At 48.0% G+C, this 57,671-nt stretch carries 53 protein-coding genes, 1 tRNA gene, 1 riboswitch and 1 other annotated feature (1 of these 56 running past the window's edge); of the genes, 48 read left to right on the top strand and 6 right to left on the bottom strand.

Annotated elements, in window-relative coordinates:
* A tRNA-Thr gene (locus ACO9K6_RS14380) sits at positions 1-76 on the bottom strand.
* Between the two features lie 181 nt (positions 77-257).
* Positions 258-1,580: a hemolysin family protein gene (locus tag ACO9K6_RS14385; RefSeq protein ID WP_424768256.1), complete on the bottom strand. Its 1,323-nt coding sequence runs from the start codon at positions 1,578-1,580 to the stop codon at positions 258-260.
* A 242-nt stretch (positions 1,581-1,822) separates the two neighbouring features.
* On the opposite strand from ACO9K6_RS14385, the gene ACO9K6_RS14390 reads away from it, so the two are divergent.
* From ACO9K6_RS14390 to thiI, 7 genes are all read left to right on the top strand, one after another.
* Positions 1,823-2,593, top strand: a complete 771-nt coding sequence (locus tag ACO9K6_RS14390; protein ID WP_424768257.1) for a DUF1836 domain-containing protein — start codon at positions 1,823-1,825, stop codon at positions 2,591-2,593.
* 70 nt (positions 2,594-2,663) lie between these two features.
* A riboswitch (cyclic di-GMP riboswitch) is annotated at positions 2,664-2,748 on the top strand.
* Positions 2,749-2,838: 90 nt separating this feature from the next.
* Positions 2,839-4,593, top strand: a complete 1,755-nt coding sequence (locus tag ACO9K6_RS14395; protein ID WP_424768258.1) for a methyl-accepting chemotaxis protein — start codon at positions 2,839-2,841, stop codon at positions 4,591-4,593.
* Between the two features lie 193 nt (positions 4,594-4,786).
* On the top strand, positions 4,787-6,190 hold the full coding sequence (locus tag ACO9K6_RS14400) for a sensor histidine kinase (RefSeq protein WP_424768259.1): 1,404 nt from the start codon (positions 4,787-4,789) through the stop codon (positions 6,188-6,190).
* Complete coding sequence (locus ACO9K6_RS14405; protein ID WP_424768260.1) at positions 6,177-6,881, top strand: response regulator transcription factor; 705 nt, start codon at positions 6,177-6,179, stop codon at positions 6,879-6,881. The genes ACO9K6_RS14400 and ACO9K6_RS14405 overlap by 14 nt, the downstream gene beginning before the upstream one ends.
* A gap of 194 nt (positions 6,882-7,075) precedes the next feature.
* Positions 7,076-7,753 carry a lytic transglycosylase domain-containing protein gene (locus tag ACO9K6_RS14410; RefSeq protein WP_424768261.1) on the top strand — a complete coding sequence of 226 codons (678 nt, stop codon included), beginning with the start codon at positions 7,076-7,078 and terminating at the stop codon, positions 7,751-7,753.
* A gap of 92 nt (positions 7,754-7,845) precedes the next feature.
* On the top strand, positions 7,846-8,994 hold the full coding sequence (locus ACO9K6_RS14415; RefSeq protein ID WP_424768262.1) for a cysteine desulfurase family protein: 1,149 nt from the start codon (positions 7,846-7,848) through the stop codon (positions 8,992-8,994).
* Between the two features lie 2 nt (positions 8,995-8,996).
* Positions 8,997-10,217: a tRNA uracil 4-sulfurtransferase ThiI gene (gene thiI / locus ACO9K6_RS14420; RefSeq protein ID WP_424768263.1), complete on the top strand. Its 1,221-nt coding sequence runs from the start codon at positions 8,997-8,999 to the stop codon at positions 10,215-10,217.
* 30 nt (positions 10,218-10,247) lie between these two features.
* On the opposite strand, the gene ACO9K6_RS14425 is transcribed toward thiI, so the two are convergent.
* Positions 10,248-10,943, bottom strand: a complete 696-nt coding sequence (locus ACO9K6_RS14425; protein ID WP_424768264.1) for a TerC family protein — start codon at positions 10,941-10,943, stop codon at positions 10,248-10,250.
* 137 nt (positions 10,944-11,080) lie between these two features.
* Between ACO9K6_RS14425 and ACO9K6_RS14430 the strand changes: the two genes are divergently transcribed.
* From ACO9K6_RS14430 to ACO9K6_RS14455, 6 genes are all read left to right on the top strand, one after another.
* Positions 11,081-11,740 carry a TerC family protein gene (locus tag ACO9K6_RS14430; protein ID WP_424768265.1) on the top strand — a complete coding sequence of 220 codons (660 nt, stop codon included), beginning with the start codon at positions 11,081-11,083 and terminating at the stop codon, positions 11,738-11,740.
* Positions 11,741-11,928: 188 nt separating this feature from the next.
* Complete coding sequence (locus ACO9K6_RS14435; RefSeq protein ID WP_424768266.1) at positions 11,929-12,411, top strand: hypothetical protein; 483 nt, start codon at positions 11,929-11,931, stop codon at positions 12,409-12,411.
* A gap of 39 nt (positions 12,412-12,450) precedes the next feature.
* On the top strand, positions 12,451-14,295 hold the full coding sequence (gene typA / locus ACO9K6_RS14440; protein WP_424768267.1) for a translational GTPase TypA: 1,845 nt from the start codon (positions 12,451-12,453) through the stop codon (positions 14,293-14,295).
* Between the two features lie 74 nt (positions 14,296-14,369).
* Positions 14,370-14,681, top strand: a complete 312-nt coding sequence (locus tag ACO9K6_RS14445; protein ID WP_424768268.1) for a YlaH-like family protein — start codon at positions 14,370-14,372, stop codon at positions 14,679-14,681.
* On the top strand, positions 14,678-14,950 hold the full coding sequence (locus ACO9K6_RS14450; protein WP_424768269.1) for a hypothetical protein: 273 nt from the start codon (positions 14,678-14,680) through the stop codon (positions 14,948-14,950). The genes ACO9K6_RS14445 and ACO9K6_RS14450 overlap by 4 nt, the downstream gene beginning before the upstream one ends.
* 17 nt (positions 14,951-14,967) lie before the next feature.
* Complete coding sequence (locus ACO9K6_RS14455; protein WP_424768270.1) at positions 14,968-16,011, top strand: LCP family protein; 1,044 nt, start codon at positions 14,968-14,970, stop codon at positions 16,009-16,011.
* Positions 16,012-16,274: 263 nt separating this feature from the next.
* Here the strand turns inward: ACO9K6_RS14455 and ACO9K6_RS14460 are convergent, their stop codons facing one another.
* A complete protein-coding gene (locus tag ACO9K6_RS14460; protein ID WP_424768271.1) occupies positions 16,275-16,814 on the bottom strand; it encodes a YhcN/YlaJ family sporulation lipoprotein in 540 nt (179 codons plus the stop codon).
* Between the two features lie 117 nt (positions 16,815-16,931).
* Here ACO9K6_RS14460 and ACO9K6_RS14465 point away from each other — a divergent pair, with 117 nt between their 5' ends.
* Together ACO9K6_RS14465 and ACO9K6_RS14470 are read left to right on the top strand one after the other, a co-directional pair.
* Positions 16,932-18,263, top strand: coding sequence for a PhoH family protein (locus ACO9K6_RS14465; RefSeq protein WP_424768272.1), 1,332 nt, complete (start codon positions 16,932-16,934; stop codon positions 18,261-18,263).
* Positions 18,264-18,394: 131 nt separating this feature from the next.
* The gene (locus ACO9K6_RS14470) at positions 18,395-19,639 is read left to right on the top strand and encodes an extracellular solute-binding protein (protein ID WP_424768273.1); all 1,245 of its coding nucleotides are present in this window, start codon (positions 18,395-18,397) and stop codon (positions 19,637-19,639) included.
* Between the two features lie 12 nt (positions 19,640-19,651).
* Here ACO9K6_RS14470 and ACO9K6_RS14475 read toward each other — a convergent pair whose 3' ends face one another.
* Positions 19,652-20,752, bottom strand: coding sequence for a coiled-coil domain-containing protein (locus ACO9K6_RS14475; RefSeq protein ID WP_424768274.1), 1,101 nt, complete (start codon positions 20,750-20,752; stop codon positions 19,652-19,654).
* Between the two features lie 82 nt (positions 20,753-20,834).
* Here ACO9K6_RS14475 and ACO9K6_RS14480 point away from each other — a divergent pair, with 82 nt between their 5' ends.
* Complete coding sequence (locus tag ACO9K6_RS14480; RefSeq protein ID WP_424768275.1) at positions 20,835-21,998, top strand: class I SAM-dependent methyltransferase; 1,164 nt, start codon at positions 20,835-20,837, stop codon at positions 21,996-21,998.
* Positions 21,999-22,062: 64 nt separating this feature from the next.
* Here the strand turns inward: ACO9K6_RS14480 and ACO9K6_RS14485 are convergent, their stop codons facing one another.
* Entirely contained in the window at positions 22,063-22,299 is a 237-nt protein-coding gene (locus ACO9K6_RS14485) for a DUF2626 domain-containing protein (RefSeq protein WP_424768276.1), read from the bottom strand.
* A 266-nt stretch (positions 22,300-22,565) separates the two neighbouring features.
* Here ACO9K6_RS14485 and ACO9K6_RS14490 point away from each other — a divergent pair, with 266 nt between their 5' ends.
* The 32 genes from ACO9K6_RS14490 to ileS all read left to right on the top strand — a co-directional run.
* A complete protein-coding gene (locus ACO9K6_RS14490) occupies positions 22,566-23,216 on the top strand; it encodes an RsfA family transcriptional regulator (protein ID WP_424768277.1) in 651 nt (216 codons plus the stop codon).
* A 129-nt stretch (positions 23,217-23,345) separates the two neighbouring features.
* Positions 23,346-24,329: a ketopantoate reductase family protein gene (locus tag ACO9K6_RS14495; protein WP_424768278.1), complete on the top strand. Its 984-nt coding sequence runs from the start codon at positions 23,346-23,348 to the stop codon at positions 24,327-24,329.
* A gap of 51 nt (positions 24,330-24,380) precedes the next feature.
* The gene (locus tag ACO9K6_RS14500; protein ID WP_424768279.1) at positions 24,381-24,740 is read left to right on the top strand and encodes a DUF3397 domain-containing protein; all 360 of its coding nucleotides are present in this window, start codon (positions 24,381-24,383) and stop codon (positions 24,738-24,740) included.
* 144 nt (positions 24,741-24,884) lie between these two features.
* The gene (gene bshC / locus ACO9K6_RS14505; protein ID WP_424768280.1) at positions 24,885-26,525 is read left to right on the top strand and encodes a bacillithiol biosynthesis cysteine-adding enzyme BshC; all 1,641 of its coding nucleotides are present in this window, start codon (positions 24,885-24,887) and stop codon (positions 26,523-26,525) included.
* Between the two features lie 62 nt (positions 26,526-26,587).
* Positions 26,588-27,853, top strand: a complete 1,266-nt coding sequence (locus ACO9K6_RS14510) for an adenosylhomocysteinase (RefSeq protein ID WP_424768281.1) — start codon at positions 26,588-26,590, stop codon at positions 27,851-27,853.
* 126 nt (positions 27,854-27,979) lie between these two features.
* The gene (locus ACO9K6_RS14515; protein ID WP_424768282.1) at positions 27,980-28,948 is read left to right on the top strand and encodes a DUF4349 domain-containing protein; all 969 of its coding nucleotides are present in this window, start codon (positions 27,980-27,982) and stop codon (positions 28,946-28,948) included.
* 136 nt (positions 28,949-29,084) lie between these two features.
* Positions 29,085-29,522 (top strand): division/cell wall cluster transcriptional repressor MraZ, encoded by a 438-nt coding sequence (gene mraZ, locus ACO9K6_RS14520; protein WP_424768283.1) that lies wholly within the window; start codon positions 29,085-29,087, stop codon positions 29,520-29,522.
* Positions 29,523-29,552: 30 nt separating this feature from the next.
* On the top strand, positions 29,553-30,503 hold the full coding sequence (rsmH, locus tag ACO9K6_RS14525; RefSeq protein ID WP_424768284.1) for a 16S rRNA (cytosine(1402)-N(4))-methyltransferase RsmH: 951 nt from the start codon (positions 29,553-29,555) through the stop codon (positions 30,501-30,503).
* 23 nt (positions 30,504-30,526) lie between these two features.
* A complete protein-coding gene (gene ftsL / locus ACO9K6_RS14530; protein WP_424768344.1) occupies positions 30,527-30,919 on the top strand; it encodes a cell division protein FtsL in 393 nt (130 codons plus the stop codon).
* An 11-nt stretch (positions 30,920-30,930) separates the two neighbouring features.
* Entirely contained in the window at positions 30,931-33,201 is a 2,271-nt protein-coding gene (locus tag ACO9K6_RS14535; protein WP_424768285.1) for a penicillin-binding transpeptidase domain-containing protein, read from the top strand.
* A 142-nt stretch (positions 33,202-33,343) separates the two neighbouring features.
* Positions 33,344-35,284: a stage V sporulation protein D gene (locus tag ACO9K6_RS14540; RefSeq protein WP_424768286.1), complete on the top strand. Its 1,941-nt coding sequence runs from the start codon at positions 33,344-33,346 to the stop codon at positions 35,282-35,284.
* 77 nt (positions 35,285-35,361) lie between these two features.
* Positions 35,362-36,849, top strand: coding sequence for a UDP-N-acetylmuramoyl-L-alanyl-D-glutamate--2,6-diaminopimelate ligase (locus tag ACO9K6_RS14545; RefSeq protein ID WP_424768287.1), 1,488 nt, complete (start codon positions 35,362-35,364; stop codon positions 36,847-36,849).
* On the top strand, positions 36,846-38,261 hold the full coding sequence (locus ACO9K6_RS14550; RefSeq protein ID WP_424768288.1) for a UDP-N-acetylmuramoyl-tripeptide--D-alanyl-D-alanine ligase: 1,416 nt from the start codon (positions 36,846-36,848) through the stop codon (positions 38,259-38,261). Before ACO9K6_RS14545 ends, ACO9K6_RS14550 begins: the two co-directional genes overlap by 4 nt.
* A gap of 4 nt (positions 38,262-38,265) precedes the next feature.
* The gene (mraY, locus tag ACO9K6_RS14555; RefSeq protein ID WP_424768289.1) at positions 38,266-39,222 is read left to right on the top strand and encodes a phospho-N-acetylmuramoyl-pentapeptide-transferase; all 957 of its coding nucleotides are present in this window, start codon (positions 38,266-38,268) and stop codon (positions 39,220-39,222) included.
* Between the two features lie 75 nt (positions 39,223-39,297).
* Positions 39,298-40,746, top strand: a complete 1,449-nt coding sequence (gene murD, locus ACO9K6_RS14560) for a UDP-N-acetylmuramoyl-L-alanine--D-glutamate ligase (protein ID WP_424768290.1) — start codon at positions 39,298-39,300, stop codon at positions 40,744-40,746.
* A 46-nt stretch (positions 40,747-40,792) separates the two neighbouring features.
* Entirely contained in the window at positions 40,793-41,890 is a 1,098-nt protein-coding gene (gene spoVE / locus ACO9K6_RS14565) for a stage V sporulation protein E (RefSeq protein WP_424768291.1), read from the top strand.
* A gap of 223 nt (positions 41,891-42,113) precedes the next feature.
* Positions 42,114-43,019 carry a UDP-N-acetylmuramate dehydrogenase gene (murB, locus tag ACO9K6_RS14570; RefSeq protein ID WP_424768292.1) on the top strand — a complete coding sequence of 302 codons (906 nt, stop codon included), beginning with the start codon at positions 42,114-42,116 and terminating at the stop codon, positions 43,017-43,019.
* A 15-nt stretch (positions 43,020-43,034) separates the two neighbouring features.
* Positions 43,035-44,303 (top strand): UDP-N-acetylglucosamine 1-carboxyvinyltransferase, encoded by a 1,269-nt coding sequence (murA, locus tag ACO9K6_RS14575; protein WP_424768293.1) that lies wholly within the window; start codon positions 43,035-43,037, stop codon positions 44,301-44,303.
* Between the two features lie 95 nt (positions 44,304-44,398).
* Positions 44,399-45,169: a cell division protein FtsQ/DivIB gene (locus ACO9K6_RS14580; protein WP_424768294.1), complete on the top strand. Its 771-nt coding sequence runs from the start codon at positions 44,399-44,401 to the stop codon at positions 45,167-45,169.
* A gap of 216 nt (positions 45,170-45,385) precedes the next feature.
* Complete coding sequence (ftsA, locus tag ACO9K6_RS14585) at positions 45,386-46,627, top strand: cell division protein FtsA (RefSeq protein ID WP_424768295.1); 1,242 nt, start codon at positions 45,386-45,388, stop codon at positions 46,625-46,627.
* 118 nt (positions 46,628-46,745) lie between these two features.
* Positions 46,746-47,864 carry a cell division protein FtsZ gene (gene ftsZ / locus ACO9K6_RS14590; RefSeq protein WP_424768296.1) on the top strand — a complete coding sequence of 373 codons (1,119 nt, stop codon included), beginning with the start codon at positions 46,746-46,748 and terminating at the stop codon, positions 47,862-47,864.
* A gap of 449 nt (positions 47,865-48,313) precedes the next feature.
* The gene (spoIIGA, locus tag ACO9K6_RS14595) at positions 48,314-49,231 is read left to right on the top strand and encodes a sigma-E processing peptidase SpoIIGA (protein WP_424768297.1); all 918 of its coding nucleotides are present in this window, start codon (positions 48,314-48,316) and stop codon (positions 49,229-49,231) included.
* A gap of 37 nt (positions 49,232-49,268) precedes the next feature.
* A complete protein-coding gene (gene sigE / locus ACO9K6_RS14600) occupies positions 49,269-49,991 on the top strand; it encodes an RNA polymerase sporulation sigma factor SigE (protein WP_424768298.1) in 723 nt (240 codons plus the stop codon).
* 137 nt (positions 49,992-50,128) lie between these two features.
* Positions 50,129-50,911 carry an RNA polymerase sporulation sigma factor SigG gene (sigG, locus tag ACO9K6_RS14605; protein WP_424768299.1) on the top strand — a complete coding sequence of 261 codons (783 nt, stop codon included), beginning with the start codon at positions 50,129-50,131 and terminating at the stop codon, positions 50,909-50,911.
* Positions 50,912-51,076: 165 nt separating this feature from the next.
* The gene (locus ACO9K6_RS14610; RefSeq protein ID WP_424768300.1) at positions 51,077-51,358 is read left to right on the top strand and encodes a YlmC/YmxH family sporulation protein; all 282 of its coding nucleotides are present in this window, start codon (positions 51,077-51,079) and stop codon (positions 51,356-51,358) included.
* Between the two features lie 119 nt (positions 51,359-51,477).
* The gene (gene pgeF / locus ACO9K6_RS14615; protein ID WP_424768301.1) at positions 51,478-52,329 is read left to right on the top strand and encodes a peptidoglycan editing factor PgeF; all 852 of its coding nucleotides are present in this window, start codon (positions 51,478-51,480) and stop codon (positions 52,327-52,329) included.
* Positions 52,330-52,338: 9 nt separating this feature from the next.
* Entirely contained in the window at positions 52,339-53,052 is a 714-nt protein-coding gene (locus tag ACO9K6_RS14620; RefSeq protein ID WP_424768302.1) for a YggS family pyridoxal phosphate-dependent enzyme, read from the top strand.
* Between the two features lie 4 nt (positions 53,053-53,056).
* Positions 53,057-53,506 carry a cell division protein SepF gene (locus tag ACO9K6_RS14625; RefSeq protein ID WP_424768303.1) on the top strand — a complete coding sequence of 150 codons (450 nt, stop codon included), beginning with the start codon at positions 53,057-53,059 and terminating at the stop codon, positions 53,504-53,506.
* A 12-nt stretch (positions 53,507-53,518) separates the two neighbouring features.
* Positions 53,519-53,785, top strand: coding sequence for a YggT family protein (locus ACO9K6_RS14630; protein WP_424768345.1), 267 nt, complete (start codon positions 53,519-53,521; stop codon positions 53,783-53,785).
* A gap of 13 nt (positions 53,786-53,798) precedes the next feature.
* On the top strand, positions 53,799-54,581 hold the full coding sequence (locus ACO9K6_RS14635; RefSeq protein ID WP_424768304.1) for a YlmH family RNA-binding protein: 783 nt from the start codon (positions 53,799-53,801) through the stop codon (positions 54,579-54,581).
* 95 nt (positions 54,582-54,676) lie between these two features.
* Positions 54,677-55,183: a DivIVA domain-containing protein gene (locus ACO9K6_RS14640; protein WP_424768305.1), complete on the top strand. Its 507-nt coding sequence runs from the start codon at positions 54,677-54,679 to the stop codon at positions 55,181-55,183.
* 78 nt (positions 55,184-55,261) lie between these two features.
* Positions 55,262-55,560: a binding site (T-box leader), on the top strand.
* Positions 55,561-55,606: 46 nt separating this feature from the next.
* A protein-coding gene (ileS, locus tag ACO9K6_RS14645) for an isoleucine--tRNA ligase (protein WP_424768306.1) crosses the window boundary here: on the top strand, positions 55,607-57,671 show its 5' portion. 1,034 nt of this gene lie beyond the right edge of the window; only the first 2,065 of its 3,099 coding nucleotides appear in the window; the start codon lies at positions 55,607-55,609; its stop codon lies off the right edge, out of view.

A 57,671-nucleotide genomic window follows, 5' to 3' on the forward strand; every position in this document is an offset into this window, starting at 1 on the left:
TGGTGCCGTCGAGAGGACTTGAACCCCCAACCTACTGATTACAAGTCAGTTGCTCTACCAGTTGAGCTACAACGGCACGTCGTTTTTCGTGAGGCACAAGAGTTATTATTACATAAATTCAAAAAGAAATGCAAGTGTTTTTTTATTTTTTTAGGAAGGTGAAATTGCGTCTTTTAAGGGGAGAATAGTTGAATAATATGTATCAAAAAAAGCAGCCCCTATTCGAATAAAGGACTGCTTCCTGTATGTTGATCGAATTACGCTGTCTCGCTTTCAACCTGCAGCTCAGGCTCTTCAATAAGCATTTCGATTTTTCTTATACGGTTTTTACTTGCTTCGCGAATAATGAATTTAAATTGCCCGAATTGATGTTCCTTGCCCGGTTTTGGATCAGGAATCTGGCTGTATAGCCAGCCGCCTACCGTATCCACGTCCTCTTCCTCGAAGTCAATACCGGTTAAGTCACTAAGCTCTGATAGGGATACTTTACCGTCAAGCAGATAACAATTATCGGCTAGCTGTTCAATGTCTCTTCGTTCGTCGGCATCAAATTCATCGCGAATTTCACCAACAATTTCCTCTAAAATATCTTCAATCGTAAGGAGACCAGATGTTCCGCCGTATTCATCCACGAGAATCGCAATATGAACGCGTTCCTGCTGCATGCGCTTAAGCAGCAGTTTCACCGGAGTAACCTCCGACACACTGAGCACGGGATGAACCAGCTTCTTGAAATCAAAGTCTTTCTCGGAATCGTACTGCAGAAACAAGTGTTTCGTATTAATCATTCCGACAATGTTGTCCTTGCTCTCAAGCGCTACGGGGAAACGGGTGTATTGCTCCTTGCGAATAATTTCCATGTTTTCTTGTAAGGACTTGTTCGTGAACAGACAGATCATATCGGTGCGGGGCACCATAATTTCTTTGGCCAACAATTCGTCAAATGCAAAGATTCTGCTTACGAAGCCATATTCGGTATTATTGATTTTACCGCTTTGGAAGCTTTCATTCAAAATAATTTGAATCTCTTCCTCGGAATGCGCTTCCTCGTGTTCACTTGCAGGTCTCAATCCGAACAAGCGAACGAGCGCATTAGCTGAGCCGTTTAGTGTCCATATAAAAGGATACATGAGCGTATGAAAGAAAATGATCGGCTTTGCTGTAAGAAAGCTTAAATATTCAGCTTTCTGAATCGCCCAGGTTTTTGGAGCAAGTTCACCAACAACGACATGCAGAAAAGTAATGGAAACAAATGCGATTAAAAAGGATAAAATATGACTTGCGTCACTGTTTATATTTAAGCTTTCAAATAAGGGTAAAAGCAGTTTTTCAACCGTAGGCTCCCCCAGCCAGCCCAGCCCGAGAGCTGTGATTGTAATACCTAATTGGCAGGCTGACAAGTAGGCATCCAGATTACTCGTAACCCGTTGAACGGAAAGTGCGTTCTTCCGGCCCTCAAGCACTAACTGGTCAATTCGGCTGGAGCGCACTCTTACGATAGCGAACTCCGTTGCGACGAAAAAAGCAGTTAATAAAATAAGTAGAGCAACCATGAATAAATTGAATCCTATACTACCCATTTTCGCTTCTCACTACCCTTTTTTTATGAATTTTTGTATGCATATGTTCTACTATAACGAAAAAGAACCGAATATGACAAACGTCGTTTGCAACGGTATCAGGCCCTAAGGCACATTTATAGCGATTTTTAAAGCTGGAAAAGCGCAATAGCTTTCATTTTCTACTCTTTACAAGAGTCGATCTCCAGACTATGATGAGTTCATATGAACTTGAAATAACGGAAGTGCGAGGAGGAAGGGATATGGAGTCCTTTACGCTTACTCGAAAAGAGATGGCATACTTATTGCTTGCTTTGGACGGGAAACATGAACAAAAGCCGCTCCAAGTGCTGCAAGCTGCGTGGACCAAAACACATCAATCTGATTTGCAGCAGGGAAGCGGATTGCCAGCATTTTTATCTACAGTGCTTCCCCCAGTCATTGAGAAGCTGATCAAAGGCCATGATTTGAAAGGTTTTTCTTTGCATGAGATCGCTGCCCTTGGACAGCTTATTGAATATTCAAATCTGCAAATCACCTCGATGCAGAACTGGGTGAAGCGTGATTTCAAGCCTTATTTTGATTGTCCGAAGGCAGGTAAGAAATACTCGATTAACCAGACTGCATTGTTGTTTATTATTGATGATTTAAAGTCAAATCTTGATTTTGAATCCATCCGCAAGCTGTTTGAAATTGTTTTCAAGAAGCCGGAGGAGCAATCGGACGATTTAGTTGGACCTATTGAATTATATGTTTCCTATACAAGCATGTTTGAGGAGCTTGATGCGAATAATGACCAGCTGCTTGATATTTCCGGTCATCTGAAGGAAAATCCGCATCAGGATTTATTGACGGAGCATGTTATCCGATCATCCGCCAATCAGTTCGCAAGCAGATTGCCTAATTTGTCAGAGAAGCAGTGGGAAGCTGTACGTAATATTTTACTTGTTGCCGTCATTTCCATACAAACGTCCTATTTCCATTCGTTGGCTAGACGTTATTGCAATGCGACTTTGTTCCTAATTCCCGAATGATTTAGTGCTAAAGGGTTGTACATTCAGGCGGTTAAGCCCTATACTGGTTTATGTTGTAAAAAAATAGACATACTGAAAAGGGCAATCTTCTCGAAAGGGAAGGACGCAAAGTTATGGGCCTAAGGCGTAAGCGCTATGGCTGCCAGGCCGCCGGTAGGGATTGAACGCTTATTTAAAGCTGTCTGCCTCCTGTGGCTGGATAGCTTTTTTGCTTTATTTCGGGATCCAGAGGAGAGAGTGCAGCAGTGAAACTAAAGCTTTGGTACGAGAGATTGGTCCAGCAGGTCAAGAAAGCAAATGCAAAAAAAATTACGACCAAATTATTTATGATTACCGCAATCATCACAGTTTTCAATCTTGCCGCTGGCGCTTTAATTTATTTTCAGAATATGTCGGTAGCAAGCTCCGTTTCCAAGTCAGAGATACTGTCCATTGCGGAGCGTAATTATCAAAGCATTTCCAACCGATTGCTTAATACGATGCTGCTTTTGGTCGATGCCATTGAGAATAGCAATGAAGAGGCCGCGTCTATTATCGATCAGCTGGATACACTGCCAGCCGCAATGGACGAGCTGGAAAAGCAGCTTATTGAAATGGATCGGAATTATCCGACCACGGAGGACGGAAAACGATATGCGAATCAGGTCAATGTCATTAGGCTGGCATACGATGATTTAATGTCAACCAATATCGATATGACAAACTTATCCGAAGAGGAAAAATCGCTGCGTGTTAGTAAATTGACTGGAATGTATACGATCGTACTCAGCTATTCCAATCGAACGTTGACTGAAAGACTGAATGTAGACGCATTGATGACACAGGAGCAGCTGAATCGCAGCGTGTCGAGCGCGAATATAATCGTTTTGATCAACGTTATTTTGCTTGCTGTCTTGCCGGCCATTATGATTTTCAGTGTAACTCAGTCAATTAAAACAGGACTTTCAGGCATTTCAAAAAGAATTCGGGCCTATGGCAGCAATGATTTCACGAGTCAAGAGAAGCTTGCGCGCAAGGATGAATTTGGAGAGCTCGATCAGGCCTTGGCGGATATGGGCCAAAATCTTCGTGATACAATAAAATCAACGTTAACCGTGAGTGAGTCTGTGCTGCATGTATCTCGTAACATGGATGAGAAAATCAGCAGCAATCGCCAAGCCTCTGAAAATGTAAAGGAGCAGGTCGAGGATGGCAGACAGGTACTGCTTTCCCAATATGATGATGCTTCTTCGATTTCTGCCGTAACCGAGCAAATTTCGGCAAGCTCGCAAGAGATAGCCGCTTCCAGTGAATATATTAACAACGATATGCTTCAGATGAGGGAGTCGTCGCGGAACGGCTCGCAGCATATGGCCGGCGTTGTTCAAATGGTGAACGAGACTGTGGAGCAGTTTGCGAAGCTGACGGAAGTATTTGAAACGATGAATGACCGGTACAGCAATGTGTCGAAGTTTTTGAATGGCATCCAGGATTTAAATACGCAGACGAACCTGCTTTCGCTTAATGCATCTATTGAATCCGCTAGAGCGGGTGAGCATGGAAGAGGCTTTGCAGTTGTAGCCGAGGAGATTCGCAAGCTTTCCAGTCAAACGGACTTGATATCCAAGCAAATTACGAAGGAATTATCACTCATTCAGAACGATGTAGCAGCCAGCAGCCGTACGATCGGCAGCTTCGCTAATGTCATAAATTCGACTCGTCAGGCATCAGAAACGGCGAGTGAAACCTTCCAAACACTGGAATCGCAAAGCAGTGTGCTTTCTGATCAAGTGAGTGAAATATCGACTGCGATTAATGAAATTACTACAGGTATGACGCATATTGTGTCCGCTGTGGATAAGCTGCTGCACACATCAACAGATGTAAATGGCAAAATGGAGCATATGAGTGAGCTGTCCGTCAAACAGAACGGCATTTCGGATGAATTGCGCACGCTTGCCAAACAGCTTACACAATCATCTGGTGATCTTAAGGAGCGCGCGTCTGTTTTTAAGGTTTAAGACTCATGAAAAAGACACAAGCAGCAGGCACCATCCAACAATAAGGATGGTGCCTGCTGCTTGTGCATAAGTAATATAATAATGAAAGGCATGATTTTCTGACGGATGAGTTGACGGAAAGCAATTAGAAATGGTTCAATTTATTTGAAGATCCAATAGCTGAAACAGTAAGTGGTCATGAAGGAGCTTTCTTATGCTGTTCGTTCTTATTGCGTTATGGGCTATAGCGGCCATCATTTGGTTTTCGGATCGGCGCGCAGCTATTAATCGCTGGCTTGGCGCTGTTGCTTTTTGCGGAGGAGCGGGGGCGCTTGCGGCTGTGCTGGATCTGCAATGGCTTCCTGCAGCCGCCGCCGCAGGCTTGAACGAGGTTGCGCAGCAGCTGCTGTACCGCCTGCAAGGAGCGGCTTCGCTCTTATCGTATTATGGCTTGCCTTATTCATTTGTATTGTTTGCCATGGCTTATCGTCCGGTACGTCTGCCTTTACGGCTTCAGCAGTTTATGCCCTATCTGCTGCTTCTTCCAATCGCAGGCTGCCTATTGTTCACGCCATACTACACGGAGATGTACCCGATCTCGTTTAAAGTCGTTGTCTGGTGGGCGGTGCCGTATATTTTATACGGTACGGTGCAGGTGCTGCTGAGGCGGCAGCTGCATGTTTCGTTTACACGCACACATTGGATTGTATGCTCTGCGGTGCTGCCGCCTGTCATGTTCAGTATGATTATGAATTATGTGCTGCCAAGCTTCGGTATGCTTCGGATGTGGCGATATAATACTTGGATGGTTGGGCTTGGGGTTGCCGTATTTGTTGTCGGACTGTTTACCTATGGATTTATGGGCGTACGCGTGATGGTTGATCGGCGCAGATTTGATTCTACGCTGCGGGCAGTTACTTCAGGAACGGCAATTTTGAATCATGCGATTAAAAACGATGCAGGGAAAATGCGGCTGTTCTCGGAGAAGATGAAGACTTATGCCATAGAGACCGATCAGCAGGAGCTGCTGGAGGATGTGGAGACGGTGTTACAGGCTTCACGCCATATGCAGGAGATGCTCCAGCGGGTTCACCGGCGTACAGAAGATTTAGTGGTTCAAGTTGAGGCTGTTGATTTGGCAAAGCTTGTAGATGACACATTGAAGGGCTATTTGCCGATGCTTGCAGGCGTGAAGCTGCGCACCAACCTTAGTGGAGGCTGGATCTGTCAGATAGACCCCGCACAGATAAGTGAAGCGCTTGGCAATATAATTGCCAATGCCTTAGAAGCAATGAAAGGTAAAGGTGAGCTTTTTATTCAATTAACCGAATCCAAACGGGAGCTGATTATTGAGGTAACGGATACAGGGCAAGGGATGAGCAAGAAAGAGGCAACGAAGGTGCTGGAACCCTTCTATACGACAAAGAGCGCCAGTCACACGAACTTCGGTCTCGGTCTGCCATATGCCTATCATGTCATGCGCAAGCATAAGGGAATGCTGCAGCTTCGCAGCAAGGCTGGACTGGGAACCTCGGTTTTCATGGTTTTTCCAAAGCGCAGCGTGCTTGCTGAGAAGATGAATTGGACGTCGGCTGAGGAGAGTGATGCACTTGGATAAAATTAGGGTATGGATTGTTGAGGATGATCCGGATTGGCTTCGAGGTCTTATCTCCTATTTGAATAAAGAGCAGGATTTGGAGGTCGTATGGACTTCTGCTCGCCCAGAGGAGGTCAGACAAGCATTGCAGGAGGAGCGGTATTTGCAAACACCTGTCGATGTGGTACTCATGGACATCATGCTGGACGGTCGCCCCGAAGGGGTGCTGCTTGCGGAAGAGGCAGCTGCTGCTGCTGGCGCGCGAGTCATTATGCTGACTTCGATGGAGGAGAAGGACTTAATCTTCCGCTCCTTCCAGGCAGGTGCGATCGATTATCAAATCAAGTCGGATTTTGAGGGCTTGCCAGAGGTGATCAGATCTGCATTCCGAAGCCAATCTCCAATCAATGCGGCTGTAGCCGAACGGATGAGAGAGGAGTTCCGCAGGCTGAAGCAGCTCGAGCGTGAGTTCGAGGTCAAAAAGATGAATGATCTCATTACGCCTTCAGAGCTTCAGCTTCTTGAATTAGTTGATGAAGGCTATACGCAGCCGCAAATAGCAGATAAGCTGGTCGTTTCCATTCGAACGGTCAAAAATCATGTCAATCATATTTTGAAGAAGCTGAATATGCCTGGCTCTAGAGAAGCAGCCAACAAAGCGAAAGAGATGGGCTTATTTAACAATCGCAAAGACGATAATAGTACCATGTAACTATCGAACGTATAGCCCAGCAGAGCGGGTAATGCCTATAATGCGCATGATTCGCTTTTTTTGTTGAGCTAGGTTCTTCGAATGACTGGCTGTTTGCACTAAAAACATGTACAATAATAACCGATATATATGTTATCTTATAGTGGTGAACAATTTAATTCAATTATTGATGGCTTCCCAGCGAGGAGGAAAACATGAGTATTGACCCGCGAATTATAAAGACATTATTACAGCTTCAACTGACGCCCGGCTTGAATTCTAAATCAGCCTTGAACCCGTTGAACGCCGTGAATGGTACAGGTTCTGATTCATTATTCGATACGTTGTTATCCCAATATATGTCTGACAGTGCCGCGGACAGTCAAGCTTCCATGCCGGTCTTGCCTGCGGAGGCTTTGGCGCAGCTGTCATCCCTTAGCGGCGGTCTAATCAATATTGATTATTCCAATGCAGAAGCCGCGACTGCGAGTCCGAGTGAATATGATAGCATCATTGAGCAAGCGGCTTCGAGATATGGAATAGATGCCAGTCTTGTCCGAGCAGTCATTAAGACAGAATCAGGCTTCCGCGCTGATGCGGTATCCGGCTCAGGAGCAAAGGGATTAATGCAGCTGATGGACGGAACGGCTAGAGGACTTGGCGTAACGGATTCTTTCGACCCCGTTCAAAATATTAACGGCGGAACCCAATATTTAGCTTCGCTTCTCCGTAAATACAACGGCGAGGAGCAGGTCGCGCTGGCAGCCTATAATGCTGGCCCTGGAAGAGTAGACCGGACAGGTATCAAGACGAATGAACAGCTAATTGCAAATCTTGAAGCGCTGCCCGAGGAAACGCAGCGTTATGTTGCTAAAGTTCTGCAAGCACGATAGGATAGCGGCAATAAGATCACGATTGAGCTCTCTGCAGGACAAGCGGAGACAGTCGTTGATCTTTTTCTTTTTTGGAAGGAGAATGAGAACAAATGCTTTACTTTGATCATAGCGCTTCCACGCCGCCTTACGCAGAGGTGGCCCAAACGATGATGGAAGTGATGAAGTCGCAATATGCGAACCCATCATCGCTTCATCGGGCAGGCGCAGATGCCGACATGCTTATCGAGCGGTCAAGAACGTTAGTCGCCGAGCAGCTCCGTACCCACAAGGGGAACTGGTTATTTACGGGCGGCGGGACGGAGTCGAATAATTTAGCTATAAAAGGAATTGCCAAGCAATACCGGAGCAGAGGCAATCATCTGATTACAACGCAAATCGAGCATGCATCCGTATTTGAGTCGTTCGGACAGCTGGAGCAGGAAGGCTTCAGCGTCACGTATTTGCCGGTTGATGCAGCTGGTCATGTGCGAGTCGAAGATGTTAGGCAGGCTATGACTGAAGGGACGATATTGGTTAGTGTTATGCATGTGAACAATGAGATTGGCTCTATACAGCCAATTGAGGAGATTGGAGCTTTGCTGAAGACGTATCCGAAGGCCCTTTTTCATGTTGATGCGGTTCAGAGTGTCGGCAAGCTGCCCATTGCAATTGAGGAATGGGGCATAGATCTGCTGAGCGCCTCCGCCCATAAGCTCCGCGGACCCAAAGGAGTCGGGTACTTGTATGTGCGAGAGGGGATTACGCTCTATCCGATGCTTACAGGCGGATCACAGGAGCAGGGCTTTCGCGCAGGGACTCAGAATGTTCCCGGCATTGTCGCTTCGGCCAAAGCGCTTCGAATATCCCTTGCGGATATGAAGGAGCGGCACCAGCGGTTGTCTAAGCTGAAGAAGGAGCTTATTACAATTATTAATGGCATTCCTCAGCTCAGGCTGAATGGAGGAGAGCCCTCCGCAGCACATATCGTTCATTTCTCGTATCCGGGCATGAAGCCGGAGGTTATCATTCATATGCTGGAACAGCATGGTATAATGGCATCAACGAAATCGGCTTGTTCGTCAAGGGACAATAAACCTAGCCGGGTTTTACTGGCCACTGGCGCTAGCGTGGAGCAAGCGACTGGCGGCGTGCGCATCAGCTTCGGCGATGAGCATCAGGCGCGGGACATCCAGGAGCTTGGCACCGCGCTGCGCAGCATTGTCGAACATTTGCAGCCGCTTGAGAGGAGATTGACATAATATTGTTTTATGATCAGATTGTACTTCGTTATGGTGATTTAACTGTCAAAGGACGCAATCGGAATAAATTCGAGAAGCGAATGCTCCAGCAGGTGAAGCAGGCATTATCCAGCTTTGAGAATATAACTTATTTCAAATCTTACGGACGCTTGAATGTTCTTCTGAACGATCATCCTTACGAGCCCGTCGCAAATCGGTTAAAGGATTTGTTCGGTATCACATCACTCAGCCCTGTCGTGAGCGTAACCCCTGATTTGGACAACATTCGAGCGGCAGCGCTTGCGCTTATGAAGGAGCTGCCCGATAAGCCTGCTACCTTCAAGGTCAATGTCAAGCGTGTGTGGAAGAAATTCCCTTTCACCTCGCACGAAATGAACCATTTGGTCGGCAGTCATGTGCTGCGTGAGCTGCCGAACCTTAAGGTTGATGTAAGAAAGCCGGAGATTGAGCTTCGCGTCGATATTCAGGAGGAAGCGGTATATCTCTTCCACGAGGTCATTCCTGCTGCCGGCGGTTTTCCTTATGCGACAAACGGCAAAGCGATGCTTCTTCTCTCAGGGGGGATCGACAGCCCTGTAGCAGGCTGGATGGCTCTGCGCAAAGGATTGGAGCTGGAGGCAGTACATTTCCACAGCTACCCGTTCACAAGTGACAAGGCAAAGGAAAAAGTGATCGAGCTTGCCAAACGATTATCCTATTATTGTGGAGAGCCGCTTAAGCTGCATCTTGTTCCTTTTACGGAAATACAGACCACGCTTGCGCAAGCAAATAATGATAATCTTATCATTACGCTTATGCGCAGGGCCATGCTCCGGATTACAGAGCAGCTTGCCGAGCGGAATGGGGCATATGGCATCGTAACCGGCGAGAGCCTCGGTCAGGTAGCCAGCCAGACGCTGCCCAGCATGAATGTGATCGGCCGAGCTGCCGAGCTGCCGCAGCTGAAGCCGCTTATTATGATGGACAAGCAGGAAATCATTGATGTCGCTGTACGAATCGGAACATTCGAGACATCGATTTTGCCTTATGAGGATTGCTGCACCTTGTTTTTGCCGAAATCGCCAAGCACGAATCCTAATCTCAGAATTGTTGAGAAGGTGGAGAGCAAGATTGGCAATTATGCCGGACTGCTGACTGCTGCGGTAGAGGGTACAGAGGAGCTTTTGCTGACGCCTGACAGCCAAACGGCGACGCAGGCGGCAGGCGAGGACAGCTGGTTTTAGTGATAGGAATGAGAAAAAGCAGAGATCCCGCTAACGGGCTCTGCTTTTTTGCTGTTCTGTCCCGTTTTTATGCTTATTCGTAAAATAGCCTACGGCTACGGTCACGATTACGACACCGATAATAAACGACCAATGAAAAACGGGATTGTCCTCCAGATACCCGTTAAACGATTTTTCATGTGTGATCATTTTTGCGGCTGTATAAGCAAGAACGGCAGATCCGATGTAAATGATCCATTCGTAACGATTGATTAGCTTAATGAAAAGCGTACTGCCCCATACGACGACAGGGACGCTTATGATAAGCCCAAGAACAACGAGCAAAGTATTGCCGTGAGCCGCGCCCGCTACTGCAATGACGTTATCTATGCCCATTGCTGCATCGGCGATGATAATCGTTCTAATGGATTGCCATAGCGTGTTTCCAGCCGTAATGCCGTCATGATTTTTTTCCTGAACGACTAATTTGTAGGCGATCCAGATGAGAAGCAGCCCCCCAATCAAATTAAGCCACGGAACATTTAACAGCTGAACGACGAGCAGCGTGGCAATCACGCGTATGCCGACAGCGCCTACCGTTCCCCATATGACGGCTTGCCTTTGCTGCTCCTTGGGCAAATTGCGCGCAGCTAGTCCGATAACAATCGCGTTATCACCAGCCAAAATGAGATCGATAAATACGATCGTTAGCAGCGCGGTGAAAAACTCGACTGAGAAAAAATCCAAAGGTCGTTTCCTCCTTTCCTGTCAAATGCTTCAATAGATCTTTACATAGATATGTCTTCGACGTCAGATGGATTCAGCGTTTTGCGGACATATTTCCCACAGCTTGTTCATACAGCTGATTAGAGGGGGGATGCACGTTGGACAGCATATTTATTTTTATCCAAATTGTTTTAATTAATGTATTGCTTAGCGGAGATAATGCGATCGTTATCGCCATGGCAAGCAGCCAGCTTCCGCCAGAACAGCGCAAACGGGCGATATGGTGGGGAGCGCTTGCAGCTGTTGGATTGCGGTGCATACTCACGGTTGTCGCGATTTCATTGCTGGAGATTCCTTATTTGCAGGCTGCAGGCGCATTGTTATTATTCTATATCGCAGTCAAGCTGTTGACGGAGGCTGGAGAGCAGCCGGGCGCACATCATGTGAAGAAGGCAAAAACGATCGGTCAAGCTATATGGACGATTGTGGTTGCGGATTTTGTCATGAGCCTTGATAATGTGCTTGCCATCGCAGCAGTAGCAAACGGAGACATGGCGCTCATCTTGCTTGGTATAGCGCTGAGTATTCCGATGATAATTTGGGGCAGTCAGCTGCTTGGAAGCTTGCTGCAGCGGTTGCCGGCCCTTTCTTATATCGGTGCAGCGCTGCTTGCGTATGCAGCAGGAGAAATGCTTATGCATGATCCGGGTTTCAATCAGCTGCTGTTTCAAGGGTCAAAGACGCTGGCTGAAGCCATACCCCTGTTATGTGTACCGCTTGTTATCGTGATTGCGATTTTAAGAAAAAAGGCGGTTTAGAAAGGCTTTAGACACAGACCGTTCACGTCAAAAATGGCGGAACGGTTTTTTTTTGCGAAGTCTTGAGCTTCATACTGGTATTTTTGGTTCACTTCCATTAAACTAGTATAGATAAAAACTGTCGTCTTTCGTCAAAATATAAGTTTGATATATGATTTGCGAAGGATGTTGTAAGGAGCGGAACGCGAATGCCTAATAACAAATATTCCGCTGGAATTATTTTGCTGTTAGCCGGAATCGTTATATTGTTGGGCAAGTTAGGTGTATTCAGCTTTCTGGGAGCGATCTTCTGGCCGCTGCTTGTTTTGATTCCTGGATTGCTGCTGCACGTGCTTTATTTCGGCAGGCTCGTTCCAGCATTCGTGCTCATCCCTGGCGGGATGCTTATCGTTTATGCCCTGCTATTTATCGTTTGCAACCTTTTTGGATGGGATAGCTTGAAATATTTGTGGCCGCTGTTTATATTCGGAGTAGCAGCAGGTCTTTACGAATATTATTTGTTCGGTTCATCCAGACCGCGTGTTGTGCTCACGGCTTCGATTGCACTTGCTGCCGCATCGGCCGTGTTCGTTGTTCTTGTTTTATTATGGAGTTGGGGGATCTATGCGATTGCTGTTGCGTTAATTGCAGCAGGTGTTTGGATGATGCTAAGCAAACGCAGACGTTGGTAAAAGGTTTAAATAAAAAACAATTGGAGTGGATTATTAGTTATGCAAGCAAGAGAGAATTTACGGAATATCGCCATTATTGCCCACGTTGACCATGGTAAAACGACATTGGTTGACAAACTGCTTCAACAATCAGGTACGTTCCGCGACCATGAAGCAGTACAGGAACGCGCAATGGACTCTAATGATCTTGAGCGTGAACGCGGTATTACGATTTTGGCTAAGAACACAGCCATCAACTACAAAGACTACTTGATTAACATTGTGGATACGCCTGGACATGCTGACTTCGGCGGCGAGGTTGAGCGTATTATGAAAATGGTTGACGGCGTTCTATTGGTCGTTGATGCATTCGAGGGCTGTATGCCGCAAACGAAATTCGTTTTGCGCAAAGCGCTTGAATCAAATCAGACACCAATTGTTGTCGTGAACAAGATTGACCGTCCAAACGCTAGGCCCCAAGAAGTTGTGGATGAGGTTCTTGATCTATTCATCGAGCTGGGCGCAAATGACGAGCAGCTTGAGTTCCCAGTTGTTTATGCGTCTGCGCTACAGGGTACATCCAGTCTAGATCCTGAGAAACAGGACGAAAACATGGAAGCTCTATATGAAACCATCGTCAGCAATATCCCGTCGCCAACCGAGGATTTGGAACAGCCATTGCAATTCCTTGTTACATTGCTTGATTACAACGAGTACCTTGGCCGTATTGCAATCGGACGCGTTAACCGCGGTATCATTAAGCAAGGTCAAACCGTTGCGGTTATGACTCGTGAGGGTGCAAACAAACAAGCAAGAATCGAAAAGCTATTTGGTTTTGTAGGATTGAAGCGCGTTGAGATTGCTGAAGCAGGCGCAGGCGATATCGTAGCGATTGCAGGTATCCGTGAAATTAACATCGGAGAGACAATTGCTGATCCGCAGAATCCGGAAGCTTTGCCGGTTCTAAAAATCGACGAGCCTACACTTCAGATGACTTTCCTAGTGAACAACAGCCCGTTCGCAGGCCGTGAAGGCAAGTGGGTTACATCCCGCAAGCTTCGTGAGCGTCTCTTCAAAGAGCTTGAGACGGACGTTGCGCTGCGCGTAGAAGAAACAGAAAGCCCGGATGCGTTTATCGTTTCTGGCCGTGGTGAGCTTCACCTTGGTATTCTAATCGAGAATATGCGTCGTGAAGGCTTTGAGCTGCAAGTATCTAAGCCTGAAGTCATCATTAAGGAAATCGACGGGAAGAAGCAAGAGCCTTATGAGCGTTTATTAATCGATACGCCAGAGGAAAGCATGGGCGCCGTTATGGAGAGTCTTGGAACACGAAAAGCCGAAATGATCAACATGATCAATAACGGCAACGGACAAGTTCGTTTGGAATTCAGAATTCCTGCACGTGGTTTGATTGGGTACCGTACACAATTCTTGACGCTGACACGCGGCTACGGCATTATGAACAATGCATTTGACAGCTACGGTCCGCTTGCCGGCGCAGGCGTTGGCGGCCGTCATCAAGGCGTTCTTGTAGCAAGCGAGAACGGAACCTCCACTTTCTACGGCATGATGGGTGTAGAGGATCGCGGTATTCAGTTCTTGGAGCCTGGTACCGAAATTTATGAAGGCATGATCGTTGGCGAGCATACTCGCGAGAACGACATCATCGTCAACATTTGTAAAGTAAAACAGCTGAACAACATTCGTTCCGCGGGTAAGGACGATACCGTTACGCTGAAAAGCCCTCGTCTATTCTCGCTTGAGCAAGCGCTTGAGTACTTGAACGATGATGAGTATTGTGAAATAACACCAAAGTCGATTCGTCTTCGCAAAAAGATTTTGAATAAGAGTGAACGTGAACGTGCTGAGAAGCACCGCAAAACAGCTCAACAATCCGGCGTATAAGCGAATGAACTCAACAAGCGTAAGGTTTTGCACCCGCAAAGCCTTACGTTTTGTTTAAAGAGGAGGTAGTTTACATGCAAGCGTGGCTAAGTGACCATAAGCTCGTCTCTTATTTGCTCATTCTGGGCTTTACGATCTATATATTCAACAAAGTATTTCGTCCCCAGCAGAAGCTTCCGCTGTTCAAAGAAATACTTGTCCACCTATTGATCGCGTTCGGATCTTTTATTCTCATGATCCTGCAGGTTGACAAGCTGCCAATTATACAATGTATGGGTGTAGCTGTCATTATGATGATGATGCTCCGGGGACGTCAATTGTACGATAAATGGAAAAGTAAAAGGGATGTGGATCCCTCTGCGCAAAATGCGGAATCCGGCAAATGAAGTTCGAGGACGCACTCTTTAATTGGCTGCAAATTCGGCTCGTCGCGAATGCCCGGCCAGATGATCAAGCGGCACAGGAAACTGTCGAGTTTTTTGTCTTAATTTTGAAGGAGGATCACGGTCTGACGAGCTTTGATGTGACAAGGTCTGACGACACGATGATTCATGTAAAGTACGAAAAGGATGGACGATCCAAGTTGCAGCTTTACCCTAGGGAAGCTGCTGAGCAGCTGCTGACGGACATCGAAGCGAATCCAAAATACAACTGAGCTTGTAGGTGAAAGCGATGAGTCAAGGTTCGACAACATTACCTCCAAGATCGGGTGCTCGCAAGCCGGCCAAACCGAAGAATCAGAAGCCGCGCAAGAAGCGTTCGGTTTTAAAAACTCTTTTTGTGCTATTCTTTGGTTTTCTGCTTCTTGTAGCAGGTGGTCTTGCCTATTTGGTGTTTAAAACAGACGGTGCAATTGACCAAATTGGGGTAGATAACAATACGGTAGTCATACCTGCCGGGGAATCGGTTAAAGAGAAGCCGGTCGCTATCCTTCTGATGGGTCTGGATTCGAGAGCTCGGGGCGGCAGCTTAAATACGGATGTTATGATGGTAGCAACTTTTAATCCGAATACCAAAAAAGCAACCGTAGTTTCGATTCCGCGCGACTCGAAAATAGATGTCGAGGGCTATAGAGAGCGGAAGGCCAACGCTTTTTATGCGGATTTCTACAGTGTCGGTTTAAGAGATGGGCTGGATAAGGATGCAGCCTATGCCAATGCGAAGCAGGAAGTAAGCAAGGTAATGAGCAAGCTGTTCGGTATCGACGTGCAATATGCGGCTGTTATCAACTTCCAGGGCTTTGCCGATGTTGTGGATGCTCTTGGCGGCGTAAAGGTAAACGTTGATAAGAGAATGAAATACAGGGATACTGCTGACGGCACGAATATTGATTTGCAGCCTGGCGAACAAGTGCTAAGCGGCGACCAGGCACTTGATTTTGTCCGTTATCGCAAGTCAAACGATGGGACAAATATGTCCAGTGACTTCGAGCGTAATGAGCGGCAAAGCCGAGTGATCGGCGCGCTTACGGACAAAATGAAATCACTTGGCGGGGCTGCAAGGATCGGCTCCGTAATTGAGGCTGTCGGCAACAATTTAACGATGACGATGCCTTCGAGTGAAATTAAAAGCATGATGACGACCTATTTCGGGATTAGCGGCAGCGACATCACGTTTATTCCGCTTGAAGGGAATTGGCATAGTCCTTATGTCTATTTGAATGAGGCGAAGCTTGAGGAAGCCAGGGCAGCACTGAAGTCAAAAATGGCTGAATAACCATAGACGATCTATAATAAACTAGATATAATAATGGTACAGAGGCCATTTTTGAATTCTGTTTAGAAGGAGGTCATGTGAATGACCGAATCCGCAGACTTAAGAACGATTGAAAAATTTTATTTGCGAGCGGCGGAATGTCTAGCTGTACAAGTTCCCGTTGTCATTTTTAAAGCCTAGTGACTGTTCACTAGGCTTTTTGCGTCTTTTGGGAGCTTTTACGAAATAGTAATGAAACAGGCTTGTGGTTCAAGCCAAAGCAATCATTTGCTTCTGTTCATTTGGGAAGATTTCTGATGCGCAGGCTCCCTAGGCATAACATCCCGAGGAAGCTGTGGAACTACCCGACCTATAATGTCGGCCATTTCCTCAGCGAATCCAGCTATTGGTCTTCCGCGCCGGATGTCGGCACCCATTTCATTAAGTCTCTGTGACAGATCCATATCAGCAGTCACAAGAGCATCGACGCCATAAGGATCGTTGTGGAATGCTTCCGCAACAGAATATTTAATCGTCCCTACGCGGGAGCGATCCAAATTGGCGTCAACGTCTATTCCTACGACTGCGGTATTTCCGAACACAACACAGTGCGCATTCTTTACGCCATGAATTCCTTTAGCCAACTGCTCCAGATGTGCAGCCACCTGTGCTGAATTTTTAATTTCTTTTTTTCTTGGTTCTGTCTGCTGAACCCGAACTTTGCCATTATTTTGTGGAGAGGGTGATGTTTCATTACGTGCGACGGTGCTGCAGCCTGTCGCTACTATTGCAACAATTATCGCTGAAGTAAGCCATTTAAGCATGTTTTTCCACCTCTTTTTTTGTTGAATATGCTAGCTGTTATCCAGCCATAGTTTGTCCGCAGCTTAGCAAGGCTATGTATGCCTTAGTTTAAATATCCAACGCCGGGAGGGGTTTTTATGAAGAAAATATACGTGCTAGATACTAATGTGCTGCTTCATGATCCGCAAGCCATTTTTGCTTTCGACGATAATGAGGTCATCATTCCCGCGATTGTGTTGGAGGAAATTGATTCTAAAAAGAGACTGGCTGATGAATTAGGACGCAATGCACGTTCGATCTCGCGGCTGCTTGACAAGATGAGAGAGAAAGGGCATCTGCACGAAGGAATTGAGCTCCCAAGCGGTGGCCTGCTTAAGGTGGAATTGAATCATCGAAGCTTCAAGCGCGTACAAGAAATGTTTGGAGATATGTCAAATGATAATCGTATTTTGGCGGTAGCTCTAAATTATCATATCGAGCAAGAAAATGAGGAACAGAAGCGAAGGGTTGTACTCATAAGCAAAGATGTGCTGGTAAGAATTAAGGCTGACGTGCTTGGCCTTCAAGCGCAGGATTATTTGTCTGATCGCGTAGTGGTCTCCTCTGACTTCTATGCCGGTTATATGACGCTGTTTGTTCATCCCTCCGTCATCGATGAGTTTTACACGTACCGGTTTCTGACGGTTAACAGTATGCATCTTTCTATCCGATTAAATGCCAATGAATTTGTCATTCTGCGTGATGAAATGGGTACCTCGAAGTCAGCCTTGCTGAAGGTTAGCCAGGATGGTGCTAGGCTTGAGCCGCTATTTCTGAGCAATGAACCAGTATGGGGAATTACAGCACGGAGCGCGCAGCAGCGTATGGCGCTTGAGCTGCTGCTTAACGACGATATTCCGCTCGTAACGCTTACAGGGAAGGCCGGAACGGGGAAGACGCTGCTTGCGCTTGCTGCAGGACTTCTGAAGACCGAGGATGAGCATAAGTATAAGAAGTTGCTGATCGCAAGACCTGTTGTGCCTATGGGGAAGGACATCGGTTATTTGCCAGGTGAGAAGGAAGAGAAGCTCCGGCCCTGGATGCAGCCCATCTACGATAATTTGGAGTATTTATTTGATACGAAGAAAGCTGGAGATATCGATAAAATATTGATGGGCATGGGCAGCATTCAGGTAGAGGCACTGACGTATATTCGCGGCAGATCGATTCCAGGACAGTTCATTATTATAGATGAAGCGCAGAACTTAACAAAGCATGAGGTGAAAACGATCGTATCCCGTGTAGGAGAAGGCAGTAAAATTGTGCTGATGGGGGATCCTGAACAAATTGATCATCCGTATCTTGATTCGATCAGCAATGGCCTAACGCATGCTGTTGAAAGGTTTAAGGGCGAGGCAATCAGTGGTCATATGACGCTTGAGAAAGGTGAGCGTTCGAAGCTCGCGCAGCTCGCTGCGGATTTGCTGTAATCGTTGCGAAATCTCCCTCTTGTCCGAGGGGGATTTATTTTGTTTTATTTTGTATAGCAGGTTCACTTGGACAAGAAAGGAAATTATTGCTATCCTATCCCTATAGATTCAAGGGTGAAAGGAAGAGTGATGTGACCTCCAAAAAATATGTACCGTTTATTATTGGCGTGTTACTGCTTACAGCATTGCTGTTGATTCCATTCTCGAAGCATACAAACCCGACAAATCATAGACAACCCGATGACAATACGACAATTCAGCCCGCACAAGGAGAGCTTATCATCGATCAGCTGTCAGAAATTCATGTAAACGTTTCCTTGCCCGCGGCTGAATTTGAGTTGCTGACGGAGCGCAATCGTCATTTTATGATGAAGTATCCGCATATCGATGTTCAGCTTACGAATGAGCCCTCAACAGATAAGGCATACGCGGAATGGACGCTGCAGAGCCGTCAAGGCGAAGCCGCAGATGTTATGCTGCTTGACAATGACTGGGTTAAGCCATTCGCCGTCAGTGGCTTTCTTCAGGCCGTTGACAGCATTATGACGGGTGATGTGTTAAGCGATCAAATGATTGGCCTTTTGGAGCTTTTAAAATGGAACGGTTATATATGGGGGGTACCCAAGGATGTGAACCCTTATGTCGTTGCATGGAGCAGCAATCTGCTTGAGCAGTCGGGGTTTCAGACAGCGCCTGCGGAATGGACCGCATATCAAGCGGTTGCCAATCAAGCTATCGCAAGCAATCCTCAGGTCACTATTGTTCAGTTAAGCGAAGACAATTTGAAGCAGCAGCTGGTTTGGCTTGCGACGTTCCAAACGGAGCAGACCAGCTTGATTAATTTGAAGGCTTATAACAATTTGCAGATGGATCAGCTCCAATGGCTGCGGACGATGGAACAGCATGTTGGCCGGCAGAAGCTGGAGGATGTTCAGGCTATAGCGGAATCTATTCTAGAGAACAGACTGCTTGCGGCTGTTATACCATGGGCCGTATATGAGAATTTAAGTGAATCGATTAGAAGCGAGCTCATTGTAGATCGCAATCGGACCTTCTACCCTTGGTTGAATGGCCGAAGCTACGTTATATCCTCTGGTACTGAGGCGGAGGAGGAGGCGATGCTGTGGATCCAGGAGGTAACAGATATCTACGAGCAGCAGAAAAACTATGATCTGTTTAACCTCTTGCCGGTACGTGCTTCGTTATATGCGTTGAATCGCGATATTCAGATTGTGCAGGCTCGGATGCCGCCGGCATGGTGGGAGAGACTGCTTAACGTAAAGCAGCCACCCGAGCAGCTGCCGCTTCCAGATCCGCTATGGCCAGAAAAATGGAAATTAAAAAAAGAAGAGACTGCGCTGATTTACAGCGATTAGTCTCTTCTTACTTTAGAGCTTAAGACTTAACTTAATCGTCAACTCGCCGTCCTTCATCTGTACGTCATTTGCTTTGAGGAAGGAGACAATCAGATCGGGGTAAAACCCGAGATCAAATTCCTGCTCTAATGCTTTACCGGTTGTATCAGGCAGCTTGAATCCGTTAAATAAGAGCTCATCCACATGAAATAGTATTGCATTTTTTGGCTCACTCTCAATCGTGTAACGACCGGCAATGCGGATTTCCATATTGCCGCGCTGTCCCTGCGCAATAACCTGATCATTCATAAAATGAAATGAGAAGTGATTGAAAATATCATTTTGCTCACGCAGAAATGCGTTAATCTCATCCTCTGGCACCTTTATCGTATAATTAAAGCCTTTGATTTCCAGAAGCTCTTTATTGTCCTGTACCCAGTCTGGAAGTTTCCGCATAGCTCTTGACAGCTCCCGGAAGTAAGTTTTGACCTCATTTATACCGGCGGTTTCCCAGAATGCTGTCAGCTCCTGAATTAATAGGCGAAGCCTGTCGGCATCTGATCTCCCTGCAAGCTGATCATCCAGCTGCCGTTCCAGAGCTAACACCCGCCCGCGCTGCGTTTGCAGCTGCTTCTCAACGGCCGCAAGCTCGACTTGTCTTGTCGTGAGCTGCTCGTAGCCAGCCTTAATTTTTCTATATTGCTCCACATAAGTATTCAAGGTATGCTTGTCGTGAGTTAGAATGATCTGGACGTAATCCAGCATTTGAAATAATTCCGGCAACGAATCGAAGGATAACAGCGCACTAAACAAATAGTCCCGATCTCCCATATAATAAGCGCGCAGCGTATTGCCGGCTTCATCCTGTTTGTCCGATATTTGCTCCTGCTGAAGCGTTAATTCACGCTCAGTTTCTGTCATCTGAAGGGTAAGCTGCTCCTTTTGCTCCTGGATGCGGCCGATTTCTTTATCGATTTCCACAACGGACAGACTTTTTTCAAGCAGTGAATGCAAATCCTCTTCGTTTGTTGACGCAGGCTCCGCCGAAACAGGAAGCCGAAGCACGAGCAGCGCAAGCAATAGCATGGCAGCTGCAGCAAGGGTGAGACGATTTTTTTTGACGGGTTCGTTCAACGGCATCCTCCCTCCTCAGCTATCATCTTATGCGTCAATCTTATCTATTATATCTCACTATTGGAAAAGGATGAAGGATACGATGAAGGAAAGCTCGCTTCCGGCCAAGATATCGAAGCAAATCGCTGAAGCTCCTACACTAGGCTGGTATAAAGCTGATGACGGTGTAAAGCATGCGGTCAAGTGTATTTCATTTCAACAGTATATGAATGCTTGTTTGTATGACGAGAAGGATGGCTATTACCGCTCAGGCCCAGTTCGTATTGGCAAGGAAGGGGATTTCTACACAAGCTCCGGTGTGGGACGAGTTCTGGCGGAGATACTTGCAAGGTACATCCATTCCTGCGGCTTGATGACGGATAAGCCGCTGCAGCTTATCGAGTGGGGGGCTGGAACGGGCAGGCTGTCCGCTCAAATCGCTGCTGCAGGAAAAGAGCTAAGCCCTGATTGGGAGGAGCGATTCCCATCTGTACAAATCGAGGATCATCCTTTACATGCTGATGCTGCCCGTGGAGCGTTAAGCATGGCAGCAGGCATAGAGGAGCGGCACTTCAAAATCATAACATCAGAGCAGGCTTGGGAGAAGGGTGTGCACAGACAGCCGGGGATTGTGCTTGCAAATGAGCTGCTGGACGCATTCCCTGTCCATCGCGTTCAACAGGTTGAGGGGGAATTAGTCGAGCTAGGCGTAGCTGGAAATGCGGAGCTGGGATTTTATGAGGTGTATATGCCGCTCTCGGACCATCGGTTTAACGAATGGCTCGAGCGTGACGGCATTCAATTGAAGGATGGCCAGCGGACGGAAATCCATGCGGCCGCAGCTGATTTTCTGAAGCGGTTAGGCGCTGAAATGACCTGTGGCCGCCTCATTCTAATCGATTACGGCCATGAAGCGGCGGAGTATGCGGCGGAGCATCGTATGAATGGAACACTCATGTGTTACTGGCGGCATCAAGCAAGTGATACGCCCTTCGAGCGCATAGGCGAGCAGGATATCACCTCTCATGTTCCCTTTACGTTTGTCCGTCATGCAGCGGAGGAGGCCGGCTGGGAGCTAGTCAGCTACACGACCCAAAAGCAGTTTTTGATGGATAATGGCGTATTCGATCTGCTACAAAACGATAGCGGCAAAGATCCTTTCAGCGAGACAGCAAAAATGAACCGGGCCGTTCGGCAGCTTTTGCTGAGTGACCAAATGAGCGAGTCCTTTAAAGTAATGATTTTGGATATAAAAGCGCAACACTAAAAACGGTGCCGGCTCTGCTTGAGCCGACACCGTTTTTTTTTACTTTGCTTTTCGTGAAGTAAGCCTAGAATGGCAAGTCCATCTTGAAGACAGACCAATACGTGAATCCCACGAATGAAATGACCAAATATCCCCAGAACATAGTGATGTAGGTTCTCTCCGAGAAATTCAAGTAGCCTAGAAATACGAAAGCTACAGCCTGCGCGAAAAACAAGAGCGCAAATTCCGTCATATGGCCTGCGAAAGCCATAAGTCCGATTACGAGGCACCAAAAGCCAAGTACCCGATACATGCGTGCCATGATAGTATCCCCCTCTCGCTGCGACCCGATTTTCTAATGATCATTATAACGTTTGGTGAAATAAGTGTAAACCTGAAAGCGTGACGAAATCGCAAACTTTTTTTTCGCGTATGTCAATCCTGCATATAGTTTGCTCACATATAAGACTTAACATGTATGAGTACGTGAAAAATTGGTTATACAATTTAGTATCCAATAGATTCTATGAATTCTACCAAGGGCATAGAGATAAAGTAAGCGCCTTTACGTTAGGAGGTTTTCGTTGCATGACAGCAGTTAGACAGGATGCGTGGAGTCCGGACGATGATCTAATTCTCGCCGAGGTTACACTACGCCATATTCGAGAAGGAAGTACGCAGCTGGCCGCTTTTGAAGAAGTTGGCGAACGAATCGGACGCACGTCTGCAGCATGCGGCTTTCGTTGGAACAGCTGCGTCCGCAAGCGTTACGAGGATGCAATTCAAATCGCCAAACAGCAGCGACAGAAGCGTAATTATTTAAAAAAGCAAACGATTGTTGCAACGCCTCACGTTTCATCCATTGCCGTATTTGAGCAGGATGAGCGTGGTTTCAAGCCGGATTCAGCTTCTCTTGAGGAAGGATTGTCAATTGAAGCCGTCATTCGTTTTCTGCGCGGGTGGAAGTCGACCTATCAGGATCTAACTCGGCAAATTAAATTGTTTGAGAAAGAGCTGAAGGACAAAGAGGAAGAGTTATATCGATTGCGTGACCAGAATGAGAGACTGTCCAAGGAAGTGAACAATGTTCAAACCGACTATCGGGCAGTCAATGATGATTACAAAACGCTCATTCAAATTATGGATCGGGCCAGAAGATTGACGGTTTTAACGAATGAGGATGAAGCGAAGCCCAGATTTAAAATGGATGCAAACGGCAATTTAGAACGTATTGAATAAGTTATAGCGATAACAAAAAGAGAGGCTCGCCAAGCAGTTGGCGGGCCTCTCTTCGACTTGCATTATTTTTAGCAGATTTGATACGATGTTGGCTATAAGAGCCGCGGTATATTTTGGAAGGGGTATGACATGCAAATCGATGTGGTAGGCGGAGGATCTCTCGGCTTGTTGTTTGGCGGCAGGCTGGCTGAGGCGGGTGCCGATGTGACGATATGGACGCGGAGCAGGGAGCAGGCCGAGCTGCTTCGCTTGCAAGGGATAAGGCTGCTGCATCTGGATGGCAGTGAAGGAAATGTACCTGTGCGGAGCTGTGCTTTGGAGGAGGCTTCCGTACATAGAAGCTCAACTGGCTCCAATCAACTGACATCCATCCGCAGTATTTGGCTTACTGTCAAGCAAACGGATTTGAGTGATGTTTTATTAGACCAGTTGGAGGCGCTGACAGCTGGAAGGCAGGAGAATCCGGCCGTCATGGTATGCTTGCAAAATGGGATCGGGCACTTGGAGCGAATACAAAACAGGTTTCCAGATCTAACGCTCCTAGCTGCGGTAACAACGGAAGGGGCCAGAAGGTTGGACGCTCGTTCTGTTCAGCATACCGGTCAAGGTCAACTCTACCTTGGGAGATGGCATGAAAACATATGTGAACACGACGAGTTTCTCGAAATCTCGCAAAAAATGTTAGTTTCGCAGCTGCAATTAGCAGGATTTACCTCGTTTTTGTCGAATCACATGGATAATCGTATCTTTCAAAAGCTTCTAATCAATGCGATTATCAACCCATTGACCGCTTTATTTGATGTCGTAAATGGAGAATTGCCTGAGCATCCTTCACGACTGAGGCTAATGAGAGAGCTGTATGCGGAGACAGAGATTATTTTGCAAAAAGCAGGCATGGTCTTGTCGGAAGACGGCTGGAAGCTGGTTACTGAGGTTTGTAAGCAGACAAGCGGCAACGTCTCCTCTATGCTTAGCGATGTTAGATTAGGCAGAAGGACAGAAATTGATGCCATAAACGGCGGTATCGTCAGCCTGGCTGAGAAGCATCAGCTGCCGGCGCCGCTTAATCGAGCGATAATCGCGCTCATACACGCACTTTATTCGAACCCGTAAAGGAAGGAGTGAAGGAAGATAGAGACCATCATCACCTATTTCTATGCGCCATTGGCGCTCATTCCAATCATTCCTTTCGCTATTGTTTTTTTTGTCTACGGCGCAATCATTCGGGATCGGAAGAAAGCATTTCGATTAGCAATGGACGTTACAACTGCGCTGCTGATCGGATGTGTAGCCGCTCTATTCAATGATATTTTCAATAATCAATTTGGTCTCTATGGCATTTTATTGTTTATGCTAATTGGAGGAGGACTGCTTGGGAATGCGCAGTTCCGCAAACGAGGAGCAGTAGACGCCAAGAAGATATTTCGAACGGTATGGCGGATCAGCTTTTTCTCAATGAGCGTGCTGTATATTTTGTTTATGTGCATCAGTTTAGGCAAATTAATGTTTACCGGCTTGGCTTAATGAATAATCATAATGCGCCTCTCGAGAGAGGGGGGCTTTTTTTTTTTGACGGGCAGCTTTACCTTTGTGTACAATTACGATGGTAAGATTATTAAATAATAAGTCGCTGAGGCGATATGCAAGCGGGAGGTTACAGGCTGCGCTATGAGAACAGAATCATATACATTGCCGAGCGCTCAGCCTTTGACAGAGGCTTATATCCATCGAACGGATGACCGTATTGATGCTTTATATGGCTATCATGCCGGAGTTGAGCAGGATTGGAATAGACGAGCAAAACGTTTAAAGGAAAGCGGCGGAGTTCGGGCAGAGTCCGCAGCGGTTGCAAGCGTACTGCGCGCTTATAACGAGAAAGCCGGCGCTGCTTCTGAGGTTTTCGCCTCCATTGCTGCGATTGCGGAAGGGGCTCCAGTTGTTATCGGAGGTCAGCAAGCAGGATTATGGACGGGTCCGCTGCTCGTGATACATAAGGCGGTATCCATTATAAGTGCGGCGAAATCAGCTAGCGAGCAGCTTGGAAAAACGGTTGTGCCGGTGTTTTGGGTGGCCGGTGAGGATCATGATTGGGACGAGGCCAACCATGCATACGTCATGACAGCAGAGCAGGAGCTTCGTAAGCTGTCGGCAGCGCGTCCTGAAGGAACGCGGACATCGGTTAGTCGTACGATGATTACGTCCGAAGCATGGGAACAGCTTCTATCGGAGCTGGAGCAGTCGCTGCCGCATTCCGAGTTTAAGCCGCAATTGCTGGAGGAGCTGCACCGGATGTCGCTGAAGGCGAGCTCATTGTCGGATATGTTCGCTATGCTGTTAAGTCATTTATTCGGCAAGCAGGGGTTAGTGCTGCTTGATGCAGACGACAAGGCTGTCCGTCAGCTGGAAGCGCCGATGTTCCGCCGCATCATTGAGAGAAATGATGAGCTGGAGCAGGCTTACATGACTTCGGCAGAGCGGATTAAGGAGCTGGGTTATTCCTTGCAGGCTGATGTAACGCCGGGCAGTGCGAATCTGTTTTTGTTCCAAGCCGCAAGCGGTGATGAAAGAACGCTGCTTCATAAACAGGATGGCTTGTTTCAGGATCGCAAGGGAAAGCTTTCCTTAACCCTTGAGAAGCTGCTGCAAATCGCTGACGAGCAGCCTCAGCAGCTTAGCAATAATGTGTTGACCAGGCCATTGATGCAGGATTATTTGTTTCCGGTGCTTGCAACAGTACTAGGACCGGGGGAGATTGCTTATTGGGCATTAACAGGAGAAGCCTTCCAAGTTCTAGGAATGGAAATGCCCATTATCGTGCCGCGGATGTCCTATACGTTAATTGAAGGAACAATTGCGAAAAATATGGACAAATATGAGCTTAGCTTCGAGGATATTATGGAGCGCTTCGAGCAGCGTAAAGAGCAATGGCTTAAGGATCAGGACAGTTTATCGATTGAGGAGCAATTCGCCGTGGCGCGAGATGCTTTTGAGAAGAGCTATAAGCCGCTGCTGGAGCTTGCAGCTTCTATACAGCCGGGGCTCTCAAAGCTGGGAGATACGAATTTGCAAAAAATTGTAGAACAGATCAATTATATGAGCTCTAAGACGGTAGACGCATACAATAAACAGTTTGAAGCTTCCACCCGCCAGCTTGATCGCATCTATCTGTCTATTAAGCCGCTAGGCAAGCCTCAGGAGCGAGTGCTTAATATGACGGCGTACTGGAACCGGTATAATCTAGCATGGCTGGAGAAGCTGCTTGAAGCGCCTTACAGCCGTATAGGCGGACATCAAATCGTTCACTTGTAAAAGGTAAGCTACGATGTGCGTTTACATTACTTTGCAACACTACGTGGGAGGGTATAAGGATAATGAGTACAGCCGATAAAAGCATTGTCGCCGATCTGTCATTGGCGCCGGAAGGTCATTTGAAGATCGATTGGGTACGCGCGCATATGCCAGTACTGAATACGATTCGAGAGCAATTTGAGAAGGAGCAGCCCTTTAAAGGACTAAAGGTGACTATTGCGCTTCACTTGGAGGCGAAAACCGCTTATTTGGCGAAAGTCGTTAAGGCTGGCGGTGCTGAAGTGACAATTACGGGAAGCAACCCGTTGTCTACGCAGGACGATGTCTGTGCCGCTCTTGTTGAGGACGGCATTACCGTATTTGCCAAATATAATCCAAGCGTGCAGGAGTTTAAGGAGCTTAACATAAAGGCGCTGGAATGGAAGCCTGATCTGATCATTGATGATGGAGGCGACTTGGCGACGATTCTGCATTCAGAGCATCCTGAGCTCGGCGAGAACCTCCGCGGCGGAGCGGAGGAAACAACGACCGGAATTATTCGTCTGAAGGCGATGGAGAAGGACGGCTCATTGAAATTCCCGATGGTAGCCGTAAATGATGCTTATTGCAAGCATTTGTTTGACAATCGTTATGGTACAGGGCAATCCGTATGGGATGGTATTAATCGTACAACGAATTTAATGGTTGCCGGTAAAACGGTTGTTGTTGTCGGCTACGGCTGGTGTGGCAAGGGCGTAGCGATGCGAGCCAAAGGTCTAGGCGCTAATGTCATTGTAACCGAGATTGACGCTATTAAAGCCGTTGAAGCCTACATGGACGGTTTTGCTGTGATGCCTATGATCGAGGCGGCTAAGGTTGGACAATTTTTCGTGACGGTTACAGGCAACCGGGATGTTATTCGCGGGGAGCACTATGCGGTCATGAAGAATGGAGCGATTATTTCTAATGCGGGCCACTTCGATGTTGAAGCGAATAAACCTGAGCTAGAGGCGCTTTCCACTAGCATACGCACGGTTCGCCGCAATATTGAAGAGTATAAGCTGAAGGACGGCCGCAGCATTTACCTGCTTGCAGAAGGCCGTTTGGTCAACCTCGCTGCTGGCGATGGGCATCCTGCGGAAATTATGGATATGACATTTGCGCTTCAAGCGGTAGCTTTGAAATATGTGAATGAACAATATAAGTCCATCGGCAGTAAAGTTGTGAACGTGCCTTATGAGCTCGATGAGCAAGTGGCTAGATTGAAGCTGCAGTCGCTGGGCTTCGGTATTGATAAGCTGACGCAAGAGCAAATCGCTTATTTGGACAGCTGGAAGGAAGCTGAATAATCGCTTTATATAGGAACAGGAGAAAGCCGTGAGCAATCGCGGCTTTTTTTGTTGCCTTAACCGTTTACACTTGTAACCTTCTATTGGCACTGAGCGTCTGATAAAGAAAAGCAAGGGGGAAATTGTATGTATAGACAAATTAAAAGGTTAGGCTTATGGGCCGGTTTAATAATGATGGCTTTGGGATTGCTGGCAGGGTGCTCTTCGACTAATTCGAGTATGTCTGATTCGGATAGCGGCATCTCCAGCTATGCTGCTGAGGATTCTGAAGCTGTTGCGAATACAGAAAGCACAGAGGGGCAGAAGGGCAGTTCGGAAGACGTGGCCGGAGGCGGTCTTTCTTCAGAATCGGTGATCGCTGCAGAAGGCTTTAATCAAAAAATCATTTATACGGCAACATTAAGCATGCGGGTAAATGATCTAGCTGCTGCCGCGACTGAGCTTCAGAGCGCGATTCAACAGAGCGGCGGATATATTTTGCAATTTCAAGACACAAGGCATGATGGGGAGATCGGCTCCAGCTATATGATTAAAGTACCTGCAGCTGGCTTTATGCCGTTTATTGATCGTCTGGAGGAAATTGAGCATAGCGCCTTTGCTCGTAATATCGGAGGGAAGGATGTTTCGGAGGAATACGTGGATCTAGCGTCCAGGCTGAAGGCGAGACAGCTGGTGGAAACACGGCTGCTCAATATGATGGACAAAGCGGTCGAGGCCGATGATCTGCTGAAGTTCTCGCAGCAGCTATCCGAGGTGCAGCTGGAAATTGAGCGGATCAAAGGAAGAATCCGCTATCTGGATACGAACATCGCGTTCTCCACCGTAGAGCTGCAGCTGTATCAGACGAGTCAATCGTTAACGTCCGTCCGTGCGGGAGAAGAGAGCTTAGGCCAGAGAATTTCCAGTGCGCTGACGGGAAGCACGAAGTTCGTCTGGGAGGGGCTCAAGCAGCTGCTTGTCATTGCCGCAGGCGCGCTGCCTGTATTGGTCGTGCTTGCTGTAATCGCAGTACCAGTATTATGGTTTGTACGGCGAAGGAACCGCATAACCGTGCAAGAGCAGCCGATCCCTGAGGAGGAGCAGCCTAAATTGTAATTATTAATAGGATAAATTATTTTCAAAAAATCCTGCTCTTGGAGCAGGATTTTAATTTTAGGTGGCGAACTATTCTATCTTAGTGGGGAAAAGTGGGGCAAAGTGGTGGAATTAGGAGAAGAGGTGGAGCGGACTCATGTTTATGGGTGAATATCAACATAGCATCGATGAGAAGGGCCGCATCATCATCCCTGCGAAATTCCGTGATTCTTTAGGCGCCTCTTTTATTGCCACCCGCGGATTAGACAACTGCTTGTTCGTTTATCCAATGAGCGAGTGGAGCGTATTGGAGCAGAAGCTGAAGACCTTGCCATTAATGAAGTCCGACGCGCGCGCATTTACCCGTTTTTTCTTTTCCGGCGCCACCGAATGTGAGCTGGACAAACAGGGAAGGGTAAACATACCCAGTCATCTCCGCGAATATGCGAAGCTGGATAAGGAATGTATGGTGCTTGGCGTATCCGGACGCGTAGAAATTTGGAGCAAGCAAACATGGGATGGCTATTATGAGCAATCGGAGCAGGCCTTTAATGAAATAGCCGAGAAGCTCGTTGATTTTGATTTTAACTTCTAGTATGGACAGCAAGAATGGGAGGTCTGGTACGTGTTTCAGCATGTTACAGTGCTTTTGAAGGAAGCGGTTGACGGTCTGGCGATTAAGCCGGACGGTGTGTACGTCGATTGTACGCTTGGAGGAGCGGGCCATAGTGAGCTTATTGCGTCCCGCCTGGGCGAGGGAGGGCGGTTAATCGCATTCGATCAGGATGATTGGGCACTGGAAAATGCTCGCGTCAGGCTGGCTCCATATATGGATAAAGTAACTCTTGTGAAGAGCAATTTCCGTCATTTAGAGCAGGAGCTTAGAGGCTGCGGTGTTTCGAACGCGGATGGTGTGCCTCAGGTAGACGGGATATTATTTGATCTTGGCGTATCCAGCCCGCAGCTTGATGAGGCTGAGCGAGGCTTTAGCTATAATCATGACGCTCCGCTTGATATGAGGATGGATCGTGAAGGCGATTTGACTGCCTATGATATTGTCAATACGTGGGATGAAAGAGATATTTCACGGATATTGGACCGCTATGGTGAAGAGAAGTTTGCACGCTCGATCGCTCGTAATATTGTGAAGGTTAGGGAACAGGCGCCGATTGAGAAGACGGGCGAGCTGGCGGAGCTGATTAAGCTGTCGATACCGGCTGCTACGAGACGTACAGGTCCGCATCCTGCAAAGCGTTCCTTTCAAGCGCTGCGCATTGCCGTCAACGATGAGCTTGGAGCAGAGGAAGAGGCACTCGAGCAGACTGTTCGATGCTTGAAGCCTGGAGGACGGGCCTCCGTTATTACCTTCCACTCCCTTGAGGATCGTATTTGCAAGCACATTTTTGCGAAATTTATTGAAAGATGTACTTGCCCGCCGGATTTCCCGTTATGCGTATGCGGCAAAAACGGTACTTTGAAGCTCGTTAACCGTAAGCCAATCGTTCCCAGCGAGGAGGAGCTTGAGCTTAACCCGCGTGCAAGATCGGCAAAGCTTAGAGTTGCAGAAAAATTATAAGAGGGGGATTTGAATTGGCGTATGTGAATGGCAATTTAGCGCTGCAGCCTAAGCGAAAGCAGGATCAGCAAACCGTTATCCGTGAGACAAAACGAGTCGTCGTAAAGCGAAAACCGATACCAGTGCAAGAAAAGCTGTTATATATGTTCACGATATTTATAGCTGTTGTTGTAGCTGGTGTCATTATTTTTCGCTACGCTCAAATCTATGACATGAATCTGCAAATCAAGCAAATGAATAATGAGTATCAAACAATGTCGGTAGAAATGGCAGATTTGAAGAAGCAGGTGGAGATGCTGAGCGACCCGGAGCGCATTCGGAAGCTCGCGGAATCCCAAGGCATGGTTAGCTCGTTCGAAGGCGGAATTACGGTAAAAACCGGTGATAACGAATTGAAAACGGCTATGCAAGAATAGGGTGACGGATGATGTTAAAACGAATTAGAATGCGCACACTGCTGTTTGGAGGGGTAATGACCCTCCTTTTTCTCATTTTGATTACTCGAATCTATATCGTTCAGGTTGTTGAGGGCGCCAAATGGTATGATATGGCGAAGGCACGCTGGTCAACAGCTGAGGTTCTTGTCGCGAATCGGGGCACGATTACGGATCGAAATGGCAATGTGCTTGCCATGGATACAATTGCCTATAATGTGGCGGTTAATCCGCAGGCCATTCATGATGCGGAGGTGACGGAGGAGGTAATCGATGGCCTCCATGAAATTCTCGGTATTTCCAAGGACGACCTTGAGAAGCATGTATCGATGAAAAAGGAAGACGGACAATATGTTGTGCATAGGGAGTTGCGTAACGGCGGCTGGGGAATCGACAAAGCGCTGGCCGATAAAATCAAAAAATTTCGTGAAGAGCTGACCAAAGAAAAGGGCGTGACTGATACCGGGATTTATTTGTTTGAGGATTTAAAGCGATACTATCCAAGAAATGAGCTGGCTGGTCAAGTCGTTGGTTATTTGGATAAGGAAGGCTCCGCTATGACAGGTGTTGAAGCTTACTTCAACGAGCAGCTAAGCGGGGAAAATGGATTAATTCAGTACCAGAAGGACGGCAAGCGCGTCCAGCTTTCCGGCGGCGAAATGAATGTCCAGCCGGCTAAAGACGGTCAGGACATCACTTTAACGGTTGATAGCGATATCCAGCATTACGTGGAGGAGGCGCTAAGAGAGATTGTCGTCAAATATGCGCCAAAGAGCGCGACTGCTATAGCGGCTGATCCGAATACAATGGAAATTTTAGCCATGGCAAACGTGCCGGAATACAATCCGAACGAGTATTGGAAAAACAACTCAAACTCTTACAATCATGCGGTTAGATCGTTGTATGAGCCAGGCTCCACCTTCAAAATCGTCACGTTGGCTGCGGCTGTGGAGGAAGGCTTGTTCAATCCGAATGCCACGTATAAATCAGGAAATATATCTGTGCCCGGCAAAACGATTCGTGATATTAAACGCGAGGGCTGGGGAACGATTACTTATCTTGAAGGATTGAAATATTCGAGTAACGTAGCGTTCGTAAAGCTTGGCTATGAACAGATGGGCGCCGAAAAATTCACGGATTATATTTCGAAATTTGGTTTTGGGGAGAAGACCAATGTTCAGCTTGGCGGCGAATTAAAAGGTGTCGTCAATCTGCGGTATCCTCTTGATGTGGCGAATGCGACCTTCGGACAAGGTGTTACCGTCACGCCAATTCAACAGGTGGCGGCTGTTGCTGCTGTCGCGAATGGCGGTAAGCTTCTGCAGCCTCAGATCGTGAAGATGATAAAGGATTCGGTTGCAAATACAACAACGGTTGTCGAGCCCAAAGTCGTTCGGCAGGTAATCTCAGAGGAAACCTCGCGCAAGGTAGGCGAATATTTGGAGCAGGTTGTATCGGACCAAGAGATCGGAACCGGTAAAAATGCTTATATTGAGGGCTATCGTGTCGCCGGTAAAACGGGAACGGCACAGAAGGTTGTAAACGGCGTCTATTCAGACTCCAAATATGTCGTTTCCTTCATCGGCTATGCTCCGGTAGAGAATCCTAAGATCGTCGTTTATGTTGTAGTCGATGAACCTAATGACTCGTTGGTCGGCGGCGGAACCGTTGCCGCTCCCGCCTTTAAACAAATCGTATTGAAAAGTTTGCGTAAAATGGGCGTTTCGCCAAGCTTTGAGACCAATTCCGCATCAGAGAAAATTGAGGTGTCGGTACAGGTCCCTGATTTGACGGAAATGAACGTGACGCAAGCGCAATCCGAATTAAAGGTGAAGGCGATGAACTTTGAATTGGTTGGCAACGGGAAGACGGTGCTGCAGCAAATACCGGCTCCAGGCTCATCCGTACATCCGACACAGCGTGTTTATCTGATCACAGAGCAGCGCGAGAAGCTGACCATCCCTGACTTGACGGGGGTCTCTCTCCGAGATGCTTTGGAAATTACGTCATTAATCGGTATTCGGCTCATTCCTGAAGGTCAAGGTTTTGTCGTTTCACAGAAAACAGAAACGTTGAACAATGTGAAGGTGTTGCGCGTCGTCCTTGCACCGCCGCTTGAAGCAGCAGGAGCGGGTGGGGAAGGCGCCGACCCTGAAGGACAGGCTGGGGAAACGGAGTCGGATGGCAATCCAGATCAGAGCACTGATGCAGAAGATGCCGCTACTGCTATTCCTGCGGATACGGTTAGTATAACTTCAGAGTAATTGGATCTTACATGGAACATCTATTATATCTTTTCTTCAAGTTAAGGTAGGCTTGTTCTATCCTCCGCTTGTCCGGAATAGGCTGGGAATGAGCGTCAGCGTACGCTCCTCGCTATACAGCCAGGCGGAGGAGGAACAAGAAATGAAGATATCGAATGTAACGGTAAGGCGCCGGTTATTTATTATTCTTATTTTGGCGTGCGCAGTGTTTGCAGCATTAGGTTTAAAGCTTGCCTATGTTCAGCTTTGGCAGGGTGAGGAGCTGGCGGAGAAAGCAGAGGACTCCTGGAGACGGAATATTCCATATATGGCCAAGCGGGGCGAAATCGTGGACCGCAATGGCGTGCAGCTCGCTTACAACGTCACATCGCCGACGGTGTGGGCTATTCCTGTCCAAATCAAAGACCCGCAGACGACGGCAAGCAGACTTGCTCCGCTGCTTAATATGACGGAGGAAACGGTTCTCACGAAGCTGAAAACAAAAGCGATGATCGTGAAGCTTGGGCCTGGCGGCCGTAAAATTTCAATTGAGAAGGCTGGGGAAATTCGAGATCTGGGACTGGATGGCATCGTCGTAGCAGAGGACAATAAACGTTTTTATCCGTATGGGAATCTAGCAGCGCATGTACTTGGCTTTACAGGCATTGACAATCAAGGGCTGACAGGAATTGAAGCTAAATATGATAAAGAGCTGAGCGGCATTGGAGGCAGCGTATCTTTCCTGTCGGATGCGGCTGGCCGCACCATGCCAAACTCCTCCGATACGTATGTCGAGCCGAAGGACGGGCTTACGATGCAGCTTACGCTTGATAAGCAAATTCAGACGGTCATGGAGCGCGAGCTCGATCAGGCAATGACGAAGCTGCAGCCTGACGGTATAATCGCAATTGCCATGGATCCGAATAACGGCGAAATTCTCGGCATGGCGAGCCGGCCAACCTACGAGCCGGATAAGTACCGTGAGGTGCCGTCTGAGGTTTATAACCGCAATTTGCCGATCTGGATGACCTACGAGCCCGGCTCAACGTTCAAAATTATTACGCTTGCCGCAGCCTTAGAGGAAAATAAGGTCGACTTGAAAAATGACCGATTTTTCGATCCGGGTGCAATTGAAGTCGGCGGAGCCCGGCTCCGCTGCTGGAAGAAGGGTGGACATGGCAGCCAAACGTTTCTTGAGGTCGTAGAGAACTCCTGCAATCCAGGCTTCGTCACACTTGGTTATCGTTTAGGGAAAGAAAAACTATTCGATTATATTAAGAGCTTCGGCTTTGGTACGAAGACGGGTATTGATATTGGCGGCGAGGAAAACGGCATTTTGTTCAAGCTGAACCGAGTCGGCCCCGTTGAGTTAGCGACGACCGCCTTCGGACAAGGGGTTTCGGTTACGCCGATTCAACAAATTACGGCTGTTTCAGCTGCCATAAACGGTGGTACATTATATAAGCCGCATGTGGCCAAAGCTTGGATCAATCCGGAGACGGGAGTCACTGTGGAAACAAAAGAGCCGGAAGCGGTGCGCAGAGTCATATCAGAGGAAACCTCTAAGGAAGTAAGAGAAGCACTTGAGAGCGTCGTTGCCAAAGGAACGGGGAAAAACGCGTTTATAGACGGTTATCGCGTCGGAGGCAAGACTGGTACGGCTCAAAAGGTTATAAACGGCAGATATTCGCCGAATGAGCATATTGTTTCCTTTATCGGCTTCGCTCCGGCTGATGATCCGAAAATTGTTATCTATGTGGCGGTCGACAATCCACAGGGCATTCAATTCGGCGGCGTGGTCGCCGCTCCGATCGTACATAACATGATGGTGGATGCGCTGAGCATCTTGGAAATTCCGCCGCGCGAGAAGCAGATCGCACGTGAGTATAAGTATGGAGAAACTCCGATTGTAACAGTACCGAATCTTGTCGGCAAGTCCATATCAGATCTATATGAGGATATGAACATGAATTTTAATCTTACATCAGCGGGCTCCGGCAAAACCGTCATACGTCAAGCGCCTGCCGCAGGCACCCGCGTTGATCGCGGCTCGACGATTCGCATCTATTTGGGCGAAGATGATAATATATCCCACACTCATTGACTATAATGGTAGTTAACGAGGGCGCTGCGGGAGGCAAGTTGCCTGTCCGTCAGCGTTTTAGGGAGGGGCTGAAGCGGATGCGTTTAAGAGAGGTTGCGGAGCTGCTTATCACGTCGCGTCTCATTGGCGACGGGGAGACGGAATTAACCGGCATAGAAACCGATTCGCGAAGCATCGTCAAAGGGCAGTTATTCATATGTCTGCGCGGTCATACGGTTGATGGTCATCAGTTTGCGCCTGAAGCGGTTGGTGCCGGCGCTGTGGCGCTAATTGCAGAGCGGGAGCTGGCGCTGGAGGTTCCCCAGCTGATTGTAAGAGATTGCCGCCTTGCGATGGCGGTACTCGCCAATTTTTTTTACAAACATCCGAGTCGAACGATCAAGCTGATCGGGGTTACAGGGACAAATGGGAAGACGACGACAACCTATTTGATCGAGCAAGTCTTGAATGATCAACGCAGGCCGACGGGCGTGATCGGTACGATCGAACTTCGTTACGCCGGGCAATCCTTTCCTATGTCGAGCACGACGCCGCAAACGTTGCAGCTGCAGCGTTATCTCAGCGAGATGCGCGATGCGGGAATAGCATACTGCGCGATGGAAGTATCCTCGCATGCCTTAAAGCAAGGGCGGGTGAAGGGCTGTCGCTTTCGAACGGCCGTATTTACGAATTTGACGCAGGACCACCTTGATTATCATGAGACGATGAGCCGCTATGCAGCAGTGAAGGGACTATTCTTCTCGCGTCTCGGCAATGTGTATGCCGAAGAGGAACAAGATCGCTCCTACGCTGTTCTTAACGCCGATGATCCTGTATCGCAGGAATACGCGGAGCTGACCGCGGCTGAGGTTGTGACCTATGGGATCGACAACGACGCGGACGTCCGTGCTTCGAATATCCGTATAACGGCGAAGGGCACCTCCTTCGAGGTCAGCACCTTCCGGGGCAGCGCCGAGGTGTCACTCCAAATGGCGGGCAAATTTAATGTGTACAATGCATTAGCTGCCATCAGCGCTGTGCTGATCGAGGGAGTAGAGCTGCGTTTAATAGCGGCAAGCTTAAAAGCGATTCCCGGCGTGCCGGGACGGGTGGAGGCGGTCAATGCCGGCCAAAATTTTGCGGTTATCGTAGATTACGCGCATACGCCTGACGGACTGGAGAATGTACTGCGTGCCGTTCGAGAATTCGTAGAGAAAAAAATTATTTGCGTATTCGGCTGCGGGGGCAATCGAGACCGGACGAAGCGTCCGCTGATGGGCGGGATTGCCGCTCGTTATGCGGACCATATCATTATCACGTCGGATAATCCGCGCAGGGAAACGCCTGAGCTTATTTTAGAGGATATAGAAGCTGGACTGATTCATAGTGGAATCGACCCTTCACAATATGAATTAATCGTTGATCGAAAGGCGGCTATTCAAAAAGCGGTTGAAATGGCAAGCCAAGGAGATGTAGTATTGATTGCGGGGAAAGGTCATGAAACCTACCAGGAAATAAACGGCATCAAGCATCCATTCGATGATCGAATAGTTGCGAAAGAAGCGATAAGGGGAATCATACATTGATTAAACGCACGATCAAGCAAATAGCCGAAATGAGCGGCGCAATATGGAAAGGAAGCCAAACGGAGCTTCGTATAGAAGGGGTAACCACTGATTCGCGGCACACACAAGCGGGTCAGTTGTTCGTGCCGCTAGTTGGTGATCAGTTTGACGGACATGATTATTTGGCGCAGGCCGTCCAGAATGGAGCGGCAGCCGCTTTATGGCAGAAGGGAAAAGATGTGCCGGAATCGCTAGCGGGTTTTCCGCTCTTAATCGTCGGGAATACGCTGGTTGCATTGCAGCGTCTTGCTTCAGCCTACCGAAGCGAACTTGTCGTGCGCGTTGTCGGCATTACAGGCAGCAATGGCAAAACGACAACAAAGGATATGACGGCTGCGATTCTTGGCACGACCTATCATGTTCATAAAACAGAAGGCAATCTGAATAATCATATCGGTTTGCCTCTAACCATACTTCAGCTTAGTGAGGATACGGAGGCAGCCGTTCTGGAGATGGGGATGAGTGGCTTCGGCGAGATTGAGCTGTTGACAAAAATTGCACAACCCGATGCCGCGATCATTACGAATGTTGGCGATGCTCACTTGCTTCAGTTGGGCTCGAGGGCTGGCATTGCGAAAGCGAAGTTGGAGATTGCGCAAGGACTTAGCGAGAACGGGCTTCTTCTGTACAACGGGGATGAGCCGCTGCTCGAAGAAGAACTGCAGCGCTCTGTTTTACCGAGCGGTATCGTGCGCAGAACTTTCGGTCTAACCGAGCGCAACGAATGGTCGGCTGCCGATATTATCATCGAGCCGGAAGCCTCGACCTTCACAGCATTATATAGCGGAACGCCAAGCGGTGTCGGAACGGTCCGCATACCGGTGCCAGGTCAGCATAACGTCAGCAATGCGCTTGCCGCAATTGCAGTCGGCCGATACTTTGGAGTGCCGGCTGCCAAAATTGTTGAAGGCTTAAAAGGGATGAAGCTGACGGGCATGCGGATTCAGCCGCTTCGTGCCTTTAACGGCGCGATGCTGCTGAACGATGCCTACAATGCCAATCCAACTGCCGTCCGAGCAGCGATTGACCTAGTGGAGCAATTAGACGGCTATCGCTGCAAATGGATCGTGCTTGCCGATATGCTTGAGCTTGGACCGGAGGAGCAGGAGCTTCACTTCCAGACTGGCGCCTATATTACGCCAGAGAAGGCGGACGCGGTGCTAACCTATGGCCCTTTGTCGCAACATACGGCTGAGGGAGCGCGATCACATTTTCCAAGCGGGGATGCTTCTGACGCGATTCGACATTTTGAAGACAAAGAACAGCTTGCTAATTGGCTCCGCACGCAGCTGCAGCCTGAGGATATCGTTCTCATCAAAGGCTCGCGCGGCATGCGTATGGAACAGATTGTCCAAGCTTTAGAGGTGGGGTGAGGAAATGGACATGATGGTCATCTTATTTTCGATGGGTGCTTCCTTCCTGATAGCGGTACTGTTAGGACCATTGTTCATTCCGCTGCTTCGGCGTCTGAAGTTTGGTCAGCAAATTCGTTCAGAAGGACCGGAAAGCCACCTCAAAAAGAGCGGCACGCCGACGATGGGCGGCATCATTATTATGATTGCGCTCTTGATCGCCTTTATCCGTTTTTCCGATAAAACCGCAGAGTTTTGGGTGTTGCTTACCGCATCGCTTGGTTTCGGTTTAGTTGGTTTTCTTGATGATTATATCAAAATCGTATTTAAACGCTCGCTTGGGTTGACGGCTCGTCAGAAGCTGTATGGACAGCTTTTATTCTCGATTGTCGTATGCGCGATGCTGTATAATATGAACCATAGTACGGAAATTACGATACCGGGTACGGCGTGGGGCATTGACCTAGGCTGGTTTTATTATCCATTAGTCGTCATTATTATGTTTGCCGCAAGCAATTCGGTTAATTTCACCGACGGTCTAGACGGCCTGCTTGCGGGCACGAGCGCAATTGCTTTTGGCGCGTTTACAATCGTAGCGCTTCAAACCTCATCACATGAGTCAGCCGTATTCTCAGCGGCTATGATCGGTGCCGTGCTGGGCTTTCTTGTCTTCAATGCCCATCCCGCTAAAGTATTTATGGGAGATATGGGCTCACTCGGAATCGGAGGCGGTATTGCGGCAGTGGCGATCCTAACGAAGACGGAGCTGCTGCTCATCATTATTGGCGGGGTTTTCGTCATCGAAATGCTTTCGGTTATTTTGCAGGTTGCTTCCTTTAAGCTTAGAGGCAAACGGATTTTCAAAATGAGCCCGATTCATCACCATTTCGAATTGGTGGGCTGGTCAGAATGGAAGGTCGTTACGGTGTTCTGGTTAGCCGGTCTAGTGCTTGCAGCCATTGGTCTATTGTTCGTCATTTAATGGAATTATTGTATGTAATGGCGGCTTCTATATAAGCGGAGCCGCTTCATGTATCCATAGAAGGGACTGTCACTTATGAATCATCCGGCATCTTATGAAGGCCGCCGAGTTGTCGTATTGGGCTTGGCCAGAAGCGGTGTTAGCGTAGCAAAGGTATTTCATCAATTAGGCGCGATCGTCGTCGTGAACGACCAGAAGGATCGCGAATTATGCCCCGAAGCGGATGAGTTAGCTGCTTTGGGCATTTCTGTGATTTGTGGTTATCATCCGGAAGATCTGATTAACGGGGAAACGGCGCTGCTGATCAAAAATCCGGGCATTCCTTATACGGCAGCTCCCGTTCAGCGCGCTGCCGAGCTTGGCGTTGAGATTATTACGGAAGTGGAGGCTGCCTACTGGCTCTCTCCAGCCCCAATTATAGGTATAACCGGATCAAACGGAAAAACGACGACGACGACATGGGTCGGTAAAATGCTTGAAGCAGCCGGCATGAAGCCGATCGTAGCCGGTAATATCGGTAGGCCTCTTTGCGAAGCGGCGCTGGAAGCAGACGAAGAGCAGTGGATCGTTGCGGAGCTTAGCAGCTTTCAGTTAAAAGGCACGCATGCATTCCGTCCTAGAGTCGCCTTGCTTCTCAACATTGCGGAGACTCATCTCGATTATCATGGCGATATGGATGATTACGTCAACTCGAAAGCGAAGCTGTTCGACAATCAGGAACCGGAGGATGCGGCGGTAATCAATTGGGATGATCCGGAATGCAGGGCGCTCTCCCAGCTGCTGATCGCACAGCTGCTCCCGTTTTCGCTATATGAACGACTAGAACAGGGAGTATTCATTGACCCGCCCTTTGTAAAGGATACAGTCAGCTCAGGGGATTCGAAAGCAGAAGACCAAGAAGCTGTGAGGCATATCGTATACAATTTTGGCGATGGTCAAGTGAAAACGATTTTGCCGGTAAACGAACTGGGTATTCCAGGGCGTCATAATGCTGCTAATGCGCTCGCGGCTATCGCAGCCTGTTTGGCTGCTGGTGTGGCGCCGGAGCAGCTTATAGAGCCTTTGCGGCAGTTTAGGGGAGTAGAACACCGCCTGGAGTTTGTGCGCGAAGTGAACGGTGTAAAATATTACAATGACTCGAAAGCGACTAATCCAGTTGCAACAACGATGTCTGTTCGTTCGCTCAATGCGCCCATTGTGCTCGTAGCAGGCGGATTGGACCGCGGATCTGATTATATGGAGCTCGTTCCTTTATTTCGTGAACGGCTGAAAGGACTGGTTGCTTTCGGCCAGACAAGCGAGAAGCTGACACATGTGGCCGAGCTTGCAGGTTTAACCAAGGTGGAAGTCGTCGAACCTAGTGAGGACGCTGAATCCGTCCTTCGGCAAGCTGTTAAGCAAGCTGCTGCTATGGCAGAGCCGGGTGATATCGTATTGTTATCGCCGGCATGTGCCAGCTGGGATATGTTTGCTTCCTATGAGCAAAGAGGACGTATTTTTAAAGATTCGGCGCATACCTTGTAAGTAGGGGGCATGTCCCTACTTTCCCATGCTAAGAGGTGTGTTCTCTATGGTCAAAGCACGTTCTGCCCCAGATATTTGGATGCTCGCCGCAATTGGGCTGATACTCACAATCGGATTGATTATGGTGTACAGTGCGAGCGCCGTGCTCGCTTTTCACGAGTTCGGTGACCGTTTCTATTATGTAAAGCGCCAGGCTTTATTTGCAGCTCTAGGGGTGGGTGCATTACTATTTACGATGAATACGCATTATACGGTATGGAAGAGATGGGCGCCGATGGCTCTGCTTGTCTGCTTCGGGCTGCTTCTGATCGTACTTATTCCAGGAGTCGGCGTCGTTCGCGGCGGCGCGCGCAGCTGGCTCGGTATTAGCTCCTTTGGCATTCAGCCGTCTGAATTCATGAAGCTGGCCATGATTTTGTTTCTAGCAAAATGGCTGTCAGACAAGCAGCAGACGATCACAAGCTTTACGAAGGGGCTTCTGCCGCCGCTGGGACTCGCGGGTCTTGCCTTTGGCTTAATTATGCTGCAGCCGGATCTTGGAACGGGTGCGGTGATGATGGGCGCTTCCTTGATATTGATCTTTACGGCAGGCGCCAGAATAGCTCATTTGGGCGGATTGGCGCTTATCGGCTTTGCGGGTCTAGTCGGACTCATTCTCGCTGCTCCATACCGTCTTAAGAGAATCACCTCTTTCCTTGATCCATGGGCAGATCCGCTTGACGGAGGCTATCAAATTATTCAATCTTTGCTTGCGATCGGACCGGGAGGTCTGGTGGGGCTCGGTCTGGGCATGAGCCGTCAAAAGCACAGTTATTTGCCTGAGCCGCAGACCGATTTTATTTTTTCTATTTTAGCCGAGGAGCTCGGTTTTATCGGCGGTTCAGCGCTCATTCTATTATTTCTTGTCGTGGTTTGGCGCGGCATTCGTGCGGCGATAGCGGCTCCTGATACGTTCGGCAGTCTGCTGGCGGTTGGGATAACCGGCATTATCGGTGTACAGGTCATTATAAATATCGGGGTTGTCATCGGCATGATGCCGGTTACGGGTATTACGCTGCCGCTTGTGAGCTATGGCGGCTCTTCTCTCACGCTTCTGTTAACGGGGCTGGGCATTTTATTGAATATTTCGCGTTACTCAAGGTAAGTTACTGGTCATGAAAATGGGCTCCGGATAGGCGTCTGTCACACAAGAGTCTGCCGGGGCATAAGATACACTACATTCGTGACCATCGCCAAAAGGCGCGGTTGCTGCAGCGATTTTGTCCGTTATTTAGCTGTTTATAGCAAGCCCGGACGATAGCGAATCGCAAGGAGCTCATTTTTATAGAATATGTTTACGATGCTGCATACTTGAAGGAGGTTTAATAATGGAGGCATTAATAGCGGAATTGGAACAAGCCGATATCGGTGAAATGTTGTACAATGAACCGCTTTCTAACTACACGACGTGGAAAATCGGCGGACCTGCCGATATACTCATCCTCCCGAGAGGCAAAGAAGAATTGGTGACGGCTGTGCGACTGCTCCAAAAGCATCAGACAGCTTGGACTAATTTAGGCAGAGGCTCGAACATGCTTGTGAGCGACAAAGGGGTTCGCGGCGTTGTATTAAAACCGCACAAGGGGTTAGATTACGTGCGCTTCGAAGGATCGCTCGTCACTGCCGGAGCATCCTACTCATTTATTAAGCTGGCGGTTGTGGCAGGGAAGGAAGGGCTTACTGGACTTGAATTCGCGGGGGGAATTCCGGGTACAGTAGGCGGAGCCGTCTATATGAACGCTGGCGCGCATGGATCGGATGTGTCACGTATTTTTAAGTCAGCTGACATTGTTTTGGAGACAGGAGAATTGGTTCGCTACGAGAAGGACGACATGCACTTTTCTTACCGTCATTCCATTCTTCAGGAGCAAAAAGGGGTTGTCGTTGAAGCCGCCTTCGAGCTCGCAGAGGGAGATCGTAAGGAGATTGCAGCTGCACTGGCCTCTTACAAGGACAAGAGACGACGGACACAGCCATTGCAGCTTCCATGCGCAGGAAGCGTATTTCGCAATCCGCCGAATGATTTCGCGGCTCGTCTTATTCAAGAGGCCGGGCTGAAGGGTTATACCCTAGGAGGCGCGCAAGTGTCTGAGCAGCATGCCAATTTTATTGTGAATACCGGGCAAGCGACAGCTGAAGACGTTCTCGCCCTCATGAAACATATCCAGAGCACCATTCATGAACGCTTTGACGTCCTGCTGGTGCCGGAGGTATTGGTTGTGGGCGAGCGGTAATTCGGAGGTGATACATTGGACAAATTGGTGATTGATGGCGGGAAACCTCTCTCAGGAACCATAGTTATCCAAGGAGCGAAAAATGCCGCTTTGCCGATATTGGCTGCCAGTTTGCTGGCCGAGGGCACTACGACGATTGACCATGTGCCTGATTTGCTAGATATCGACGTGATGCTGAACATTTTACGCGAATTAGGATGCCGTGCCGAGCATACGGGAGGCACGGTGGTGCTGGATACAGAAACTGCACATACATCTCACGTGCCAGAGTCGTTAATGAGACAGATGCGCTCTTCTATATTTCTAATGGGGCCGTTGCTTGCAAGGTTTGGCGAGACACAGGTTTACCTGCCAGGAGGCTGTGCAATAGGTGAACGCAAGATTGATCTCCATCTGGAGGGCTTGCAGGCATTAGGCGCAGAAATTGAGGAACTTGACAACCGTATCATTTGTCGCGCAGAGAAGCTGAAAGGCGCGGATATTCATCTAAGTTTCCCGAGCGTAGGCGCAACGGAAAATATTATAATGGCCGCTGTGCTGGCTGAAGGCCGAACGACTATCAGCAATGCCGCACGTGAACCGGAAATTCAAGATTTGCAGCGTTTTCTAAACGCGATGGGCGCTAAGATTATAGGTGCTGGAACAGACACGATAACGATAGATGGGGTACAGTCACTCACGCCATGTCGTTATAAGGTTATTCCTGACCGAATCGTTGCCGGTACGATTATGGTGGCTGCAGCTGCGACGCGCGGACAGGTAACGCTGCAAAATACACAGCCCGGGCATTTGACCTCCTTGATTCATGTTCTGCGACGTGCAGGTGTTCAAATTATTGTTGACGGTGATATAATTAAAGTCGGCACTGCAACCAGACCCAAGGCAGTTGAAAGAATTGTGACCTCGCCGTATCCCGGCTTCCCGACTGATTTACAGTCGCAGGTGATGGTGCTGCTGACGTTGGCAGATGGTGTAAGCGTGCTGAAGGAAACGATTTTTGAAGGCCGGTTGAAGCATGTGGATGAGCTGTCACGCATGGGTGCAGATATACGTGTCGATATGAACGCAGCATTTATTCGCGGTGTTCCCCGACTATATGGCGCTACGGTTGAAGCCACTGATTTGCGGGCAGGCGCAGCTCTTGTTATTGCGGGCTTAGCCGCGCAGGGCAAGACTGTAGTCGAACAGATTCATCACATAGATCGCGGCTACGAGAAGATTGAAACGATGCTCTCAAGGCTTGGGGCCCGCATTTCGCGTTCTGCTCCGGTGCCTAATAACTAGTACGAAGCGCTTGAACAGCAAGATAGAAACGGCCGGCTTACCGAGAGCAGCTGCAGGTGAAGCCGGAGGTTTTTTGGTGAAAGAAGGGACAAGTTATGAGCTCTCAGATGCCGGTACTTAAGGAGCCTGCTCGCAAACGCAAAGGAAGCCGAAAGCTGATCATCATCCTCTCTCTATTATTTATTGCATTGTTAGCGGTTTTATTCTTTAATTCTTCAATTAGCAAAATATCGGAAATTACCGTCGATGGTATGAGATTTGCAACGAAAGAGGAGATAGGCAAGGCTTCTGAGGTGATGATAGGGGAAGCATTTTTCGGTACAACCTCCAGTACCATTGAACAACGCATTAAAAAACTTCCGCAAATTAATAAGGCAGCAGTTACCAAAGTGTTTCCAGGGGTGCTGAAAATTATGGTCGAGGAGTATCCGCCCGTCGCTTTCGAGCTGTCTGCGCAAGGCGAAATGACAGCGCTTTTGTCGAATGGGACGAGCGTAGACGCAAGTAATGATGGCTGGCTGCTGGTAGACAAGCCGGTGCTCACTGGGTGGTCTGCTGATGATCCGATAAAAGCAGAGCTCACGAAGCAGCTTGGCAAAATACCGACAAAGCAGCTTTCGGATCTATCGGAAATCACACCTTTTCCTTCGGCTGCCTATCCGGACCGGATATTGATTTACACGCGTACCAAGTTCGAGGTCGTGACTTCAGTTTCTGTTCTTCCTGATAAAGTCGAAGCTTTAAACGCGGTTATTGAAACGCAGGAGCCTGGAAAGATTACGATGCTGCTTGCAGATACCTATGTTCCATTTGAATTGGAAGCTACAGAAAATATCGATTCTGAGCAAAAAGAGACTACTCAATAGCTTGAAAGAATGGTAGAATTTTATTTATGGCATTTATACACAATATTGCTGGAAGGCATTGCTAACTATAGCGCTTCGCATGCGGCGAGGTTCGACACAAACCGAAAAATAAGACGAAAAATTTGATGAAAAAAGAGGGAAAATAATAAAAGCGTTGAATATGTAGAAAGACCTTTAGCAAAAAATAATTTTTTATTGAAACGGAGGTGCCGCAAGTTGAGCAATAATGACATCATCGTCAGTTTGGACATCGGTACATCCAAAGTTCGTGCTATTATTGGTGAAGTGAATAACGGAGCCATTAATATTATTGGAGTTGGATCTGCCGACTCAGAGGGTATTCGCAAAGGTGCCATTGTAGATATTGACCAAACCGTGCAATCGATTCGCAATGCGGTTGAGCACGCTGAGCGCATGGTAGGCATTCAAATAGCAGACGTTTATGTTGGAATTCAGGGCAATCATATTGCACTGCAGACGAATCGTGGCGTTGTTGCTGTATCCAATGAGGATCGTGAAATTGGTGAAGAGGATATTGAGCGTGTACTGCAGGCAGCGAAAGTAGTTGCTTTGCCGCCAGAGCGCGAAATTATTAATTTAGTACCCAGGCAATATTTGGTAGACGGCTTGGAGGGCATTTCTGATCCTCGGGGAATGATTGGAGTGCGGCTCGAGGTAGAAGCAACAATCGTAACGGGGACCAAGACGGCGATTCATAATCTTATGCGCTGCGTAGAGAAGGCCGGCCTTCGCATCTCCGGCGTTATTTTGCTATCACTGGCGTCTGGCGTCATGTCTCTGACAAAGGATGAAAAATCAATCTGTACGGTACTCACCGACATTGGAGAGGGATCTTGTACGATCGCAGTTTATGATCAGGGTGGATTAGCAGCGACTTCTACACTGCCAATCGGCGGCGAATATGTAACGAGTGATATAGCGTACGGGCTGCGTACCCAAAGCGAACAAGCAGAGAAAATAAAACTGAAATACGGCTGCGCTTTTGTACCGGATGCGGCTGAAGATGTAAAGTTTAAAGTAACTCGCATGGGCAGCAACGTAGAGAAGGAATTTTCCCAGGTCGATCTGGCAAGCATTATTGAGCCTCGTATGCAAGAAATTTTCCATCTGGTTCGTCAGGAGGTTCGTACACTCGGATACGGCGATAAGGTGAACGGTTATGTCCTGACGGGCGGTACCGTATCGATGTCAGGAACACTTGCTCTGGCCCAGTCAGAGCTGGAGTCTTCCGTAAGAATCGCGCTGCCTGATTACATAGGAGTAAGAGATCCTGCTTTTAGCAGCGGAGTTGGTATGATTCAATACGTGTCGAAATATATGGGAGCTCGTGGAACCGGGCCTGTGAAGAAAACGGCAAGCCGCAAAGCAAGTCCAGCAGCTTCATCCAAACCCGGCATGTTCGAGCGGTTAAAAAGCATGTTCAATGAGTTTATTTAATTAAAAATTTTAATATAAGTCTCGTTTTTAGATGAAGCTTATATTTCACCGCGAAACGCTGATGTTCCGTCCACGAGACGCCGTCAGCGGTTTACGCTTGACTGGGGGAAAATGAAGGATGTTGGAATTTGACTTTGAGCTTGAACAGCTCGCTCAAATAAAAGTAATTGGTGTGGGCGGCGGCGGCAGCAATGCGGTCAATCGTATGATTGAGAACGGCGTTAAAGGCGTGGAATTCATTACGGTAAATACCGACGCCCAAGCGCTTCACTTGGCAAAATCAGAGCATAAGCTTCAAATTGGCGATAAGCTGACGCGGGGCTTAGGCGCTGGTGCTAATCCTGATGTTGGAAGCAAGGCTGCTGAGGAATCCCGTGAAATTATTATGAACCAGCTTAAAGGCTCGGATATGGTATTCGTTACGGCAGGTATGGGCGGCGGCACAGGAACAGGGGCAGCACCGGTTATTGCTGAAATCGCGCGTGAATGCGGCGCTTTGACGGTCGGCGTTGTTACTCGTCCGTTTACGTTTGAAGGCCGTAAGCGTTCCGGCCAAGCAGAGCTTGGGATCGAAGCGCTCAAAGAAAAGGTCGATACGCTAATTGTCATTCCGAATGATCGATTGCTTGAGATTGTAGATAAGAAAACGCCAATGTTGGAAGCGTTCCGCGAGGCAGACAATGTGCTTCGTCAAGCGGTTCAAGGTATTTCTGATCTAATCGCTGTTCCTGGACTTATTAATCTTGACTTTGCAGACGTGAAAACGATCATGACAGAGCGCGGTTCCGCCCTAATGGGAATCGGGATTGCAACTGGTGAGAATCGTGCAGCCGAAGCGGCAAGAAAAGCGATTATGAGTCCATTGCTTGAAACCTCGATCGATGGTGCGCGTGGCGTCATTATGAACATTACTGGCGGTAACAACCTATCGCTTTATGAGGTGAATGAAGCAGCGGAGATCGTTATTTCGGCTTCCGATCCGGATGTTAATATGATTTTCGGTGCCATTATCGATGAGGATCTGAAGGATGAGATTAAGGTAACGGTCATTGCAACCGGCTTTGAGCACAAATCCCCAGCATCCGTTCGACGCGCACCTCAGCAGCAGTCTGAACCGACTGAATCAAGACAACCAGGAAGTAACTCGGCAGTAAAGCCTTTTGGTGCAAGCAACACATCAAGCGATCAGCTTGAAATTCCAGCGTTCCTGCGCAATCGTCCGCGCAGCGATCGTTAATAGAACAAGCCTCCCGCTCTTCCGGTACATCCGGTGAAGTGGGAGGTTTTTTTATATGCAGGTTATTCTCATTTTCTAAACTGCAGGCTCATGCTGTAAGAACGTATGGGTTCCTACATCATCAGAGAGCGGGGTACCATACCTTCTCCAGAAACAGCTTTTCCGCATGTCCATGCCTTTTGTCAATCAGGCGTTTGCTTTCTCCCTTTCTTTCCTTAGTATTTGCTGACAGCCAGTCTTTATACGTCGCATGAAATGACATTTTGGATAGCCAAGCGGAAAACATTAAATCCATGACGGTTTTTATTCTAATGCTCGACAAAAAAAGATGTGTCATGGCGTCATGAATAGACAGACTTTGAAATAGGATTTTAATATACTAGTCTCAATCGTTCTCCAGGGTGCCGGCTGGCTAACCGAATACCGGAAGCAGCAGGAAGGTGGCCGAAGTGGCAGTTTATGTGGATATCATGTTTTTGCGAGAGCTTCTCGTCGACGGAGCAATTCTATTAACAACCGCATGGGCGCGTCATCTGAAGCCAAAGCCTTGGCGGGTGCTGGTGGCTTCTTCTGTCGGCGCATGTTATGTCGTTTTGATGCTGTTTCCGCAATTATCTTTTTTATTTACGTTAGCCATCAAGGTGGCCGTCTCTTTGGTCATGATTTGGATCACATTCGGATTTGCGTCGATTCAACATTTTTTGCGAAATGTTGCTGCATTTTATGGCGTTAATTTTGTTGCTGCCGGCGCTGTTCTAGGACTTTATTATTTGTTCATGCAGGGCTCCGGAGAGGTGTGGAGAACGCTTACATTCGTGAACGGCAGTATGCGTGCAGAGCTCAAAATGGGATTGTTTTATTTTATTGCTGCGTTTTGTATCGGACTGTATATATACCGTACCGTATTAACGCAAAAAAGAGAGCGGGAGCTGGTGCGTACTCATTTAGCGGAGGTTAAAATTACGATAGGCGATCGTATTCAAACCTGTATCGGACTGATCGATACGGGAAATCAGCTTTACGATCCGCTGACGCGGACACCGGTTATGGTAACGGAAGCGGCATTATGGCAGAATGACCTGCCCGAAACTTGGTTGAACAGCATACGCGACGCACAAGTAGATCGTCTTGTAGCTGGCCTGGATGAACAGCCGTTTGCGTGGCAGGATCGATTGCGTCTCGTGCCCTTCAGAGGCGTCAATCGAGGATCACAATTTATGCTGGCGCTTAAACCTGACATGATTGAGATAACTAGAGAAGGTCAAGTATTTGAAACGCGGAAGGTCCTTATCGGGCTTGATGGCGGAAAGCTAACGTCTGATGGGTCATATCGAGCAATTATCCATCCGTCAATGGTACAACAATAAAGCATGTATGTTTAACAATCGGGGAGGGATGGGCCGGATGCTCGTCAAGTATAAATTGGTTCTTCAGTTATATTATTATCGTATTTTATTTTTATTCGGATTAAAAAGTGAAGAGATATATTATATCGGCGGCAGTGAAGCACTCCCGCCACCGTTAACCCGCGAGGAAGAGGAATATTTGCTGGAAAAGCTTCCGTCTGGCGACACAGCCATACGAGCGATGCTTATTGAACGAAATCTGCGCCTAGTTGTATACATCGCCCGTAAGTTCGAGAACACTGGCATTCACATTGAAGATCTCGTATCGATCGGCGCAATCGGTCTTATCAAGGCGGTCAACACCTTTGATCCGGAAAAAAAGATCAAGCTGGCGACCTATGCCTCGCGCTGTATCGAAAATGAAATATTGATGTATCTTCGCCGCAACAGCAAGACAAGAACTGAAGTATCCTTCGATGAGCCGCTCAATATTGATTGGGACGGGAATGAGCTTCTATTGTCCGACGTGCTCGGTACGGAGAACGACACGATTTATCGCAATATTGAGGAGCAGGTTGACCGTAAGCTGCTGCACAAAGCGCTGGATAAGCTGTCTGAGCGCGAGCGTATTATTATGGAGCTTCGGTTCGGGCTGGCCGATGGGGAAGAGAAAACGCAGAAGGATGTAGCTGATCTTCTTGGCATTTCGCAATCCTATATTTCGCGGCTGGAAAAGCGTATTATTAAGCGGCTTCGCAAGGAATTTAACAAAATGGTTTAACGATTTTCCGTCGCGTTTGCATAGATTTTGCCTCACTTTTGCTTCGATAGCTATTGTCGAACGATGTCGCTTCAGGAATAAAAAGACTGCTCAAGGAGATAATGAACATTAATGTTTCTCCTTGGGAGGTAATCACGTTGACCCGAAATAAAGTCGAGATCTGTGGAGTGGATACCGCGAAACTGCCTGTGCTAACGAATGCCGAAATGAGGGAGCTATTTACGGCATTGCAAACCCGCAACGAGTGGGCAGCAAGAGAGAAATTAGTAAACGGCAATCTACGGCTTGTACTCAGCGTTATACAACGTTTTAACAATAGGGGAGAGTTTGTAGACGACTTATTTCAAGTCGGCTGCATCGGACTTATGAAGGCGATCGATAATTTCGACCTTGGACAGAATGTCAAATTTTCCACCTATGCCGTACCGATGATCATCGGAGAAATTCGCCGTTATTTACGAGACAATAACCCCATTCGTGTATCGAGAAGCTTGAGGGATATCGCTTACAAGGCGCTTCAGGTGAGAGACAGCCTAACGAACCGAAATTCGCGCGAGCCGACCATTTTTGAAATATCGGAGGCGCTCAATGTACCGAAGGAGGATGTTGTCTTTGCACTCGACGCCATTCAGGACCCGGTTTCATTGTTCGAGCCGATCTATCATGATGGCGGCGATCCGATATATGTAATGGATCAGATAAGCGATGACCGGAACAAGGATGTATCTTGGATTGAGGAGATCGCACTGCGCGAAGCGATGCACAAGCTGAATGAGCGGGAAAAAATGATTCTGTCAATGCGCTTTTTTGAAGGAAAGACGCAGATGGAGGTCGCTGATGAAATCGGCATATCGCAGGCGCAAGTATCCAGGCTGGAGAAATCAGCGATACAACAAATGCAAAAGCATGTAAAAACATGAAGCTACGGTGCCGTGAGGCACCGTTTTTTTATGCTGTAAAACAGCTTGAGAGTTTGATTCTCTATATTAGTTTTTCTGCAAAGAAGGACATTTTGGGCAAATGGCTCATATAGTTATAGGAGAAGCAAACGGATGATCACTCTACTTGAAAAGCGGTGAAGCCTTATGAAAATTTCTGATTTTCAGACAAAGGACGTAATCAACATAGTGGACGGTAAAAAGCTCGGACAAATATCAGATTTAGAGCTCGATTTGCGGCAAGGGCGCATTGATTCCATCGTCGTTCCTCAGTTCACGAAGTTTTTGGGAATGTTCGGCGGTGGTGGGACAGAGGTCGTTATTCCTTGGCGAAATATTGTGAAGATTGGGGCGGACGTCGTACTGGTCCGTATGGATGATACAAAAGCACTCCGCGCGGAGGATGAGGATTTGCACGCCCGCTCGTAACGAGGTAAACTGAGCCTATGCTAGGGATGCGCTTACGAAGTAGGTTTACTTCGTAAACTAAAGCATATGCTTACGAAGTAGGCTTACTTCGTAAACCTTTGAACAGAGGTGATTACTAAATGGATGCTTTTGAACGAATTGATTCAGCGAAGGGTCCTTCGCTTTTTTTGTTGTCCAGATGGACTGACCGTTATGCTCATTTATCCGCAGGTTTTACCGGCAGGGATGGAGGGGTTAGCGCAGTTCCTTGGGCTTCTTTAAATATGGGGCTCCATGTCGGAGATGAGCCGTTGTCCGTTGTTGAAAATCGACGACGGGTAACTGAGGCGCTTGGTTTCTCCTTTGAAGCATGGACATGCGCGGAGCAGGTGCACGGCAATCGTGTTCATCATGTGATAGAAGAGGATCAAGGACGCGGGAGAGCGTCTCTAGAGGATGTTATCAAGGATTGTGATGCGATTATAACGAATATACCAGGTGTGCTTCTGACCTCCTTTTATGCCGATTGTGTCCCGCTCTACTTCTATGATCCTGAGCATCAAGCCATAGCACTTGCCCATGCGGGCTGGAAGGGGACTGTACAGCAAATTGCGCTTGAGACCATTCGTGCCATGTCAAAGGCATTTGGCACAAAGACCGAAAATATAGCTGCAGCAATAGGTCCATCGATTGGAAGCTGCTGCTATGAGGTGGATGGCCCAGTTATCAGTCAAGTTACAGCGCTTCTAGAACAGCTTATTCTATCTGAGTCTGATTCTAATAAGCTGCTGAATATATCCGATAATGGCAAAGCGAACATTGACTTGAAAGAAATAAACCGACAGATTATGATAAAAGCAGGAATTTTGCCGATCCATATCGAAATAACACAGTGGTGCACCGGGTGTAGAAGGGATTTGTTCTATTCCCATCGCAAGGAAGGCGGGTCCACAGGCCGAATGGCCAGCTGGATCGGCATACGGGAAAGGTGAGGCAGATCCATGACATTGGAAAATAGAATGCGGTTGGTTGAAGAGCGCATTAAGCAAGCATGTGAGCGTTCAGGGCGCAGCAGGGAAGAAGTTCAAGTGATCGCTGTGACCAAATACGTATCTACAGGAACAGCTCAAGAAGCGGTCCGGCACGGACTACTGCATTTAGGCGAGAACCGCTGGCAGGATGCGCAAGCCAAATGGGAAGCGATAAGCGGTATGCTGGAGAATGATACAGCGAAGCAGCCCATCTGGCATTTTATAGGCTCGTTACAAACGAATAAGGTGAAGGACGTCATTGGGAAATTTACATATATGCATTCGCTGGACAGGCTGTCGCTTGCGGAAGCCATCAATAAGCGCGCCGCTCAGCTTGATATAGTTGTGCCTTGTTTTATTCAAGTAAATGTTTCGGGGGAAGCCTCGAAGCATGGACTGGAGCCGGTGGAGCTATTGCCCTTCCTAGAGCAGCTCCAGCAGCTCCGATCGTTGCAGCCCATCGGATTAATGACGATGGCTCCATATGAAGCTGAGCCGGAGGAGACAAGGCCGGTGTTCAGAGCTTTGCGAGAGCTAAGAGATGAATTGCAGCGCAGCAGCACCTATGCTCAAAGCATCACCCATTTATCGATGGGAATGTCAAATGACTTCGAAGTAGCCATTGAAGAGGGTGCAACTTGGATTCGTTTGGGTACGATACTAGTAGGGAAAGAGGAGGCATAAGATCATGGGTGTTATGAATCGTTTTATGAACTTTCTGGGCTTGCAGGACGAGGAAGAAGTTGTAGAGCGAGAGAGAGTTGTGCAGCAGGAGGAGCAAGAACCTGAAACTTCTCCGTTCGAGGCACGTAAAAATACGAAGAGCAATAATGTTGTCAGCATTCACTCGCAGAAAAATGTCCGGGTCGTCCTTAGCGAGCCGCGTTCCTATGATGAAGCGCAGGAGATCGCCGACCATTTGCGCTCGCGCCGTGCCATTATTGTGAATTTGCAGCGTGTTCGGACGGACTTGGCCGTTCGAATTGTTGATTTCCTAAGCGGTACAGTGTACGCTTTAAATGGCAGCATCTCTAAGCTTGGTCCGAATATTTTTCTATGCACGCCTGATTCGGTAGAAATTCAAGGTGCCATTACGGAAATGCTGGCGGAAGATAACGATTACAACAAAATGAGGTGACCTTGAATTGTGATGGAACAAATTTCTGGCGTTATTATGTATCTGCAAAATATTTACACCTTTATGATTATTGGTTACGTCTTGCTATCTTGGCTGCCTAATGCCAGAGAAAGCTTTATCGGCGTATTTTTGGGCAAGCTGGTGGAGCCGTACTTAGGTATCTTCAGAAGATTTATTCCGCCAATCGGCGGAATGCTGGATCTATCGCCGATTATTGCCGTATTCGCGCTGCGCTTTATTGCATATGGCTTGATTGCGGTAATCGACTTCATTATTTAAGGAATGATGAGGAATGAAACAAGGTATATATAATCATTTCCATCCCGAGGAGAAGCCTTTCGTCGATCGGGTGGTGGAATGGATAGAGCGGTCCGCACAGCAGCATGAGCTGAAGCGGACCGATTTTTTGGACCCGAGACAAGCGCAAATCGTGACGATGCTGGCGAACAGAAGCTTGGATGTGAATGTGCGGCTTGATGGCGGCTATGCAGACGCCGAGCGGCAGCGTGCGATTATTGGTCCCGATTACCGCAGCTTGGATGATGAGCCAATCGGTATCTCGGTGCTGGCCGTCAATGGGCCAGGCCAGGCTCAGCTGGAGCTTGATCATGGCGATTTTTTGGGCGCTTTATTGGGACTTGGAATTAAGCGCGACCGGATTGGCGATATTCATGTGCATGAGCATTTTTCGCATATTATCGTCATGGACGAAATTGCCGATTATTTAAATATCCATTTAAGACAAGTGCATCGAATAAATGTGTTGACAGATGTGCTTCCGCTGTCGGAGCTTCAGACCGCTATTCCAAAGCTGGAGGAAATGAGTTTGTCCGTTGCTTCTATGCGGCTTGACGGCATCGCCAGCGATGTGTTTCGAGTCAGCCGTTCCAAAATTGTCGATCCCATTCGAGCAGGCAGATGCAGAGTGAACTGGAAATCCGAGGAGGATCCATCCGAGCCGTTAAACGCGGGAGATATCGTATCCTTTAAAGGATTGGGGCGCTTTAAAGTGCTTGAAGTTGATGGTGTGACAAAAAAAGGCAGGCTTCGCGTCAAAATTGGCAAATTTATTTAGAAGTTTGCAGGAATTTACCTGTGTCTGTCGAAAGTGTTCACTTGAATCTATTGTATCGGTAGACTGAGCTACATATAACCTGAGGAGGTGCGCCAATGCCGTTATCGCCATTGGACATACATAACAAAGAGTTTGGCCGGAGATTGCGCGGCTATGACGAGGATGAAGTTAATGAATTTCTCGATCAGGTCATCAAAGATTACGAATCGCTCATTCGTGAAAATAAAGAGCTGCAAAATCAGGTGCTTGGCCTGCAGGAGAGATTAAATCATTTTACGAATATCGAAGAAACACTCAGCAAAACGATTATTGTTGCGCAGGAAGCTGCGGATGAAGTGAGAAACAATGCGAAGAAGGAAGCGCAGCTGATCATTAAAGAGTCGGAGAAGAATGCCGATCGCATTATTAATGATTCGCTTTCCAAATCACGCAAGGTATCCCTTGAGGTGGAGGAGCTTAAGAAGCAAGCCTCAGTCTATCGCGCTCGCTTCCGTACGCTGGTAGAAGCGCAGCTGGAGCTGCTCAGCATGGACGGCTGGGAGACGCTCGAGCCTAAGCAGCCGCAGGCTAGGCTTGAAGAGCATGAGCTGCAGCGCGGATAGCTTTTGAACATACGGGCGTATTGACATTTGACAACTCGCCTGTAATTACGCTATAACTAGAATAATAAATTGATGATTGAAACTTCATTGACGAGAACAAATACGTTCTTGGATCACTCCTCAGAGAGCCGGCGACAGCTGAAAGCCGGTGTGTGAGCCATTGCGGAATATCCTCTCCGAGAAGCAGTGCCTAACCTGCGAGAGCAGCAGTAAGTGCTGACGGTTGTCCCCCGTTACAGGGAACGCGAACAGCTCGTTCGCGACTAAGGTGCCGCTATGTGCGCAGCTCATTTGATTGTGCTGCACACACCAGTCTGCTGTTTTTTTGCAGACTTTGCGGAACAAGGGTGGTAACGCGACTAAGCCTCGTCCCTTCTCATAGGGATGAGGCTTTATTTTTGTTTATTTTAGGAGGCTGGAGAGATGCAACGCGTAGATGTAAAGGAACGTGCCCGCACAAGAGAGCTGAGAGTGCTGGAGCAATGGAAAACAAATGATACGTTTAAGAAATCAATTTCGAATCGTGAAGGAAAGCCGAACTTCGTATTTTATGAAGGGCCGCCAACCGCGAATGGCGCTCCGCATATCGGACACGTGCTGGGGCGTGTTATCAAGGATTTTATTGGACGATACAAAACGATGTCAGGCTATCGCGTCGTACGTAAGGCTGGTTGGGACACGCATGGTTTGCCGGTCGAGCTGGGCGTTGAGAAGCAGCTGGGTATATCTGGAAAGCAGGAGATCGAGGAATACGGAGTCGAGAAATTCGTAAAGAAATGTAAGGACAGCGTATTCGAATATGAGAAGCAATGGCGCGAGCTAACAGAAGCTATTGGATATTGGACGGATTTGGATAATCCATATATTACGCTAAAGAACGAATATATTGAGAGCGTTTGGCATATTTTATCCACAATTCACGGCAAAGGGCTGCTCTATCGTGGACATCGTGTAAGTCCATATTGCCCGGATTGTCAAACGACGCTCAGCTCACATGAGGTTGCTCAGGGCTACGAAGATGTTAAAGATCTAAGCGCTACGGTGAAGTTCAAGCTGACCGATTCCGGCGAATCCATTCTGGCTTGGACAACTACGCCTTGGACGCTGCCTGCAAACGTGGCGTTAGCGGTAAATCCTGAGCTGGAATATGTTCGTGCAGCTAAAAACAGCGAAGTGTTTATCGTCGCGCGAAACCTGGCTGAGAGCGTGCTTAAGGACGGCTATGAAATTTTATCTGCTCTAAAGGGCAGTGAGCTGATTGGCCGCAGCTATGAACCGCCATTCCGTTACGTCCCAATCGAGAACGGGCATGTAGTCATTGCCGGTGATTTCGTAAGCGACACGAGCGGTACAGGTATCGTTCACATTGCCCCTGCACATGGTGAAGATGACTACCGTGTATCACGCGAGAACGGCATCAGCATGCTTAACGTTGTTGACTTGGCTGGCCGCTATACAACAGAGGTTACGGATTTCGCAGGCAGGTTCGTGAAGGACGGCGAGCTCGATATCGATATCGTCAAAAATCTAAGCGAACGTGGCTTGCTTTACTCCAAGGAGCGCTATGAGCACAGCTATCCGTTCTGCTGGCGCTGCAAAACACCGCTTATCTACTACGCAATGGAGAGCTGGTTCATTAAGACGACTGCAGTAAAGGATCAGTTGATTGCGAATAACAATAGCGTCGACTGGTACCCAGGTCATATCCGTGAGGGCCGCTTCGGTAAGTTCCTTGAGGATTTGGTCGATTGGAATATTAGCCGGAACCGTTATTGGGGCACACCGTTGAATGTATGGGTATGCGAAGTTACGGGCAAGGAATATTCGCCGAGCAGTATCGCGGATTTGCGTGCCATGGCGGTAGGCGATGTGCCGGAGAACATCGAGCTTCATAAGCCTTATGTTGATGAAATTAAATTGAAATCGCCATTTGCAGAGGGTGCGGTGATGACCCGCACACCAGAGGTGATCGATGTTTGGTTCGACAGCGGTTCGATGCCGTTCGCGCAGCAGCATCATCCATTTGAGAATGAGGAACAGTTTGCGCAGCAGTATCCTGCAGACATCATTTGCGAGGGCATTGACCAAACGCGCGGCTGGTTCTACAGCCTGCTTGCGGTTTCAACCCTGTATAACGGTAAAGCCCCTTACAAAGCGGTTATCTCAACAGGTCATATTTTGGATGAAAACGGTCAGAAAATGTCCAAGTCGAAGGGCAACGTTATTGATCCTTGGGAAATCATCAACGAATATGGAACGGATGCATTCCGTTGGGCATTGCTGGCTGACAGCGCGCCATGGAACAGCAAACGCTTCTCGCGCGGCATTGTAGGCGAGGCAAAATCGAAGGTAATCGATACAATTGTAAATACACATGCATTTTTTGCGCTGTATGCGTCGATTGACGGCTTTGATTACACGGCACATCCTGAGCAGAAATCCGAAAACAAGCTTGATCGCTGGATCATTTCCCGCTTGAACAGCTTGA

Source organism: Paenibacillus praedii (genome assembly GCF_049725345.1).
Taxonomy (GTDB): domain Bacteria; phylum Bacillota; class Bacilli; order Paenibacillales; family Paenibacillaceae; genus Pristimantibacillus.

What these genes read in the sequence shown, in the direction of transcription:
- ACO9K6_RS14385 (WP_424768256.1), bottom strand. Translation starts at nt 1,580, where the DNA reads ATGGGTAGTATAGGATTCAATTTATTCATGGTTGCTCTACTTATTTTA.
- ACO9K6_RS14390 (WP_424768257.1), top strand. Translation starts at nt 1,823, where the DNA reads ATGGAGTCCTTTACGCTTACTCGAAAAGAGATGGCATACTTATTGCTT.
- ACO9K6_RS14400 (WP_424768259.1), top strand. Translation starts at nt 4,787, where the DNA reads ATGCTGTTCGTTCTTATTGCGTTATGGGCTATAGCGGCCATCATTTGG.
- ACO9K6_RS14405 (WP_424768260.1), top strand. Translation starts at nt 6,177, where the DNA reads ATGCACTTGGATAAAATTAGGGTATGGATTGTTGAGGATGATCCGGAT.
- ACO9K6_RS14410 (WP_424768261.1), top strand. Translation starts at nt 7,076, where the DNA reads ATGAGTATTGACCCGCGAATTATAAAGACATTATTACAGCTTCAACTG.
- ACO9K6_RS14415 (WP_424768262.1), top strand. Translation starts at nt 7,846, where the DNA reads ATGCTTTACTTTGATCATAGCGCTTCCACGCCGCCTTACGCAGAGGTG.
- ACO9K6_RS14435 (WP_424768266.1), top strand. Translation starts at nt 11,929, where the DNA reads ATGCCTAATAACAAATATTCCGCTGGAATTATTTTGCTGTTAGCCGGA.
- typA (WP_424768267.1), top strand. Translation starts at nt 12,451, where the DNA reads ATGCAAGCAAGAGAGAATTTACGGAATATCGCCATTATTGCCCACGTT.
- ACO9K6_RS14445 (WP_424768268.1), top strand. Translation starts at nt 14,370, where the DNA reads ATGCAAGCGTGGCTAAGTGACCATAAGCTCGTCTCTTATTTGCTCATT.
- ACO9K6_RS14450 (WP_424768269.1), top strand. Translation starts at nt 14,678, where the DNA reads ATGAAGTTCGAGGACGCACTCTTTAATTGGCTGCAAATTCGGCTCGTC.
- ACO9K6_RS14455 (WP_424768270.1), top strand. Translation starts at nt 14,968, where the DNA reads ATGAGTCAAGGTTCGACAACATTACCTCCAAGATCGGGTGCTCGCAAG.
- ACO9K6_RS14460 (WP_424768271.1), bottom strand. Translation starts at nt 16,814, where the DNA reads ATGCTTAAATGGCTTACTTCAGCGATAATTGTTGCAATAGTAGCGACA.
- ACO9K6_RS14465 (WP_424768272.1), top strand. Translation starts at nt 16,932, where the DNA reads ATGAAGAAAATATACGTGCTAGATACTAATGTGCTGCTTCATGATCCG.
- ACO9K6_RS14480 (WP_424768275.1), top strand. Translation starts at nt 20,835, where the DNA reads ATGAAGGAAAGCTCGCTTCCGGCCAAGATATCGAAGCAAATCGCTGAA.
- ACO9K6_RS14485 (WP_424768276.1), bottom strand. Translation starts at nt 22,299, where the DNA reads ATGGCACGCATGTATCGGGTACTTGGCTTTTGGTGCCTCGTAATCGGA.
- ACO9K6_RS14490 (WP_424768277.1), top strand. Translation starts at nt 22,566, where the DNA reads ATGACAGCAGTTAGACAGGATGCGTGGAGTCCGGACGATGATCTAATT.
- ACO9K6_RS14495 (WP_424768278.1), top strand. Translation starts at nt 23,346, where the DNA reads ATGCAAATCGATGTGGTAGGCGGAGGATCTCTCGGCTTGTTGTTTGGC.
- bshC (WP_424768280.1), top strand. Translation starts at nt 24,885, where the DNA reads ATGAGAACAGAATCATATACATTGCCGAGCGCTCAGCCTTTGACAGAG.
- ACO9K6_RS14510 (WP_424768281.1), top strand. Translation starts at nt 26,588, where the DNA reads ATGAGTACAGCCGATAAAAGCATTGTCGCCGATCTGTCATTGGCGCCG.
- ACO9K6_RS14515 (WP_424768282.1), top strand. Translation starts at nt 27,980, where the DNA reads ATGTATAGACAAATTAAAAGGTTAGGCTTATGGGCCGGTTTAATAATG.
- mraZ (WP_424768283.1), top strand. Translation starts at nt 29,085, where the DNA reads ATGTTTATGGGTGAATATCAACATAGCATCGATGAGAAGGGCCGCATC.
- ACO9K6_RS14535 (WP_424768285.1), top strand. Translation starts at nt 30,931, where the DNA reads ATGTTAAAACGAATTAGAATGCGCACACTGCTGTTTGGAGGGGTAATG.
- ACO9K6_RS14540 (WP_424768286.1), top strand. Translation starts at nt 33,344, where the DNA reads ATGAAGATATCGAATGTAACGGTAAGGCGCCGGTTATTTATTATTCTT.
- ACO9K6_RS14545 (WP_424768287.1), top strand. Translation starts at nt 35,362, where the DNA reads ATGCGTTTAAGAGAGGTTGCGGAGCTGCTTATCACGTCGCGTCTCATT.
- mraY (WP_424768289.1), top strand. Translation starts at nt 38,266, where the DNA reads ATGGACATGATGGTCATCTTATTTTCGATGGGTGCTTCCTTCCTGATA.
- murD (WP_424768290.1), top strand. Translation starts at nt 39,298, where the DNA reads ATGAATCATCCGGCATCTTATGAAGGCCGCCGAGTTGTCGTATTGGGC.
- spoVE (WP_424768291.1), top strand. Translation starts at nt 40,793, where the DNA reads ATGGTCAAAGCACGTTCTGCCCCAGATATTTGGATGCTCGCCGCAATT.
- murB (WP_424768292.1), top strand. Translation starts at nt 42,114, where the DNA reads ATGGAGGCATTAATAGCGGAATTGGAACAAGCCGATATCGGTGAAATG.
- ACO9K6_RS14580 (WP_424768294.1), top strand. Translation starts at nt 44,399, where the DNA reads ATGAGCTCTCAGATGCCGGTACTTAAGGAGCCTGCTCGCAAACGCAAA.
- ftsZ (WP_424768296.1), top strand. Translation starts at nt 46,746, where the DNA reads ATGTTGGAATTTGACTTTGAGCTTGAACAGCTCGCTCAAATAAAAGTA.
- sigE (WP_424768298.1), top strand. Translation starts at nt 49,269, where the DNA reads ATGCTCGTCAAGTATAAATTGGTTCTTCAGTTATATTATTATCGTATT.
- ACO9K6_RS14610 (WP_424768300.1), top strand. Translation starts at nt 51,077, where the DNA reads ATGAAAATTTCTGATTTTCAGACAAAGGACGTAATCAACATAGTGGAC.
- pgeF (WP_424768301.1), top strand. Translation starts at nt 51,478, where the DNA reads ATGGATGCTTTTGAACGAATTGATTCAGCGAAGGGTCCTTCGCTTTTT.
- ACO9K6_RS14620 (WP_424768302.1), top strand. Translation starts at nt 52,339, where the DNA reads ATGACATTGGAAAATAGAATGCGGTTGGTTGAAGAGCGCATTAAGCAA.
- ACO9K6_RS14625 (WP_424768303.1), top strand. Translation starts at nt 53,057, where the DNA reads ATGGGTGTTATGAATCGTTTTATGAACTTTCTGGGCTTGCAGGACGAG.
- ACO9K6_RS14630 (WP_424768345.1), top strand. Translation starts at nt 53,519, where the DNA reads ATGGAACAAATTTCTGGCGTTATTATGTATCTGCAAAATATTTACACC.
- ACO9K6_RS14635 (WP_424768304.1), top strand. Translation starts at nt 53,799, where the DNA reads ATGAAACAAGGTATATATAATCATTTCCATCCCGAGGAGAAGCCTTTC.
- ACO9K6_RS14640 (WP_424768305.1), top strand. Translation starts at nt 54,677, where the DNA reads ATGCCGTTATCGCCATTGGACATACATAACAAAGAGTTTGGCCGGAGA.